The sequence below is a fragment of the Fredinandcohnia quinoae genome (assembly GCF_022427965.1).
Taxonomy (GTDB): Bacteria; Bacillota; Bacilli; order Bacillales; family Bacillaceae_L; genus Ferdinandcohnia; species Ferdinandcohnia quinoae.
In genome coordinates this window covers 1-57,671 of the sequence record NZ_JAKTTI010000027.1, presented here as the reverse complement: position 1 = coordinate 57,671, position 57,671 = coordinate 1, and the positions used below count along the sequence as shown (strand labels likewise).

57 protein-coding genes, 5 tRNA genes and 1 riboswitch (1 of these 63 running past the window's edge) are annotated in these 57,671 nt (G+C 35.5%); of the genes, 48 read left to right on the top strand and 14 right to left on the bottom strand.

All coding sequences use genetic code 11. The features are described 5' to 3' along the window. The 7 genes from gyrA to dnaA all read right to left on the bottom strand — a co-directional run. A protein-coding gene (gene gyrA / locus MJG50_RS15785; RefSeq protein ID WP_240256711.1) for a DNA gyrase subunit A crosses the window boundary here: on the bottom strand, positions 1-841 show its beginning. It extends 1,703 nt beyond the left edge of the window; the window shows 841 of its 2,544 coding nt (coding positions 1-841); its start codon is at positions 839-841; the stop codon falls past the left edge of the window. 128 nt (positions 842-969) lie between these two features. Continuing rightward, the gene (gene gyrB, locus MJG50_RS15780; protein ID WP_240256714.1) at positions 970-2,892 is read right to left on the bottom strand and encodes a DNA topoisomerase (ATP-hydrolyzing) subunit B; all 1,923 of its coding nucleotides are present in this window, start codon (positions 2,890-2,892) and stop codon (positions 970-972) included. A gap of 68 nt (positions 2,893-2,960) precedes the next feature. Further along, positions 2,961-3,239 (bottom strand): extracellular matrix regulator RemB, encoded by a 279-nt coding sequence (gene remB / locus MJG50_RS15775; protein ID WP_240256710.1) that lies wholly within the window; start codon positions 3,237-3,239, stop codon positions 2,961-2,963. A 12-nt stretch (positions 3,240-3,251) separates the two neighbouring features. Then, the gene (gene recF, locus MJG50_RS15770; RefSeq protein WP_240256709.1) at positions 3,252-4,370 is read right to left on the bottom strand and encodes a DNA replication/repair protein RecF; all 1,119 of its coding nucleotides are present in this window, start codon (positions 4,368-4,370) and stop codon (positions 3,252-3,254) included. Positions 4,371-4,385: 15 nt separating this feature from the next. After that, complete coding sequence (yaaA, locus tag MJG50_RS15765; RefSeq protein ID WP_240256708.1) at positions 4,386-4,601, bottom strand: S4 domain-containing protein YaaA; 216 nt, start codon at positions 4,599-4,601, stop codon at positions 4,386-4,388. 111 nt (positions 4,602-4,712) lie between these two features. Continuing rightward, complete coding sequence (gene dnaN, locus MJG50_RS15760) at positions 4,713-5,849, bottom strand: DNA polymerase III subunit beta (protein ID WP_240256707.1); 1,137 nt, start codon at positions 5,847-5,849, stop codon at positions 4,713-4,715. A 223-nt stretch (positions 5,850-6,072) separates the two neighbouring features. After that, on the bottom strand, positions 6,073-7,419 hold the full coding sequence (gene dnaA, locus MJG50_RS15755; protein ID WP_240256706.1) for a chromosomal replication initiator protein DnaA: 1,347 nt from the start codon (positions 7,417-7,419) through the stop codon (positions 6,073-6,075). Between the two features lie 830 nt (positions 7,420-8,249). Between dnaA and rpmH the strand changes: the two genes are divergently transcribed. The 11 genes from rpmH to MJG50_RS15700 all read left to right on the top strand — a co-directional run bounded on the left by rpmH (position 8,250) and on the right by MJG50_RS15700 (position 18,491). Next, the gene (gene rpmH / locus MJG50_RS15750; RefSeq protein ID WP_057997955.1) at positions 8,250-8,384 is read left to right on the top strand and encodes a 50S ribosomal protein L34; all 135 of its coding nucleotides are present in this window, start codon (positions 8,250-8,252) and stop codon (positions 8,382-8,384) included. 165 nt (positions 8,385-8,549) lie between these two features. Continuing rightward, entirely contained in the window at positions 8,550-8,897 is a 348-nt protein-coding gene (rnpA, locus tag MJG50_RS15745) for a ribonuclease P protein component (RefSeq protein WP_240256705.1), read from the top strand. Positions 8,898-9,035: 138 nt separating this feature from the next. Then, positions 9,036-9,809 carry a YidC family membrane integrase SpoIIIJ gene (gene spoIIIJ / locus MJG50_RS15740; RefSeq protein WP_240256704.1) on the top strand — a complete coding sequence of 258 codons (774 nt, stop codon included), beginning with the start codon at positions 9,036-9,038 and terminating at the stop codon, positions 9,807-9,809. Beyond that, positions 9,806-10,426, top strand: a complete 621-nt coding sequence (gene jag / locus MJG50_RS15735) for an RNA-binding cell elongation regulator Jag/EloR (RefSeq protein ID WP_240256703.1) — start codon at positions 9,806-9,808, stop codon at positions 10,424-10,426. The genes spoIIIJ and jag overlap by 4 nt, the downstream gene beginning before the upstream one ends. A 296-nt stretch (positions 10,427-10,722) precedes the next feature. Then, positions 10,723-12,099, top strand: a complete 1,377-nt coding sequence (mnmE, locus tag MJG50_RS15730) for a tRNA uridine-5-carboxymethylaminomethyl(34) synthesis GTPase MnmE (protein WP_240256702.1) — start codon at positions 10,723-10,725, stop codon at positions 12,097-12,099. Between the two features lie 30 nt (positions 12,100-12,129). Further along, complete coding sequence (gene mnmG / locus MJG50_RS15725) at positions 12,130-14,010, top strand: tRNA uridine-5-carboxymethylaminomethyl(34) synthesis enzyme MnmG (protein ID WP_240256701.1); 1,881 nt, start codon at positions 12,130-12,132, stop codon at positions 14,008-14,010. Between the two features lie 14 nt (positions 14,011-14,024). After that, positions 14,025-14,741: a 16S rRNA (guanine(527)-N(7))-methyltransferase RsmG gene (rsmG, locus tag MJG50_RS15720; protein ID WP_240256700.1), complete on the top strand. Its 717-nt coding sequence runs from the start codon at positions 14,025-14,027 to the stop codon at positions 14,739-14,741. A 176-nt stretch (positions 14,742-14,917) separates the two neighbouring features. Then, on the top strand, positions 14,918-15,823 hold the full coding sequence (noc, locus tag MJG50_RS15715) for a nucleoid occlusion protein (RefSeq protein WP_240256699.1): 906 nt from the start codon (positions 14,918-14,920) through the stop codon (positions 15,821-15,823). A gap of 212 nt (positions 15,824-16,035) precedes the next feature. Continuing rightward, positions 16,036-16,797, top strand: a complete 762-nt coding sequence (locus tag MJG50_RS15710; protein ID WP_240256698.1) for a ParA family protein — start codon at positions 16,036-16,038, stop codon at positions 16,795-16,797. After that, complete coding sequence (locus MJG50_RS15705; protein WP_240256697.1) at positions 16,790-17,644, top strand: ParB/RepB/Spo0J family partition protein; 855 nt, start codon at positions 16,790-16,792, stop codon at positions 17,642-17,644. The genes MJG50_RS15710 and MJG50_RS15705 overlap by 8 nt, the downstream gene beginning before the upstream one ends. A 103-nt stretch (positions 17,645-17,747) precedes the next feature. Then, complete coding sequence (locus MJG50_RS15700; protein ID WP_240256696.1) at positions 17,748-18,491, top strand: DUF554 domain-containing protein; 744 nt, start codon at positions 17,748-17,750, stop codon at positions 18,489-18,491. 40 nt (positions 18,492-18,531) lie between these two features. Here MJG50_RS15700 and yyaC read toward each other — a convergent pair whose 3' ends face one another. Then, entirely contained in the window at positions 18,532-19,149 is a 618-nt protein-coding gene (yyaC, locus tag MJG50_RS15695) for a spore protease YyaC (RefSeq protein WP_240256695.1), read from the bottom strand. A 104-nt stretch (positions 19,150-19,253) separates the two neighbouring features. Here yyaC and MJG50_RS15690 point away from each other — a divergent pair, with 104 nt between their 5' ends. The 9 genes from MJG50_RS15690 (at position 19,254) to MJG50_RS15650 (ending at position 27,717) form a co-directional block, all read left to right on the top strand. Continuing rightward, positions 19,254-20,267 carry a YkvI family membrane protein gene (locus MJG50_RS15690; protein ID WP_240256694.1) on the top strand — a complete coding sequence of 338 codons (1,014 nt, stop codon included), beginning with the start codon at positions 19,254-19,256 and terminating at the stop codon, positions 20,265-20,267. An 84-nt stretch (positions 20,268-20,351) separates the two neighbouring features. Further along, positions 20,352-20,549: a DUF951 domain-containing protein gene (locus tag MJG50_RS15685; protein ID WP_240256693.1), complete on the top strand. Its 198-nt coding sequence runs from the start codon at positions 20,352-20,354 to the stop codon at positions 20,547-20,549. 82 nt (positions 20,550-20,631) lie between these two features. Next, positions 20,632-22,644 carry a molybdopterin-dependent oxidoreductase gene (locus tag MJG50_RS15680; RefSeq protein WP_240256692.1) on the top strand — a complete coding sequence of 671 codons (2,013 nt, stop codon included), beginning with the start codon at positions 20,632-20,634 and terminating at the stop codon, positions 22,642-22,644. 267 nt (positions 22,645-22,911) lie between these two features. Further along, positions 22,912-24,012, top strand: coding sequence for a redox-regulated ATPase YchF (ychF, locus tag MJG50_RS15675; RefSeq protein WP_240256691.1), 1,101 nt, complete (start codon positions 22,912-22,914; stop codon positions 24,010-24,012). Between the two features lie 303 nt (positions 24,013-24,315). Continuing rightward, positions 24,316-24,603 carry a 30S ribosomal protein S6 gene (rpsF, locus tag MJG50_RS15670; RefSeq protein ID WP_240256713.1) on the top strand — a complete coding sequence of 96 codons (288 nt, stop codon included), beginning with the start codon at positions 24,316-24,318 and terminating at the stop codon, positions 24,601-24,603. Between the two features lie 36 nt (positions 24,604-24,639). Then, entirely contained in the window at positions 24,640-25,185 is a 546-nt protein-coding gene (gene ssb / locus MJG50_RS15665) for a single-stranded DNA-binding protein (protein WP_240256690.1), read from the top strand. A gap of 45 nt (positions 25,186-25,230) precedes the next feature. After that, positions 25,231-25,470, top strand: a complete 240-nt coding sequence (gene rpsR, locus MJG50_RS15660; protein WP_240256689.1) for a 30S ribosomal protein S18 — start codon at positions 25,231-25,233, stop codon at positions 25,468-25,470. 584 nt (positions 25,471-26,054) lie between these two features. Beyond that, positions 26,055-26,576, top strand: coding sequence for a sigma-70 family RNA polymerase sigma factor (locus tag MJG50_RS15655; protein ID WP_240256688.1), 522 nt, complete (start codon positions 26,055-26,057; stop codon positions 26,574-26,576). Continuing rightward, positions 26,566-27,717: a hypothetical protein gene (locus tag MJG50_RS15650; protein WP_240256687.1), complete on the top strand. Its 1,152-nt coding sequence runs from the start codon at positions 26,566-26,568 to the stop codon at positions 27,715-27,717. The genes MJG50_RS15655 and MJG50_RS15650 overlap by 11 nt, the downstream gene beginning before the upstream one ends. A 90-nt stretch (positions 27,718-27,807) precedes the next feature. Here the strand turns inward: MJG50_RS15650 and thiT are convergent, their stop codons facing one another. After that, complete coding sequence (gene thiT, locus MJG50_RS15645; protein ID WP_240256686.1) at positions 27,808-28,380, bottom strand: energy-coupled thiamine transporter ThiT; 573 nt, start codon at positions 28,378-28,380, stop codon at positions 27,808-27,810. Positions 28,381-28,443: 63 nt separating this feature from the next. Beyond that, positions 28,444-28,546: riboswitch (TPP riboswitch) on the bottom strand. A gap of 148 nt (positions 28,547-28,694) precedes the next feature. Here thiT and MJG50_RS15640 point away from each other — a divergent pair. From MJG50_RS15640 to MJG50_RS15565, 16 genes are all read left to right on the top strand, one after another. After that, entirely contained in the window at positions 28,695-30,665 is a 1,971-nt protein-coding gene (locus tag MJG50_RS15640; protein ID WP_240256685.1) for a DHH family phosphoesterase, read from the top strand. Beyond that, entirely contained in the window at positions 30,662-31,108 is a 447-nt protein-coding gene (gene rplI, locus MJG50_RS15635) for a 50S ribosomal protein L9 (RefSeq protein ID WP_240256684.1), read from the top strand. Before MJG50_RS15640 ends, rplI begins: the two co-directional genes overlap by 4 nt. A 166-nt stretch (positions 31,109-31,274) precedes the next feature. Further along, complete coding sequence (dnaB, locus tag MJG50_RS15630) at positions 31,275-32,639, top strand: replicative DNA helicase (RefSeq protein ID WP_240256683.1); 1,365 nt, start codon at positions 31,275-31,277, stop codon at positions 32,637-32,639. Positions 32,640-33,256: 617 nt separating this feature from the next. Continuing rightward, complete coding sequence (locus MJG50_RS15625; protein WP_240256682.1) at positions 33,257-34,543, top strand: adenylosuccinate synthase; 1,287 nt, start codon at positions 33,257-33,259, stop codon at positions 34,541-34,543. A 433-nt stretch (positions 34,544-34,976) separates the two neighbouring features. Beyond that, a tRNA-Thr gene (locus MJG50_RS15620) sits at positions 34,977-35,052 on the top strand. 9 nt (positions 35,053-35,061) lie between these two features. After that, positions 35,062-35,137: transfer RNA gene (locus tag MJG50_RS15615), tRNA-Lys, on the top strand. A gap of 70 nt (positions 35,138-35,207) precedes the next feature. Then, a tRNA-Glu gene (locus MJG50_RS15610) sits at positions 35,208-35,279 on the top strand. A 28-nt stretch (positions 35,280-35,307) separates the two neighbouring features. After that, positions 35,308-35,383, top strand: a tRNA-Asp gene (locus MJG50_RS15605). Between the two features lie 17 nt (positions 35,384-35,400). After that, positions 35,401-35,473: transfer RNA gene (locus MJG50_RS15600), tRNA-Phe, on the top strand. A 364-nt stretch (positions 35,474-35,837) separates the two neighbouring features. Beyond that, positions 35,838-37,280 carry a peptidoglycan DD-metalloendopeptidase family protein gene (locus MJG50_RS15595; RefSeq protein ID WP_240256681.1) on the top strand — a complete coding sequence of 481 codons (1,443 nt, stop codon included), beginning with the start codon at positions 35,838-35,840 and terminating at the stop codon, positions 37,278-37,280. A 181-nt stretch (positions 37,281-37,461) separates the two neighbouring features. Next, positions 37,462-38,169, top strand: a complete 708-nt coding sequence (gene yycF / locus MJG50_RS15590; RefSeq protein WP_240256680.1) for a response regulator YycF — start codon at positions 37,462-37,464, stop codon at positions 38,167-38,169. A gap of 9 nt (positions 38,170-38,178) precedes the next feature. Then, complete coding sequence (gene walK / locus MJG50_RS15585) at positions 38,179-40,008, top strand: cell wall metabolism sensor histidine kinase WalK (protein WP_240256679.1); 1,830 nt, start codon at positions 38,179-38,181, stop codon at positions 40,006-40,008. Further along, the gene (locus tag MJG50_RS15580; RefSeq protein ID WP_240256678.1) at positions 40,005-41,330 is read left to right on the top strand and encodes a YycH family regulatory protein; all 1,326 of its coding nucleotides are present in this window, start codon (positions 40,005-40,007) and stop codon (positions 41,328-41,330) included. Before walK ends, MJG50_RS15580 begins: the two co-directional genes overlap by 4 nt. Next, the gene (locus MJG50_RS15575) at positions 41,317-42,132 is read left to right on the top strand and encodes a two-component system regulatory protein YycI (protein WP_240256677.1); all 816 of its coding nucleotides are present in this window, start codon (positions 41,317-41,319) and stop codon (positions 42,130-42,132) included. The genes MJG50_RS15580 and MJG50_RS15575 overlap by 14 nt, the downstream gene beginning before the upstream one ends. A gap of 5 nt (positions 42,133-42,137) precedes the next feature. Then, positions 42,138-42,932, top strand: coding sequence for an MBL fold metallo-hydrolase (locus MJG50_RS15570; protein ID WP_240256676.1), 795 nt, complete (start codon positions 42,138-42,140; stop codon positions 42,930-42,932). A 70-nt stretch (positions 42,933-43,002) separates the two neighbouring features. Continuing rightward, the gene (locus MJG50_RS15565) at positions 43,003-44,241 is read left to right on the top strand and encodes a S1C family serine protease (protein WP_240256675.1); all 1,239 of its coding nucleotides are present in this window, start codon (positions 43,003-43,005) and stop codon (positions 44,239-44,241) included. A 25-nt stretch (positions 44,242-44,266) separates the two neighbouring features. Here MJG50_RS15565 and MJG50_RS15560 read toward each other — a convergent pair whose 3' ends face one another. Next, a complete protein-coding gene (locus MJG50_RS15560) occupies positions 44,267-45,211 on the bottom strand; it encodes a DnaD domain-containing protein (protein WP_240256674.1) in 945 nt (314 codons plus the stop codon). Positions 45,212-45,668: 457 nt separating this feature from the next. On the opposite strand from MJG50_RS15560, the gene MJG50_RS15555 reads away from it, so the two are divergent. Further along, positions 45,669-45,827, top strand: a complete 159-nt coding sequence (locus tag MJG50_RS15555) for a CxxH/CxxC protein (protein WP_240256673.1) — start codon at positions 45,669-45,671, stop codon at positions 45,825-45,827. A 93-nt stretch (positions 45,828-45,920) separates the two neighbouring features. After that, positions 45,921-46,400, top strand: a complete 480-nt coding sequence (gene rlmH / locus MJG50_RS15550) for a 23S rRNA (pseudouridine(1915)-N(3))-methyltransferase RlmH (RefSeq protein WP_240256672.1) — start codon at positions 45,921-45,923, stop codon at positions 46,398-46,400. Positions 46,401-46,482: 82 nt separating this feature from the next. Here rlmH and MJG50_RS15545 read toward each other — a convergent pair whose 3' ends face one another. Genes MJG50_RS15545 through MJG50_RS15535 form a run of 3 tightly spaced genes read right to left on the bottom strand, consistent with a single transcriptional unit; the run spans position 46,483 to position 47,748 of the window. Further along, positions 46,483-46,911: an EVE domain-containing protein gene (locus tag MJG50_RS15545; RefSeq protein ID WP_240256671.1), complete on the bottom strand. Its 429-nt coding sequence runs from the start codon at positions 46,909-46,911 to the stop codon at positions 46,483-46,485. Between the two features lie 4 nt (positions 46,912-46,915). Beyond that, positions 46,916-47,308: a rhodanese-like domain-containing protein gene (locus MJG50_RS15540; protein WP_240256670.1), complete on the bottom strand. Its 393-nt coding sequence runs from the start codon at positions 47,306-47,308 to the stop codon at positions 46,916-46,918. A gap of 20 nt (positions 47,309-47,328) precedes the next feature. Then, entirely contained in the window at positions 47,329-47,748 is a 420-nt protein-coding gene (locus MJG50_RS15535; RefSeq protein ID WP_240256669.1) for a MarR family winged helix-turn-helix transcriptional regulator, read from the bottom strand. Between the two features lie 246 nt (positions 47,749-47,994). Here MJG50_RS15535 and MJG50_RS15530 point away from each other — a divergent pair, with 246 nt between their 5' ends. The 4 genes from MJG50_RS15530 to MJG50_RS15515 all read left to right on the top strand — a co-directional run bounded on the left by MJG50_RS15530 (position 47,995) and on the right by MJG50_RS15515 (position 51,380). Continuing rightward, a complete protein-coding gene (locus tag MJG50_RS15530) occupies positions 47,995-48,402 on the top strand; it encodes a hypothetical protein (protein ID WP_240256668.1) in 408 nt (135 codons plus the stop codon). A 547-nt stretch (positions 48,403-48,949) separates the two neighbouring features. After that, positions 48,950-49,213, top strand: coding sequence for a hypothetical protein (locus MJG50_RS15525; protein ID WP_240256667.1), 264 nt, complete (start codon positions 48,950-48,952; stop codon positions 49,211-49,213). Further along, positions 49,210-49,590 (top strand): aspartyl protease family protein, encoded by a 381-nt coding sequence (locus tag MJG50_RS15520; protein ID WP_240256666.1) that lies wholly within the window; start codon positions 49,210-49,212, stop codon positions 49,588-49,590. The genes MJG50_RS15525 and MJG50_RS15520 overlap by 4 nt, the downstream gene beginning before the upstream one ends. A gap of 440 nt (positions 49,591-50,030) precedes the next feature. Then, positions 50,031-51,380: an amidohydrolase family protein gene (locus MJG50_RS15515; RefSeq protein ID WP_240256665.1), complete on the top strand. Its 1,350-nt coding sequence runs from the start codon at positions 50,031-50,033 to the stop codon at positions 51,378-51,380. A gap of 290 nt (positions 51,381-51,670) precedes the next feature. Here the strand turns inward: MJG50_RS15515 and MJG50_RS15510 are convergent, their stop codons facing one another. Next, positions 51,671-51,949: a hypothetical protein gene (locus MJG50_RS15510; protein ID WP_240256664.1), complete on the bottom strand. Its 279-nt coding sequence runs from the start codon at positions 51,947-51,949 to the stop codon at positions 51,671-51,673. Positions 51,950-52,292: 343 nt separating this feature from the next. On the opposite strand from MJG50_RS15510, the gene MJG50_RS15505 reads away from it, so the two are divergent. From MJG50_RS15505 to MJG50_RS15480, 6 genes are all read left to right on the top strand, one after another. Beyond that, a complete protein-coding gene (locus MJG50_RS15505; RefSeq protein ID WP_240256663.1) occupies positions 52,293-52,985 on the top strand; it encodes a response regulator transcription factor in 693 nt (230 codons plus the stop codon). Positions 52,986-53,064: 79 nt separating this feature from the next. Beyond that, on the top strand, positions 53,065-53,988 hold the full coding sequence (locus tag MJG50_RS15500; protein ID WP_240256662.1) for an ATP-binding cassette domain-containing protein: 924 nt from the start codon (positions 53,065-53,067) through the stop codon (positions 53,986-53,988). After that, positions 53,981-54,730: an ABC transporter permease gene (locus MJG50_RS15495; protein ID WP_240256661.1), complete on the top strand. Its 750-nt coding sequence runs from the start codon at positions 53,981-53,983 to the stop codon at positions 54,728-54,730. The genes MJG50_RS15500 and MJG50_RS15495 overlap by 8 nt, the downstream gene beginning before the upstream one ends. Before the next feature lie 20 nt (positions 54,731-54,750). Beyond that, entirely contained in the window at positions 54,751-55,674 is a 924-nt protein-coding gene (locus MJG50_RS15490; RefSeq protein ID WP_240256660.1) for a sensor histidine kinase, read from the top strand. Positions 55,675-55,710: 36 nt separating this feature from the next. Then, a complete protein-coding gene (locus tag MJG50_RS15485) occupies positions 55,711-57,198 on the top strand; it encodes a serine hydrolase domain-containing protein (RefSeq protein WP_240256659.1) in 1,488 nt (495 codons plus the stop codon). 214 nt (positions 57,199-57,412) lie between these two features. Beyond that, positions 57,413-57,601 (top strand): amidohydrolase family protein, encoded by a 189-nt coding sequence (locus MJG50_RS15480; RefSeq protein ID WP_240256658.1) that lies wholly within the window; start codon positions 57,413-57,415, stop codon positions 57,599-57,601. Positions 57,602-57,671 lie beyond the last annotated feature (70 nt).

Sequence of the window (57,671 nt, the reverse complement as noted above, 5' to 3'; positions counted from 1 at the left end):
CAAGTTCTGCAATTTTCTCAATTAATTTTGCTTTATTTACTTGATATGGAAGTTCATGAACTAAGATGACTTCTCTACCATTACTTTTTTCCTCTATTTCTACTTTCGCACGTAATGTTATAGAACCTTTTCCAGTTTCATATGCCTTTCTAATTCCGCTTCTTCCTAAAATCTGTCCAGCTGTAGGAAAGTCAGGGCCTGGAATAATATCCATAAGCTCCGCTATCGTAATGTCTGGATCTTTACTTAGAGCAAGAATTCCATCAATGACCTCACCTAATTGATGGGGAGGAATATTCGTTGCCATACCAACGGCAATTCCCGCTGCACCATTTACTAATAGATTAGGAAAACGTGATGGGAGTACAACTGGTTCTCTTTCAGAACCGTCATAGTTATCCTGATAATCAATTGTATCTTTATTAATATCACGAATAATTTCCATTGATATTTTGGACATACGTGCTTCTGTGTAACGCATTGCTGCTGCAAGGTCTCCATCAACAGAACCAAAGTTACCATGCCCATCGACAAGCATATAGCGATAGTTAAAATCTTGAGCCATACGAACCATTGAATGGTAAACTGCTGTATCACCATGTGGGTGATACTTACCAATTACTTCCCCAACAATACGTGCTGACTTTTTATATGCCTTATCAGAAGTCATACCTAAATCATTCATTGCATATAAAATACGGCGATGTACAGGTTTTAAACCATCACGGACATCTGGCAGTGCACGTGAAACAATAACACTCATTGCATAGTCAAGGAATGATGTTCTCATTTCTTGGCTTATATTAATTTCTTTTACTTGTGAATTTTGACCTTCTGACATATGAAGAAACCTCCCTTATCAGGGGTATCAATAAAAACTAACTATTTCTACCCATTCAATTATGTAAAAACTAGGATAGACCGAAATGCTAATGCATTCGGACAAATACTATCCTGTGTAATTACTTTTTAAATATCTAAATTCTTAACGTACTGTGCATTTTCTTCGATAAAGTTACGCCTTGGTTCAACTTTGTCACCCATTAACATTTCAAATGTTTCATCCGCATCAATTGCATCTTGCAAATTAACTTGGAGCATTGCACGGTTTGCTGGGTCCATAGTTGTTTCCCATAATTGTTCAGGGTTCATTTCCCCTAAACCTTTGTATCGTTGAATACCTGGTTTTGGTTGACTAGGTAATTGACTTAAAATCTCATCTAATTCGCGGTCATTGTATGCATATTGAACCTTTTTACCTTGCTGAACCTTGAACAAAGGAGGCTGTGCAATATATACATATCCACTCTCGATAATTTTAGGCATAAAACGATAAAAGAACGTTAATAATAGTGTCCGTATATGTGCACCATCAACATCCGCATCTGTCATGATCACAATTTTATGATAACGTGCCTTTGATATATCAAAATCCTCACCAATTCCGGTACCGAATGCTGTTATCATTGAACGGATTTCCAAATTAGATAGAATTCTATCTAGTCTCGCCTTCTCAACATTAAGAATTTTACCTCGTAAAGGCAAAATTGCTTGGAAATGGCGATCACGTCCTTGTTTAGCTGAACCACCTGCTGAATCTCCCTCAACAATATAAATTTCACTTATTGCAGGATCCTTAGATGAACAATCAGCCAATTTACCTGGTAGGCTTGAGATTTCTAATGCGCTCTTACGTCTTGTTAATTCACGCGCTTTTTTAGCAGCCATTCTTGCTCTTGCAGCCATCGTACCTTTTTCAACAATTTTCTTCGCTACTGACGGATTTTCTAATAAGAATGATTCAAATTTCTCAGAAAAGACTGATTCAGTAACAGTCCTTGCCTCACTATTTCCTAACTTTGTTTTTGTTTGACCTTCAAACTGTGGATCAGGATGCTTAACAGAAATAATGGCAGTAAGTCCTTCTCGAACATCGTCACCTGTTAAATTGGCATCAGCATCTTTAAAAATATTATTCTTACGTGCATAATCATTAATAATTCGTGTTAATGCTGTTTTAAAACCAGATTCGTGCGTTCCACCTTCATACGTATGAATATTATTCGCAAAGGAATAGATATTACTAGTATAACTATCATTGTATTGAAGAGCGATTTCAACTGATATTCCATCTCTTTCACCTTCAACAAAGACAGGTTCTTCATGAATAACTTCTCTTGTACGATTGAGGTGTTCAACATATGATTTAATACCACCTTCATAATGGTATTCCATCTTTTTATTTTCCACTCGTTTATCTTCAATTGTAATCTTGACCCCACGTGTTAAAAACGCAAGCTCACGTAAGCGAGTTGCCAGTGTATCAAAATCGTATTCTAATGTTTCTGTAAAGATTTCTCCATCTGGTTTGAAATGAGTAATTGTACCATTATGGTCAGTCTCACCAATGACTGTTAATGGGGTTGTCGTAACTCCACGTTCAAATTTGATAAAATGGACTTTCTGATCACGATGAACATATACCTCTAATACTGTTGAAAGTGCATTAACGACCGATGCACCAACTCCATGAAGTCCACCTGAAACCTTATATCCACCGCCATCAAATTTTCCACCTGCATGAAGAACAGTCATGATCACTTCAACAGCTGGTATTCCCATTTTCTCGTGGATTCCAACAGGGATTCCTCGTCCATTATCTTTTACTGTGATACTATTGTCTTCTTCAATAATGACATTAATTTCATCACAATAACCTGCAAGGGCTTCGTCAATACTATTATCAACGATTTCCCATACTAAGTGGTGCAGTCCTTTTCCACTTGTTGAACCAATATACATACCTGGGCGCTTTCTAACGGCTTCAAGGCCCTCTAATACCTGAATTTGACTTTCGTCATATGTTTGTTGTTCCATCTCTTTTTCTTCCATTGCCATTTTTATCACCTACACTTCATATTCCAAAGCTAAAGAGGAAGTTCAAAAATCCTTTTTTCCGTTTATTCCTCTACTGAAATTTCTTCTTCAAATGATGCTTCTAATTCAGAAACATGCTGTGCTCGCCGTTTTAAAGTACTTGAGGATAAAGGGGAAAAATATACATGATCAACAGTTACAATAACAGACTTTGTATTCTCATTCGCTAGTTCAACAATTTTGTCTTTTTGAGCTTCTAAAAATTCGTTCACAATTGATGAAGATTTTAAGAGCTGACGATCTAAAATTGTAATGACATCTGTTGAACGGACGATTATATTTTCTCCTAAGTGAATGAACAAACTTTCATCACCTCATTTGAGCTTTGTCATTTCGCCAGCTGCTACTTGAAACGTTGCAGCATGCCTCAATGTATCATGATTAATTCCATCTACACTTGTTGTCGTCACAAATGTTTGAACCTTGCCTTGTATCGTGTTAAGTAAATGTGATTGCCTGAAATCGTCTAATTCTGAAAGAACATCATCTAGTAAAAGAATCGGGTATTCTCCGATTTCTGAATGAATTAATTCTATTTCTGCTAGTTTTAATGAAAGGGCGGTCGTACGTTGTTGTCCTTGTGACCCAAATGTTTGAACATCTTTTTCATTCACAAAAAATGCCAGGTCATCCCGATGCGGACCTGCTAATGTGACACCTCGTTCGATTTCCCTATCTCTTATTTTAGCAAACTTTTCCTCATATACATCTACCATTTTCGACAACTCAAAGTTTTCTAATACCTCTATTGAAGGTTTATATTGAATGTGAAGAGTCTCTAATCCGCGACTAATTCCCCTATGAATCGGCTCTGCCCATGACTGTAAAAGGGCTAAAAATTCATATCGTTTTTTGACAATTTTTGTTGCTACTTCAACTAATTGAGAAGTTAGTACATCTAACATTGTCTTATCAGTTTGTTTTCTAGTCTGAAGAAGCTTTAAATAATGGTTTCTTTGTTGAAGTATTTTTTGATACTGATTCAAATCATGTAAATACACTGCAGATACTTGACCAATCTCCATATCTATAAAACGTCTTCTTACCTGGGGGCTTCCCTTTACAAGATGCAAATCTTCTGGAGCGAACATGACGACATTCATGCTGCCAACATATTGACTTAATTTTTGCTGTTCCAAATGATTACTTTTTGCTTTCTTGCCTTTCTTGGAAATAACTAGCTGTAATGATAAAGGTCCGTTCCGTTTTTGAACCCTACCCTCTATTTTAGCATATTCTTCATCCCAGCGAATCAAATCTTTATCATTCGATGTTCGATGGGACTTTGCCATCGCTAAAACATAGATAGATTCCATTACATTCGTTTTGCCTTGAGCATTTTCCCCCAAAATAACATTAACTTTATTTTCAAAACTAATGGATAAATTTAGGTAATTCCTATAGTTCTTTAAAATGATATCTTCGATAAACAAATATCTTCACCCACTTTAGGATGAGACAATAAACGTTCCAAAGCCAGGAATGTCTACTATATCTTTGCTAAATAATTTTTTTCCGCGCCGATTCTCTGGTTCTCCATTTACGAATATTTCATGTTCACTTAAAAACCACTTCGCCATTCCACCAGATTGAATGACATCAGCTAGCTTTAAAAATTGACCTAAAGTGATATACTCTGTTGAAATTTTAATGGTTTGTGTCATTTTTCCGCCTACCTTCTAAATATCCAGTCTTTATTTACATTTTACTAAAATATTGGGAGAAAAGAAAACTACTAGGTTATTGCCTAGTAGTTTAAAACCAATATTATTCTTTTAGAAAGTACGAACAGGAAGAATTAAATGAAACACTGTATCATCATTTATTGCTTTTATGAAAAATGGTCTCATTGCTCCGGTAAAGCTTATTTTAATTTCTGAACTTTCCAATGCTTTTAATGCATCCATCATGTATTTAGCACTAAATGAAATCTTTAATTCTTCTCCTTCAATTGATTGACTCTGAATTTCTTCAGTAACTTTACCTATTTCAGGAGAAATAGAAGAGACTTCAATGACACCATCAGGTAATGTTGATAATTTAACCACGTTATTATTTGCTTCTCTTGCAAGTAGGGAAGCACGATCAATTGCTTGTAAAAATTCCTTTGTTGTTAATACAACTTCTGTTTTACTTTCAGTTGGGATAAGTCGTGATGTATCAGGATAATTTCCATCTAATAAACGAGAAAAGAATAATAAGTGCTTCGTTTTAAATAAAACTTGATTTTCAGTAATAACAATATCTACTAAGTCATTTGTATCATCCAAAATTTTACTTAATTCATTTAGGCTTTTGCCTGGGATGACAGCATGATACGAACGCTCATTTTCCGTTTCTATTTTTGCATTTCTCATTGCCAATCGGTGACTATCTGTAGCAATACATACTAATTCATTATTTTCTACTTTCCAATTAACACCTGTTAGAATCGGTCTAGTTTCAGAAGTTGAAACTGCAAATACAGTTTGGCGAATCATATTTTTCAATAGATCAGCTGGAATTTTAAAAACATTGTTTTCCTCAATTTGTGGTAGATGAGGATATTCCTCTGCATCTAAACCATTTAAATTAAATTCAGCTTTTCCTGAACGAATGATTGTTAATAAATTTGATTGAACCTCAATTTCAACTGTATCTTTAGGTAGTTTCTTAACAATTTCACTGAAGAATCTAGCTTGTAGCACAATACTACCTACTTGCTTAATTTCAACAATTTCGTCTCCTGCTTCTTCAGTAGGAATGAAGGATTCAATCGAAATATCAGAATCACTTCCTGTTAATGTTACACCTTCAGTTGTCGCTACTATTTTTATCCCAGTTAATATTGGAATTGTCGTTCTAGATGATACTGCCTTCATAACATCTTGTACACTTCGCACAAGATATTCTCTTTGAATAATAAATTTCATCAAAAATCCTCCTAAGAAAACAAGTCTATTTTTGATTTCAAGTGAATATAATATTTAATTTAAAGTCTTTAAAAATCGTAGAAGTACTAGTAGGTCTTGTTGATATGTGGATAACCCCAAAAACCATCATGTAGTACTGTCTATCCACATGTGGACAGGTTGTGTGTAACTTCAATAAAGTTATTCACAGTATTCACTCTTTGATAAAGTAGTTAAAAGAGCATTAACCTTTTAATTGTGTATTTATTTCATCAATCTGCTTTTGTAATTGTGTATCCGTCTGAAGTAGTTTTGAAATTTTTTCATGAGCGTGTATGACGGTTGTATGATCACGTCCACCAAATTCATCTCCAATTTTGGGAAGTGAGGAATCTGTAAGTTCACGTGATAAATACATCGCAATTTGACGTGGAAAGGCAATCGATTTAGTTCGCTTTTTTGCCTTAAAGTCTTCTAGCTTAATATTAAAATGTTGTCCAACTGTTTTTTGAATTTCAAATATCGTAATGACCTTTGGTCTTGAACTTGGGATAATATCCTTTAATGCTTCTGCAGCAAGATCTGCATTAATATCTTTATTTATTAAGGAAGAATAGGCAACAATTCGAATAAGTGCACCTTCAAGTTCACGAATATTTGTATTGATTTGATTCGCAATATAAAGCATGACCTCGTTAGGTATATCTAACCCTTCAGCCTTTGCCTTTTTACGTAAAATGGCAATCCTTGTTTCCAAATCAGGAGGTGTAATATCAGTGATTAAACCCCATTCGAACCTGGAACGAAGTCGATCTTCCAAGGTTGGAATTTCTTTAGGTGGACGGTCACTTGAAATCACAATTTGTTTACTTTCCTCGTGAAGTGTATTAAAAGTATGGAAAAATTCCTCTTGTGTTGATTCTTTTCCTGCAAGAAATTGAATATCATCTATAAGTAACACATCTACATTTCGATATTTATTACGAAATTCAACTGCTTTATTGTCTCGAATTGAATTAATAAATTCATTCGTAAATTTCTCTGATGATAGGTATACAACCTTTGCTCCAGGATTATGATCCTTCACATAATGGCCGATTGAATGCATAAGATGTGTTTTTCCTAATCCTACTCCACCATAAATAAATAGGGGATTATATGCTTTAGCTGGTGCTTCTGCAACAGCTAAAGAAGCCGCATGTGCAAAGCGATTTCCAGAACCAATTACAAAGGTATCAAATGTGTACTTTTGATTAAGCATATTTTGTGCAGTCTCTACTGTTTCTTCTGGCTTTGAGGACTTTTGTACTGGAGTTTTGATTTCAAATTCTTCTTCGAGCTGGTTTTGAGGAATAATAAATTTTATTCCTAGCTCTTCGCCAGTTAAATCGTAGATCGTTTCAGCAATTAGATGTAAATACCTTGATTCAAGCCAGTCTCTGGCAAATTCATTTGGAGCAGTAATGATCAGTGTGTCATTTTGTAATGCATGGGCTTTTGTAGATTTTAACCATGTTTCAAAACTAGGCTTACTTAGCTTTTTTTCAATTTCCTGAAGTGCTTTGGACCACAGGTCAGCAATGTTCTCCAACGATTTCCCTCCTTTATCATTAGTTTGGCCGATTCATTTTTAATGGAAAAGAAAGTTTCCGAATAAGGGCATAAGAATAAGCCATGGAAGCAGTGCCTCTGTTGTCTCCCTAAGGCTCACCAATTGACAAGTTCATTGTATAATTATGAGGTTATATACAACTAATTATAAAAACTTGCATATAGATTTATAAATATACTAACATGTAAATTGTGAATAACTATATAATATAGTAGAAAAACATCTTTTCGACATAATCCACGGATTGTGGACAACCCCATATTCACAATGTGTAAAAAACTATCCACATGTTATCCACATTCTGTGGATAAGGTTAAATATGTGAATAAGTTGTCACGAGTGAAAACAACAATATAATATCAAATAATCCCTAGATAATCAATGGTTTTCGAAAACTTATCCACAATACCTATAGGTTGTGGAAAAAAATTGTCCACAACACAAGATAATGTGTAAAGCCTGTCAATAACTGTTGTGGATAGAGAAAAATGTCGAAAAAAGTTGTCCACAAGTAGAAAAGCGCAGGCGACTTGCTCAGAAACGAGAAAACTTACAACTTCGACAAAGAGGCGCTTTTTGCCTCTGCTGGAGAAGTAGAAGTTTCTCGAGTTTCTAGTCGCCGGAGCTAGACAAGTAGAAAAGCAGAGGCAGCTTGCTGATGATGAGATTAATCGGAAAAATGGTCAAAAGAGCTATATCCAAAATATAGTAACGATTTTAGGTTGACATTTTTTATTAGTGTTCTCTATAATTAGTAAGACTGTCTATGTAATAATTTAGAGAGCAATTCCTCAGGGAGGTGTCATATAATGAAAAGAACGTATCAACCAAGCAAACGTAAACACAGTAAAGTGCACGGTTTCCGTAGTCGTATGAGCTCTAAAAACGGACGTAAGGTTCTAGCTCGTCGTCGTCAAAAGGGAAGAAAAGTATTATCAGCATAGACCACTGCAGCGTCAGTGGTCTTTTTTCTAATAAAGAAAAGGTAAAACGTAAAGTCTTCAAATGATAAGACAATGTTTAATTCAATTTCCGACTTGGCCATAATGGTTATGTACATAATTGGATTGAAACAAGCGTGTTGTTTCGAAATGCAGGAGTTGTAATAGATGAAAAAGGAATATCGGATAAAGAGGAATCAAGATTTTCAAACTGTATTTCAATCAGGTAAGTCGTCTGCCAATAGGCAATTCGTTGTCTATGTATATGAGAGAGACGATCAGGATCATTTTAGAATTGGACTTTCGGTTAGTAAGAAAATCGGAAATGCGGTTATGAGAAATAGGATTAAAAGATTGATAAGACAATTTTTTTTAGAGCATAAACAATTGGTTCAAAATAGGGATTATATTATTATTGCTAGGAAGCCAGTTGCAACTATGGATTATGAAGAGGTTAAAAGTAGTTTGCTTCATGTATTACGAGTTGCGAGGGTTTTAAAAAAGGTTTCCAAATGATAGATTTTTTTAGTTGAAAGAAGATATTTCTAAGTAATAATGGTAGAATTAAGCTAAAATATAGTGAATTATTTCAAAATACATATATTTTGATAATTAGTTTTTCTAAAGGATCTTTAATAATAGGAGGAAAAGTGTTTGAAAAGGCGAATATTACTATTAAGTACACTATTTGGTCTTTTATTAGTCATGACTGGGTGTACCCAGGTTAATGAGGAAATTAATAGCGAAAGTACTGGATTTTGGAATCAGTATTTTGTTTATCCACTTTCTTGGCTAATTAAGTTTGTTGCAGAACATGTTGGGAATAGTTATGGATTATCAATTATTATTGTTACAATTTTAATTCGTTTAGTATTATTACCATTAATGATCAAACAAACTAGAAGTTCAAAGGCAATGCAAGCGATTCAGCCTGAACTTAAATCACTTCGTGAAAAATACAGTTCAAAAGACCAAAAAACACAGCAAAAACTACAACAAGAAACGATGCAACTTTTCCAAAAGCATGGTGTTAATCCATTAGCAGGTTGTTTTCCGTTATTGATTCAAATGCCAATCCTAATTGGTTTTTATCATGCAATCATGAGAACGAGAGCAATTGCTGAAGATAACTTCTTATGGTTTGACTTAGGTGAAGCAGATCCATATTATATTCTGCCGATCGTTGCAGGTATAACCACTTTTATTCAACAAAAGATTACAATGATGGGAATGGATAATAACCCACAAATGGCTATGATGCTTTGGTTGATGCCAATCATGATTGTTATCTTTGCAATTAACTTCCCAGCTGCTTTATCTTTATACTGGGTTGTAGGTAATATCTTTATGATTGTTCAAACTATATTAATTAAAGGTCCAGATCTACGACAAGCAGCATCTGGAAATGCGGGAGGAGCCAAAAAGTGAAACAAGTAACTGCTACAGGGCAAACTGTCGATGAAGCAGTGGAATCAGCTTTAGCTCAATTGAACACAACTAAGGACCGCGCAGAAATAAAGATCATCGATGAAGGTAAAAAAGGGTTGTTCGGTATTTTTGGGTCAAAGCCCGCTGTTGTTAAAGCGACGATAAAATTCGATCCAATTGAAGAAGCTAGGAAGTTCCTTGAGAATGTTGTAGCTTCAATGAATGTCTCTGCAAAAGTTGATGTGCAAGTAAATGGAAAAAATGTTAAGTTTGATCTTTCAGGGGAAAAACTTGCTGTATTAATTGGAAAAAGAGGACAAACCCTTAATTCCTTACAATATTTAACTCAGCTTGTTGCAAATCGCTTTGCAGATCAATACTTGAATATCATCATTGATGCTGAAAATTACCGAGGACGACGTGAAGAAACGCTTATTCAGTTGGCTGAACGACTTGCTGATAAAGCAATTCGTACCGGTCATGACATACCATTAGAGCCAATGCCTTCATATGAGCGTAAGGTGATCCATTCAGCTTTAGTCACGAATAAAAGAATAAAGACATTTTCTTCTGGAACTGATCCAAAGAGACATATCGTTATTTCTCCAGTTAAATAATCGTAATTGTAAAACCTAGGTGTAAAAGCCTAGGTTTTTTTGTGTATTTTTTTGATGAAGAAGGTTATCGGTTAAAGGTTAAAAATGAGAGGACGTGTATAACTTGTAGTCTGGATTAAAATATTGTTATTCACATGTGGATAAGATAAAATGAAGGGTACTTAGCAATACGAAATCCAATCATGTTATTCTTGTGGATAAATAGGAAATAATAAGATTAGATTATGTGGATTGATGTGATTATGGTAAAATTATATTTTTCAAATATAAGTGCGTGTTCAAAAAGAGGTGAAGAAATGGAGTATGATACGATCGCTGCGATTTCAACTCCAATGGGTGAGGGAGCAATTGCAATTGTTCGGTTAAGTGGGGATGAAGCAATTGAAATTGCTAATCGGATATTTAAGGAAAAGAGCCTGCAAGAGGTCGAATCACATACGATTCATTATGGACATATTATAGATCCTCAGTCAGGAATAACGGTAGAGGAAGTAATGGTTTCAGTTATGAAGGGACCAAAAACCTTTACTCGTGAGGATGTAGTTGAAATTAATTGTCATGGTGGACTTGTGTCGGTTAATCGGGTATTGCAGTTAGTTTTAACGAATGGAGCTAGACTGGCAGAACCAGGAGAATTTACAAAACGAGCATTTTTAAACGGACGTATTGATTTATCACAGGCTGAAGCAGTAATGGATTTAATTCGTGCAAAAACAGACCGTGCGATGAATATGGCGATTGGGCAAATGGAGGGGAGACTTTCCAAGCTTATAACAAGCTTACGTCAAGAGTTATTAGAAACTTTAGCACATATTGAAGTGAATATTGATTATCCGGAATATGATGATGTTGAAGAGATGACTCATAACGTATTAATAGAAAAAGCGGGATATGTACATGGTGAGATTGAGAAACTCCTTCATACCTCTAATCAAGGGAAAATTTTACGCGAAGGACTATCCACTGTTATTATTGGGAGACCTAATGTCGGAAAGTCTTCGCTTTTAAATAGTCTCGTTCATGAAAATAAAGCAATCGTAACAGATATTCCTGGTACAACTCGTGATGTGATTGAGGAATATGTAAATGTTCGAGGTGTGCCTCTACGATTAGTGGATACTGCTGGAATTCGTGAAACGGAAGATATTGTTGAACGTATTGGTGTAGAACGATCAAGGGAAGTATTAAAACAGGCAGATCTTATTTTACTTGTATTAAATTATGGTGATGAATTGACAATTGAGGATGAGCGTTTATTTGAAGCGATTGCTGGAATGGAAGCAATTATTCTCATTAATAAAACAGACCTCCCAAAGAAAATTGACTTGGAGCGGGTCAAGATACTTGCTAAATCATATCCAATCGTAACAACCTCTTTACTTGAGGAGCATGGGGTGGATGACTTAGAGGAAGCAATTTCTTCTTTGTTCTTTGAAGGTTCACTTGAAGCGGGTGATTTATCATATGTTTCGAACTCCCGCCATATCGCTTTACTCACTCAAGCAAAAAAGACGATGGAAGATGCGACTTTTGGAATTGAATCTGATATACCAATTGACTTGATTCAAATAGACTTAACGAGAACATGGGAGCTATTAGGTGAAATCATTGGTGATACCGTACAAGAAAGCTTAATCAATCAGCTCTTTTCTCAATTCTGTTTAGGAAAGTAATAAATTTTTGTAAAAAAGGGGATACCCAAATTGAGCTATGAAGCAGGAAATTATGATGTAATTGTAATAGGTGCAGGACATGCGGGCTGTGAGGCAGGTCTCTCTGCAGCACGTATGGGTGCCAAAACATTAATATTAACGATAAATCTCGACATGATTGCTTTTATGCCATGTAACCCGTCTGTTGGCGGCCCAGCAAAAGGGATTGTTGTACGTGAAATTGATGCCCTTGGTGGAGAAATGGCAAAAAATATTGATAAAACTCATATTCAAATGAGAATGTTGAATACGGGAAAAGGGCCAGCTGTTCGTGCATTACGTGCACAGGCAGATAAGTTTGCTTATCAACATGAATTAAAGAAAACACTTGAAAATGAAAAAAATATCACCTTAATGCAAGGTATGGTTGAACAGTTGATCGTTGAAGACGGTGTTTGCACAGGTGTTATTACGAAAACTGGAGCAGTGTTTAAAGCAACGACAGTTGTAATCACGACCGGTACTTTTTTACGTGGAGAGATTATTCTTGGGGAATTAAAATATTCAAGTGGGCCAAATAATCAACAGCCATCCGTAAAATTATCCGAAAATCTTGAGGAACTTGGCTTCGAGTTAGTGCGCTTTAAAACAGGTACACCTCCTCGTGTTAATAGTCACACAATTGACTATAGCAAAACAGAAATTCAACCTGGTGATGATGTTCCAAGGGCCTTTTCATATGAAACAACAAAATTCATTACCGACCAGTTACCTTGTTGGTTAACGTATACGAGTGATGAGACTCATCAAATTATTGAAGCAAATCTACATCGTTCCCCAATGTATTCTGGAATGATTAAGGGAACAGGTCCAAGATACTGTCCTTCAATTGAAGATAAAGTGGTTCGATTTAATGATAAACCTAGACATCAAGTATTTCTTGAGCCTGAGGGCAGAAATACAAATGAGGTGTATGTTCAAGGTCTTTCAACAAGCTTACCTGAGGAAGTTCAACATAAGTTGATTTCGTCTGTTCCAGGTCTTGAAAATGCACAAATGATGCGAGCGGGATATGCAATTGAATATGATGCAATTGTACCTACCCAATTATGGCCAACCCTTGAAACAAAACGGATTAAGAATCTATATTCAGCGGGGCAAATTAACGGAACATCCGGTTATGAAGAGGCTGCAGGACAAGGTATTATGGCCGGAATTAATGCTGGTAGACGCGCACTCGGAAAAGAAGAGGTTGTTTTAAGTCGATCTGACGCATACATTGGTGTCCTTATTGATGATTTAGTTACGAAGGGGACAAGTGAACCTTATCGTCTGTTAACATCACGTGCTGAATATCGCTTATTGCTACGTCATGATAATGCGGATTTGAGATTAACTGAGATCGGTCACGAAATTGGTTTAATTTCAGATGAACGTTATCAAGCATATTTAACGAAAAAGGCAGCCATTGAGGAAGAAAAGGAACGCTTACAATCCATCCGAATAAAACCAACGAATGAAGTCCAAGCTATGATCTCCTCTGTAGGAGGCAGTGAGCTTAAGGATGGGATATTAGCAAGTGATTTGCTAAAAAGGCCAGAAATGACGTATGACCATATTAAGTTGCTTGCACCAAGTGATGTAGCATTACATCCAGATGTAGAAGAGCAAGTAGAAATTCAAATTAAATATGAGGGATATATTCAAAAGTCATTACAACAAGTTGAAAAACTTAAAAAAATGGAAAACAAGAGAATCCCTGAAAATATTGATTATGATGCAATCTCAGGATTGGCAAATGAAGCTAGACAAAATCTAAAGCAGGTTCGCCCATTATCAGTAGCCCAAGCTTCTAGAATTTCTGGGGTAAATCCCGCAGATGTATCGATTTTACTTGTGTATTTGGAGCAAGGGAAAATAGCAAAGGTATAGAAGGGATTTTTATTATGGACATTACACAATTTACGAATATGTTGGAGGAGAAAGGGATTACACTTTCTTCTTACCAACTTAATCAATTCGAAAAATATTATCAATTATTAGTTGAGTGGAATGAGAAAATGAACCTCACTGCAATTACCGAGAAGCCTGAGGTGTATTTGAAACACTTCTTTGACTCTATTTCTGCAGGGTTCTTTTACGATTTTAACAAAACATTATCAATTTGCGATGTGGGTGCTGGAGCGGGTTTTCCAAGCATTCCACTTAAAATTTGCTTTCCGAATTTACATATTTCGATTGTGGATTCTCTACAAAAGCGGATTACATTCCTTGAGGAGCTTTCAAAACAATTACAGTTAGAAAATGTTACTTTCTATCATGACCGTGCAGAAACCTTTGGTCAAAAAAAGGAAGTAAGAGAATCATTTGATCTTGTGATGGCTAGAGCAGTTGCTCGATTATCTGTACTAAGTGAACTTTGTTTGCCACTTGTAAAAGTTAATGGAACGTTTATTGCTATGAAAGCATCTTCAGTAAATGAAGAAATAAAAGATGGTCAAAAGGCAATTCAAATACTAGGTGGAGAAGTTAAGGACGTACATCATTTTTCTTTACCAATTGAAAATAGCGATCGTAATATTGTTATCATCCATAAGAACAAAATAACACCAAAGAAATACCCACGTAAGCCCGGAACACCCAATCGTACGCCTATTGTGTAAAGAAGGGATATTAGGATTGAATTTCATTCTAAATCCCTGTATCCTTTTAGTAGGTGGAACATAATTCAGTTGAAAGTTTGTAAGATTTTTTACAACTATCCATGTTATAATAGAAGGAATGAAAGAATAAAAAGAGAATTTGTTATAGTGGTAGTTTCCTAAGGGGTGATATGAGTATGAAGCATCCATTTTCACGCTTATTTAGCATTGGTGAAAAAGAGGACAATCAACTTATGAATGAAGAACAAGTAATCGATCAAGTAGTAGATAAACAACATATAGATGAAGAGACATATACGAACGAAGAGGTAAAGCAAATTCCAATTAATGAAATTGTGCCGAATCGATTCCAACCTCGTACTGTTTTTGCAGAGGAAAAAATTAAGGAACTTGCATTGACCATTCGAACACATGGTATTATTCAACCTATTGTTGTTCGTCAATTTGCCGACAATCAATTTGAGATAATTGCGGGTGAAAGACGCTGGCGTGCTGTTCAAACACTCGGTTGGGATACCATCCCTGCGATTATTAAAGATTTTAATGATACTGAAACCGCTTCTGTAGCATTAATAGAAAACCTTCAACGGGAAGAGCTTTCTGCGATTGAAGAAGCAGTGGCATATGCTAAACTACTAGAATTACATAATTTAACACAAGAAGCATTAGCTCAAAGATTGGGTAAAGGCCAATCTACAGTTGCTAATAAATTGCGTTTATTGAAGCTTCCACAGGAAGTTCAAGAAGCATTATTGCAAAAGTTAATAACGGAGCGTCATGCACGTGCTTTAATTCCTCTTAAAGATGCCGAGAAGCAAATTAAGCTTTTGCAAGAGGTTATTGAAAGGCATCTTAATGTCAAACAGACAGAGGATCGGGTTAATAAAATACAAGAGCTTGAAAGAAACGAAAAAAAGCCAAAACCAAGATTTAAAGCTGTAAGTCGAGATATGAGAATTGCGATGAACACTATTCGTCAATCATTAACAATGGTAGAAGAAAGTGGAGTTTCATTAAATACAGAAGAAGAAGAATTTGAAGACTTCTATCAATTTACCATTCGCATACCTAAAAACAAATAGATTACTAGCTTCCTCACAGTGATTTTTAAGGTGAGGATATTTTTTTTGATTAGAAAATGTTTCACGTGAAACATTTTTATTACTTTTTTGCAAAAAAAGATAAACCCCATCATTTTTCGTGATAGAATAGAAAAAGTGATAGTTTAAATGTTTTATTCATCATCGTAAGGATGATGAGAGTTTCGCATTTGATTTAGAAAGTAGGTGACATCGTGGGAAAAACCATCGCGATTGCTAACCAAAAGGGTGGAGTTGGTAAGACTACTACTTCAGTAAATCTAAGTGCATGTTTGGCATATGTAGGTAAAAAAGTTTTACTTGTTGATATTGACCCTCAAGGTAATGCAACAAGTGGCTGCGGGATTGAAAAAGCAAATGTCGATGAGTGCATTTATGATGTTCTAGTAGAGGATGTTTCAGCAAAGAATGTAACAGTACCAACATCAGTTGAGAATTTATATATGATTCCTGCGACGATTCAATTAGCGGGAGCTGAAATTGAACTTGTTCCAACTATATCTCGTGAGGTCCGTTTAAAAAGAGCGCTAGAGGAGGTAAAAGATAGTTATGATTATATTATTATCGATTGCCCACCTTCTTTAGGATTATTAACCCTTAATGCTTTAACAGCTGCTGATACTGTAGTTATTCCAGTTCAATGTGAGTATTATGCACTTGAGGGATTAAGCCAATTATTAAATACTGTTCGTTTAGTCCAAAAGCATTTAAATACTGAACTCATGATTGATGGTGTTCTTTTAACAATGCTTGATGCTAGAACGAATTTAGGTCTACAAGTGATCGAGGAGGTTAAAAAATACTTCCAAGATAAGGTTTATAAAACAATCATTCCAAGGAATATTCGATTAAGTGAAGCTCCAAGTCATGGTGAACCAATCATTATTTATGATCCAAAGTCAAGAGGTGCAGAAGTTTACTTAGATCTTGCAAAGGAAGTGATTGCGAATGGCTAAAGGTTTAGGAAAGGGAATAAATGCTTTGTTTTCAACGATGGAAGTTGGAAATGAAGAAGTAGTACAAGAAATTAAAGTTAAAGAATTACGCCCAAATCCATATCAACCAAGAAAAACATTTGAACCAGAAGCAATTGCTGAATTAAAGGAATCAATTCTTACGCATGGTATTTTACAACCTTTAATAGTAAGAAAAAGTATTAAGGGATTTGAAATTGTTGCAGGTGAGAGACGCTTCCGAGCTGCGAAGGAAGCAAAGTTAAACACAGTACCAGTTGTTGTGCGTGATTTGACGGAACAACAAATGATGGAATTAGCATTACTAGAAAACTTACAACGAGAAGATCTTACCCCAATTGAAGAGGCTTATGCATATCAAGCATTGATTGACCATCTGAAGGTAACACAAGAACAGCTTGCTAAGAGATTAGGTAAAAGCAGACCACATATAGCAAATCATTTACGTCTTTTAGCTCTTCCAAAGAGCATTCAGAAGCTAATAACAGAAGGTAAATTATCAATGGGTCATGGACGAACACTGCTTGGATTGAAAAATAAAGATAAGCTAGATGCAGTTGTTGAAAAGGTTTTATCCGAACAGCTTAATGTTCGTCAGTTAGAAGATCTAATCAACCAAATGAATCAAAATGTTCCACGTGAAACAATTAAGCCTAAAAAGGAAAAGGATATTTTTATTAAAGAACGAGAGACTTTTCTGCGTGAGCGTTTCGGTACATCAGTAACAATTAAGCAAAATAAGAAAAAAGGTAAGATTGAAATAGAATTCTTTTCTAATGAAGATTTAGAAAGAATATTAGAATTGTTAGATTCACCGAGCGTATCTTAAATAGCAATACATGATATATCCTTCAAACTTACTTTTAACAGTAAATTGAAGGATATTTTCATAGTTTTTCTAGTGACAGATAATTTGAATTAGGGGAAATGAAATGATATTACTAGGAACAATAGTGAATTGTATTTGTATCATTTTAGGCACTTTAATAGGAAAACTACTTCACCGTATTCCTGAAAAGGTGAAGACAACAGTTATGCACGGAATTGGGCTTGCTGTCATGTTATTAGGAATACAAATGGGATTGAAAAGTGAACAATTTCTAATTGTAATTTTCAGCCTTGTTTTTGGAGCAATTCTTGGTGAGTGGTGGAGCTTAGATGATAAGTTAAATTTACTTGGAAAGTGGATTGAGACTAGGGTAGGTTCCTCATCTAATGAAGGGACGATTGCAAAAGGTTTCGTGACAGCAACGTTGATTTTTGTCATAGGAGCAATGGCTATAATTGGTTCATTAGATAGTGGGTTAAGGCAAGATCATTCAGTACTCTTTACAAAGTCAGTTATTGATGGATTCACAAGTCTCGTTTTAGCAACCACATTAGGAATTGGAGTATTATTCTCAGCTATTCCTGTCATGATTTATCAAGGTTCGATATCATTATTAGCAACTCAAATTGAAAAATGGGTACCACAAGAGCTAATGGACTCGTTTATTGTCGAAATGACAGGAACTGGTGGTATAATGATTGTCGCAATTGGATTAAATTTATTAGGTTTAACAAAAATTCGTGTGGCAAATTTACTTCCAGGAATTTTAGTCACTGCAATACTTGTGGTAATTTTATATTATTGGAGTAATTTGGTGGATTTTACTCAAGCCATTATATCAATTTGAAAAGACTCTTCTATTTTAATAGAAGGGTTTTTTTGTCCCTTTAATTCGTTATATCCTTATTGATTAGTAATTTATTCATTTCTTGTTTTCTGCTATGCAGAGCTTCTGCTTTGAAAATACCATTTGATATGGTGTTTGCAATCTTCATAACTAAGTTTAGCCGTGTATTCTGAAGTACAAAAAACTCCATGAACCCACTGACGTTAACAATCCCAGTAATATACATATCACCAATTGGTATTAATTCTTTATTAACTCCAGCACCAGGCTTGATTGGCCCTTTGCCAATTGTAATATGCCCAACACTTTTTAATCTACCTAAGCAAGCATCAATTCCTATAATAAATGGATTATGATGACGAGAATATATTTCTTCAGTCTTTTCATTTAAATTAACAGCATGTATAGGTTCGTCCAATGTGCCATATACATAGAAGTGGGACAGTCCTAATTCAGTTATTTTAGTACCAATTAGTGGTCCAAGAGAGTCTCCAGTGGAACGGTCTGTTCCAATACATACAACGATGATTGGTTGATCAGTAGAGGGGAGCATTGATGAAATCTTTAAAGCAACTTGATGATCTGCTAAATCATGGTCATATGCAATACGAAATTCATTTTGTTTGTGTAGATCAAAAATATTTTGTTTGAGATTCATAGGTTCCACTCCTTAGTAAATGTAGTATCAGTATACGGAGAAAAAGTGAAATCTATACATCAGTTAAGTAATTAATAGAGATAATTTCTTTTGGGGGGATCAGATTGATTAAGGCTGGATTGAAATGGATGTTTTTAATTTTAGGTACAACAATTGGGGCGGGATATGCTTCTGGTAGAGAGCTATGGCAGTTTTTTGGGGAAGAAAGTGAATTAGCAATCCTATTATTTACGCTCATTTTTATTATTTGTTGTTTAATCATTATGAAAATAAGCCATGAGCAAAGGTCTGAAAATTTTGTACCTGTCTTAAGGAAATTAATAGGGAGAAAGTTAACATATGCATATGATGGCATTACGATTTTATATTTATTTACTACTACAATTGTGATGTTAGCTGGTGGAGGGGCAACACTTGAATTATTTAATATTCCATTTTGGTGGGGGGTTCTCTTATTTAGTATATTACTAGTGATCGTATTTTTGTGGAATATTAACGGGTTAGTAACGATTAATTTTTTGATCATTCCTTTCTTAATTATTGGGCTAATTGTTATTTTATTATTATTTATTTTTAGAGAGGATATCCATTTTTCATTTATAGCTGCAAATCAAACAAATTGGCCGTCCGCTTTTACTTTTACAGCACTCAATATATTACCTTTAATTGCTGTACTAGGTGCAATTGGTGGGAAAATGAAATCAATGGGGGAAGCATGGGTTGCAAGTATTGGAAGTGGAGTTATTTTAGGGGTAGTTTCTTATATTTATAACGAATCACTCATTCAAATTGCTCAAGAAATCATGTTATATGAAATACCTCTCTTTATTATTTTGAAGTCATTTCCATATATAACAGTAGTGATCATGTCATTTCTCCTGTTTGGAGCCATTTATACTACTGCAGCATCTGGATTATTAGGGTTAACAACCCGATTTAAAGAAAAATTGAAACTACCTTTATGGATGATTGCCTTGTTATTGCTATGTATGATGATTCCTTTTACTACGTTTGGCTTTGCAACACTTGTTTCAGTACTGTATCCACTGTACGGGATAGCTAATATTTACTTACTCGCAGCAATTCTTATCTATCCTATAACAAATCGCTACAATTAAGTCCAATTTCTTGGTACAATACAAGTAAACTATTAGGGATCATTCCATTTTAATTTAAAATTTGTGTGAAAAGGGTGTTGAACAATGGTTGATAAAGAATACAGCCTCAATGATATCGTTGAAATGAAAAAACAGCATCCATGTGGGACGAATAGATGGAAAATAATTCGATTAGGGATGGACATTCGGATTAAGTGTGAAGGGTGCGCACATAGTGTCATGATTCCAAGAAAGGAATTTACTAGAAAGCTAAAGAAAATTCTTGTTAAGCATGAGGAGTGATTCTCATGCTTTTTCTATGATGATTGGGATATGTGTTCTATAATATATTATACGAGTGATCTAGAGGGGAGTGAAATGGAGAATGACTACGTATAAATCTGCGTGCCCATTAAATTGTTGGGATAGCTGCGGCTTTGAAGTTGAAGTGGAAAATGGGAAGGTTATTAAAATAGATGGAAATAAGGACCATCCTATCACAAAAGGAAAAATATGTGGAAGAGGACGCATGCTAGAGGCAAGGACAAACTCTCATGATCGAATTCTCCACCCCTTAAAAAAGATTGATGGTGTTTTTCAGAAAATTTCTTGGGAACAAGCATTGGATGAAATTGCTCATAAACTTACAATTATAAAAGAAGCATACGGAACGACTGCTGTATTCCATAGTCATGATTATGCCAATGGGGGCTTACTAACTAAAATTCCAGAGCGCTTTTTCAATTGTTATGGTGGTGTAACTGAAATCATTGGTAGTATTTGTTGGGGTTCTGGAATTGAAGCACAAAAATGGGATTTCGGTAATGCAGCTAGCCATGCACCAGAAGATATTTATAATAGTAAAAATGTAATCATTTGGGGTAGAAATGTCTCAAGAACGAATATGCACCTCTATGGTTATTTACAGGATGTTAAGAAAAAGGGAACAAAAATCATTGTAATTGACCCAATTTATAATGCAACAGCCAAAATGGCTCACTCCTATATTCCAATTAAACCAGGAATGGATGGGTTTTTAGCAATTGGAGTTATGAAGGAAATAATTCGTTTAAATAAAGAAGATAAGCATTTTATTAAGAATTATACGGTAGGTTTTTCTGACTTAGAAGAACTACTTGATCGTGTTTCAATAGAGTTTATTGAAACTAATACAAATGTTCCACGTGAAACAATTACAGAATTAGCTCATGTGTATAGTGATGGCCCAACCGCGACATATATGGGATTAGGGATGCAGCGATATGCCAATGGAGGAAATACAATTCGTTTAATTGATGCATTAGTTGCGATAAGTGGAAATGTAGGCAGACCAGGTGGTGGTGCTAACTTTGGCAATTTACAGGTTGGCCAAAGCTTTGATAGTAATGCATTAACTCTACCAAGTCGAAAGACTAATACAAGAACATTCACGATGATGCAACAAGCTGAGGGGATTCTAAGTGCTATAGATCCTGAAATACAGATGGTTATGGTGTCATGTGGAAATCCGTTAACACAGGTACCAGATACATCAATTGTTCAGAAGGCATTTAAATCTGTTCAAACTATCGTCGTATTAGAACAATTTATGACTGACACCGCAAAATTAGCTGATTATGTTCTCCCATCAGCAACGGTATTTGAAGAAGAGGATATTTATTATTCATCTATGTATCATCATTATGTTAATTATGGGCCAAAGCTTGTAGATCCACCAGGAGAAGTAAGGTCTGATGTGTGGATTTGGACAGAGTTAGCGAAAAGATTAGGTTTTGGGGATGATTTTAACTATACAAGAGAAGAGTTCATACGAATGGGATTAGGCGAACTTCAAGAAAAGGATATTACCTTAGAGAAACTAAGAGAAGAACATCATCTACCACTACCAGTTGAACATGTCCCATGGCATGATTATCAATTTTTAACACCTAGTGGAAAGTATGAATTCACATCAACGATTGGAGAAGAAAAAGGGTTGGATGGTCATCTGAAAATAGTATATCCGAAGGAATCTACGTTTGAAGATGCTGTACTAGCACAAAATTTCCCTTATTCATTATTAACAATTCATCCACTGCGTTCAAATCATTCGCAGCATTATCATTTAATAGACAGTCTTCAGACAGTTAAAGTAGAGATTTCAACGGATATTGCAGAGGATAAGGGATTGAATCCCAATGATAAGGTTAGGGTGTACAATGAACGTGGCGAGATTATTGGAAAGGTTCAAATTTTAAAACATTCAGCACCAAATATAATATGTATCGATGAGGGTCAGTGGCATGAATTTGGCGGAAGTGTTAATCAGCTAACCCCGAATAGAGTATCCGATAATGGATTAGGAAGTACATTGTATGATTGCCTAGTGAATATTGAAAAAATAATGATAGAACAGTAGACTTTCTACAGGTCGTTTCAATAATGATACGACTTGTATTTTTGTCGTATAATCTCTATAATTGTGGAAGGCTATTTTGTTTACGGAAGGCTGTTTTCGTAACGTGCGAAACACTATGATAAACGTTGAAATTAAATTCGCAAGCTCTTTTCTCGTCATTGCCAGCAATTCATATGAATAAATTACCTAAACAAAATTTTTTCATCTTAAAAAGCAATAAAGTTTGAGAAAAGTGCCTTACGGAAAAAGTAGAGGAGTGGAATATAAATGGCGTTAACGGCAGGTATTGTTGGTCTTCCAAACGTTGGGAAATCAACACTTTTTAATGCAATTACACAAGCAGGGGCAGAGTCAGCGAACTATCCATTTTGTACAATTGATCCGAACGTAGGAATTGTTGAAGTTCCTGATATTCGATTAAATAAATTGACTGAGTTAGTTAAACCTAAAAAAACAGTACCTACCACTTTTGAATTTACTGATATTGCAGGGATTGTAAAAGGGGCAAGTAAAGGTGAAGGATTAGGAAATAAGTTCTTATCACATATCCGTCAGGTTGATGCAATATGTCACGTGGTACGCTGCTTTGCAGATGATAACATTACCCATGTGTCAGGTAAGGTTGACCCGATTTCAGATATTGAAACAATTAACTTAGAGCTTATCCTTGCAGACTTAGAGTCGATTGATAAGCGAGTTGATCGTGTTGCGAAACTAGCAAAACAAAAGGACAAGGATGCATTAGCAGAACATGAAGTGCTTGTAAAAGTAAAGGATGCATTGGAAAAAGAAATGCCAGTACGAGCGATTGAGTTTACGGATGAAGAGCTCAAAGTGGTAAAAGGATTACATCTTTTAACAAGCAAACAAGTATTATATGTTGCCAATGTTGGGGAAGATGATGTAGCAGATCCTTCATCAAATGAATATGTCGGGCAAGTTAAGGAATATGCAGAGAAGGATAATGCTGAAGTTATTGTCGTTTGTGCCAAAATTGAATCTGAAATTGTTGAGCTTGAAGGCGAAGAAAAGGAAATGTTCTTAGAAGAGCTTGGCATTAAGGAATCAGGATTGGACCAATTGATTCGTACAGCATATCACTTATTAGGATTAGCAACTTATTTTACAGCAGGTGTTCAAGAGGTACGTGCGTGGACATTCAGAAAGGGAATGAAAGCTCCTCAATGTGCAGGGATTATTCATTCTGATTTTGAGAGAGGATTTATTCGTGCGGAAACAGTTTCATATGATGACTTACTTGCAGGTGGCTCGATGGGAGCTGCTCGTGAAGCAGGTAAGGTAAGACTTGAAGGAAAAGACTATGTTGTTCAAGATGGGGATGTTATTCATTTCCGATTTAATGTGTAAAATAAATTAATTTACCAGACCATAGCGCGTAAAAAATGCGAACTATGGTCTTTATTTTATGTGTGAAAAAAGGATGTATTTCATATTTACTTGAACAATCCTTTATGAGGTACGAATAACAAGCACAGTGAAGTAATGGGTTCCGATTGTATATTAGGTTGATATGAGGAAACAGCGGTTCTATTTAATAATCTTGCGTATCACTAGGTGTTGTGGTATAATTTTTTTCTGTGAGTAATTGAAATAAATTGCTCCTTGCTCTTTTAATGAAAAGAGCCGTTAGTCCAAAAGGAGGTGAACGTGATGAGAAAATACGAAATTATGTATATCATCCGTCCAAACATTGATGATGAAGCTAAAAAAGCTTTAGTTGAGCGTTTTAATGGCGTTTTAACAGACAATGGTGCGGAGATTACAAACGTAAAAGAATGGGGTAAGCGTCGTCTTGCTTATGAAATCAATGATTTCCGCGACGGTTATTACATGCTTCTTAACGTAATGTCAAATGCTGAAGCTGTTAGCGAATTCGATCGTCTAGCAAAAATCAGTGAAGACATTATCCGTCATATTGTAATTAGAGAAGAAGAATAGGTTTTTTGATATATAGAACGAAAAGGGGTGGTTCTGATGATGAATCGCGTAGTTCTCGTAGGAAGACTTACGAAGGATCCTGAATTACGTTATACGCCAAGTGGTGTCGCAGTAGCAACCTTTACATTAGCTGTTAATCGTACATTCACAAATCAGCAAGGTGATCGAGAAGCTGACTTCATTAACTGTGTGATTTGGCGTCGACCGGCTGAAAATGTTGCGAATTTCTTAAAGAAGGGCAGCTTAGCGGGTGTTGATGGTCGAATTCAAACAAGAAATTATGATGGCCAAGATGGTAAACGTGTATATGTGACTGAGGTTGTAGCAGAAAGTGTTCAATTCCTTGAACCTAGAAATGCAAATGATCAGCAACGTAGCAGCGGTGGTGGGAACTACGGCGGAGGATTTAGTGGGAACCAGGGCCAAGGTGGCTATGCTCCTTCTCCTTCACCATATGGACAAAATCAGAACCAACAACAACGAAATAATAACAATAACCAAGGCTTTACGAGAGTAGATGAGGATCCATTTGCAAATGATGGACAACCAATTGACATTTCAGATGATGATCTTCCATTCTAAATCGTAAATGTTTGTGAAATTTATATATGAAGGAGGAGAATTCTGATGGCAGGTGGACGTAGAGGTGGACGTGCAAAACGTCGTAAAGTTTGTTATTTTACAGCTAATGGTATCACTCATATCGATTACAAAGATATCGATGTGTTAAAACGTTTCGTATCTGAGCGTGGAAAGATTTTACCACGTCGTGTTACTGGTACAAGCGCTAAATACCAACGCAAACTAACAATCGCAATCAAACGTGCTCGTCAAATGGCTTTATTGCCATATGTACAAGGCGAATAATATAAGTAAAAGCACAATAGGGACTTCCTTATTGTGCTTTTTTTATGCAGTTTTTTTGAACTAAGTGGGGGTCTCACGAATGAGTATGAAGATCATGCAGGGTATTTTCAAGTGTATATAGAATATGTATTGAGTATAAATGATTACGAATTGATGAAAGCGGTTAATATTATAAATTTAAGAGGTTAAAAAGGCTAAAAATAAAATTGATTCCAAACAGTTACCTTTCACTGTTGATGAGGAGAAGATACTTATTATCATTATGATGAAACTAAAAATAGCATAACGACTGTTGGAACTCAAGCTAATGAATTTTATGCATATTACAATGGATAGAAAAAAGATTGACGAGGAAATGCAAGAGCAGATGCTTCAGTTGACCCGTGAATATATTCTAGGGGATTCTATGTAAAAAGTTCACTTATACAAAATGGGTAACTTTATTTTGATATTTAGTAATAGTGCTCAGTGCTTTAATGGACTGAGTATTTTTTTACGTGAATTTGAATTGTATTAATTATGTAGTAATTCCAAACTTTAATGATCTGAGAATCGTTAAGTATATAAAGAAAGGAGTTGTCGCCTTGTTTACTATTCCCGACATTGAAGAATTAATGTTTCAATATACAGAGCACCTAATTCGGATCGCGTATGGTTATGTGAAGGATCTTCAAGCTGCAGAAGACATTGTACAGGAAGTATTCATAAAGTTTTATCGATATCAGGAAAATTACGAAGAACGTGGTGAGATCAAGGCCTTCCTCACAAAAATGACAATGAACAAAAGCAAAGATTATTTGAAAAGCTGGGCCTATAAAAAGATTCACATTCAAAACAAGTTCTTTCCACATGCCGGAAAAAGGGTTCCAGATGAGTTGGTTCGAAAAGATGAGCAAACAATTGTCGGGGATGCCATCCTCGAATTGCCCTTAAAACAGCGAGAAATTCTTATTCATTATTACTATAATGAAATGACAATTCTTGAAATTGCAGACCTTCTATCCCTACCCGAAAGCACAGTAAAAACCAGGTTAAGCCGTGGAAGAGAACTATTAAGAAATCGATTGAACGGAGTACAATGGGAGGTGCTTCTTAATGAATCATAATATTTTTCCTGAATTAAAAAATGTAACCAAGAGTAAACAACGTGTGATGAAAAATGTACTGCAAGAGCTTGAAAATACATCAAGAACGCGAAAGCACAAATTGCGTTATGTCTTGTTATCTACCATTCTCACAGTGTGCACAATGTTTCTTGTCCTCAATGAAATATCGATTAAAAACAAACAAATTACATCCAAAGAACAGTCCCCAACAGAAATGCATTCAGATTTATTAAAACCTACATTTTCTAATAAACAAGGTCATCTATATCTCCATGGAATTACTTTAGGCGACTCAAAGGAAAAGGTAATAGAGCGATTAGGTGGAAAATATTTAATCGAACAAGAGGATGGCAGTGGGGCAGACTTTGTCATGGAATATGATGGAGTTGCAAGGTTTTATATCATTAAGGATAAGGTAAACCACATATTATTAATGAAAGTAGATAAAAAGTATTTTGATCAATTATTTGCTAATTATGAGGGGTTTAAATTTGGTTCTTCAAGCGATGACCGGTTTATTTACTCGGAGGAGACGGTTCAAATAATAAAAGCAACAACGAACGTTCCTAACCAGGATCTTTATTTGTACCTGACATATCCTGGCCCAGAGCTCAGGGGAAATCCAGAATTTCTAAAGATGGAACAGAAGAATGCACTTATGGAAAAGAGTGAATCAATATTTTCTTCATTAGAAAATCATAATTGGAAAGAGATTTCCGATATGGCTCATCCAGAAGGGATCGTGTTTTCCCTTTTTGCTGACCTGGGTACTAATTCGAATGAAGTAATCCTCAGCAAGGAAGAACTTATAGTAGATGACCAACAGGAAATTGTATGGGGGGCGGATCATTCAGGAAGAAAGATCATTCGAACAAAGGATGAATTTGTAGATGGATATCTTTTTAAAAATATTTATCAAAATGAAATAGACTACAATACTGTGACATTCGATAGTTCCTCTGTGGAGAGTGGAGGTGTTATAAATACCATTTCTACTAAATTCCCAGATGCCATATATGTAGAATACTATTCTGAAGCATCTGAAGAGGAATATGATTGGCAGGCTCTCCGATTTGTTTTCCGAGAATATGAGGGGGAATGGCTTTTATTTGGAATAGTAAGGGATGTCCATCATCCTTAATAGCAAATCGTTTGAACTACTTATAATGTGTTTGATTATCATTTTTTTTATTTAAAAAGAGGCTCCGAAAAACGGAGCCTCTACATGTATTTAGTAATCTTTTTTTAGAATGAAGAAACGTGGTGACGCTAAAATTAATAAAATCATAACGATTGAACAACTTATAAATGCTCCAAGCATACTTGTTCCATTACCTATGAATGAATACCAAACAGGATTTAATACCTCTGGAGCAAAATATTCAATAAAGATAAATCCAGATAAAAAGTGCCAGAAATAGCGTGTGAGACTACCAACAAAGATTGCAAAGACGATGAAAATAAGTGCATTAATCTTTTTATTATCTTTTAATTGTCTTTGAATGATTGAACTAAATAATCCAGCAAATGCAATAAATGGGAAGGCTATAACGTATTCCATAATGGCTTGCACAGGATGTACAATCCAAGGGTCAAAAATTAATTGCAATAATCCCCATATCAGACCTGAAAGAAAACTAATTTTAAACCCCCATCGAAAAGCAACAATAAAAATGGGTACCATCGCAAAAGATATAGAAATGGCCGGTGAAAGCTTTATGGATGGAACAAACATATCCAGTATAAGCGCCAATGCACCAAAAATCGCCGCCTCAATCATTGCTTGTAATCTAAAATTACGCATAAAAAAACCCCCTATGAAGTGTTTGATAAAAAACGAACCGCATAGGAGAACAGTTTTAATTTATGTCCTCATTTTCCACAATCCCTACGCTAGTATTAACTAACAGGTTCAAAGGGTCAGAACGATAATCGTTCACTCTCAGCATTTTGCTCCCCTAGTGGTTACGTTTACTTATTCTATATCATCATAACTGATAATAGAATAAATGAAAACTAATATGTTCTTATTTTGCCAAAAGGTTGAATGAATATCAGTATCTCTATAAAATAGGAGTAGTAGAGAAATAAAACAAAGCTTTAGGAGCTGAAAAATGTATGCCAGATTTTTATAAAAGAAAGTTATTTCGCTACCCCATTTATGCATTACTTGTTGTAACCGGAATTTTGATCGGAATTATTTCCTATTTCCATTGGGTAATTGGGTTAGTAAGTTTTCTGCTCCTTGGATTAATCGTTTATTATTTGTATCAAGCAGAATCCCATCTTAATCAAGAGATGGAGCAATACATATCAACACTATCTTATCGTCTGAAAAAGGTAGGGGAAGAGGCATTAATGGAGATGCCAATTGGAATCCTACTTTATAATGATGACTATCAAGTAGAATGGGCCAATCCTTATTTATCCACCTGCTTTGATGCAGACACGCTTGTAGGTAGGTCACTGTATGATATTGGCGAATCCATTGTTCCATTAATCAAGCAAGAAGTAGACAGTGAGACCATTTCACTGCACGAACAAAAGTTTAAAATTATCATTAAAAGAGAAGAACGACTATTATACTTCTTTGATGTGACTGAGCAACTTGAAATTGAACAGTTATATGAGGCAGAGAGAACCGTTTTAGGTATTATTTATTTAGATAATTATGATGAAGTTACTCAAGGGATGGACGATCAAAGAAAAAGCTCATTGAATAGCCAAGTTACTTCTATTCTGAACAAGTGGGCAACTGAATATGGTGTGTTTTTAAAACGAACATCCTCTGAACGATTTATTGCGGTATTGAACGAGAATATTTTAACTCAATTAGAAAAGACAAAGTTTACAATTTTGGATGAAGTTCGTGAAGAAACAGCTAAGGGCAGTGTGCCACTTACGTTAAGTATTGGAGTTGGGATAGGTGTTCCTACACTTCCAGAATTGGGTGTGGGTGCTCAATCAAGCTTGGATCTGGCATTAGGCCGCGGGGGCGACCAGGTTGCGATTAAACAGCCAAATGGAAAGATTAAGTTTTATGGCGGAAAAACAAATCCGATGGAAAAACGTACAAGGGTGCGTGCTCGTGTTATTTCTCATGCACTTAAGGAAATTGTAACGGATAGCGATAAAGTGATTATCATGGGGCATAAATACCCCGATATGGATGCGATCGGTGCAGCAATCGGGATATTGAAGGTCGCTCAAATGAATTCTGTTGAGGGATATATTGTCTTAAATTTGAATGAAATTGATATGGGTGTAGGGCGTTTACTTGATGAGGTGAAGGAGAACACAGATCTGTGGGAACGTTTTATTTCACCTGAGGAAGCACTAGAAATTGCAACGAATAATACTCTACTAGTTGTGGTTGATACACATAAACCTTCTCTCGTTATTGAAGAAAAACTTGTATCAAAGATTGATAAGGTTGTTGTCATTGATCATCATCGAAGAGGAGAAGAGTTCATTCAATCGCCATTATTAGTATACATGGAGCCATATGCATCATCTACGGCGGAATTAGTAACAGAGCTGCTAGAATATCAGCCGAAACGGGTCAAAATTGATATGCTTGAGGCGACAGCTCTTTTAGCAGGAATTATTGTGGATACTAAGAGCTTTACATTAAGAACTGGCTCAAGAACCTTCGATGCAGCTTCGTATTTACGAGCGCAAGGAGCGGACACGGTTCTTGTTCAAAAGTTCTTGAAGGAAAATATGGATCAATTTAAAAAGCGTGCTAAACTGATTGAATCAGCCTTTATTTATAAAAATGGGATTGCAATTTCGAAGGGATACGAGGATGAAACCTTTGATCAAGTGATGATTGCTCAAGCAGCAGATACACTTTTAACGATGAATAATGTCGTTGCTTCTTTTGTTATTTCAGTAAGACATGATTTACAGGTTGGAATTAGTGCAAGATCACTAGGTGATATTAACGTACAATTAATAATGGAAAGCTTAGGCGGTGGTGGTCATTTGACAAATGCCGCAACACAGATGCAAAATGTTACAATAGAAGAAGCTGAGCATAAATTACTCGAAGCAATTGATGAATATTTGGGAGGTAGGAAAGAATGAAAGTTATCTTTTTAAAGGATGTAAAAGGAAAAGGTAAAAAAGGTGAAGTGAAAAATGTTTCAGACGGTTACGCACATAACTTTTTATTAAAACAAAATCTTGCTATTGAAGCAACACCAGGTAATATAAAATCACTAGAAGCAAAGAAAAATAAAGAATCAAAAGAAGCTGCAGAAGAGCTTGAACAATCAAAGAAGTTGAAAGAGACGATTGAAAAGCTAACGGTTGAATTACAAGCCAAATCGGGTGAGGGTGGCCGTTTATTCGGTTCTGTTACTAGCAAACAAATTGCAGATGAACTTGCAAAGAAACATAAAATTAAAATTGACAAACGTAAATTTGATTTGCCAGATGGAATTCGAGCATTAGGATTTACCAATGTCCCTATAAAATTACATCAAGAAGTAACGGCAACTGTGAAGGTACATGTAAAGGAACAGTAATTTCCATTGCAATAAATTGTAAATCAGATAGAATTAAAAGTGTAAAATGTGATTTTGTGTTCATGCGCAAATCACATTTTTTCTTATCGTGGATTTCATGGATTGGAAATATATTAAAAAACAGTATAATAGAGTCATAGATTATCGAAACGGGAGTGGAGAAAATATGAGTGATGTTTTTGCTGATCGTATTCCTCCGCAAAATATCGAGGCAGAGCAAGCTGTATTAGGTGCTATTTTTTTAGAGCCTAGTTCTTTAACGTTAGCCTCTGAATTATTAATTCCAGAAGACTTTTATCGAGCGGCACATCAAAAGATTTTTAATGCGATGCTTGACCTATCAGATAAAGGTGAACCAGTTGATTTAGTAACGGTAACTTCTGAGTTAGCGGATATTAAAATTTTAGAAGAAATAGGTGGAGTCTCTTACTTAAGTGACTTAGCAAATTCAGTGCCTACTGCAGCAAATATCGAATATTATGCAAGAATTATTGAAGAAAAGTCGATCTTACGTCGGTTAATACGTACGGCAACTTCAATTGCCTCTGATAGTTATTCTCGTGAAGATGAGGTCGAAGCTCTTTTAGGTGAAGCTGAAAAAAATATTATGGAGGTTGCCAATAAGAAAAATGCGGGTGCCTTCCAAAATATAAAAGATGTACTTGTGCAAACATATGATAATATTGAAACCCTTCATAATCGAGTTGGTGATATTACAGGTATACCAACAGGGTTTACCGAGCTTGACCGAATGACAGCAGGCTTTCAACGAAATGACTTAATTATCGTAGCTGCTCGTCCGTCTGTTGGTAAAACGGCTTTTGCGCTTAATATTGCTCAAAATGTTGCTACAAAGACTGATGAAAATGTCGCGATTTTTAGCCTTGAGATGGGTGCAGAGCAGCTTGTAATGAGGATGCTTTGCGCGGAAGGAAATATTAATGCCCAAAATTTACGGACAGGTTCATTAACGCCAGAGGATTGGGGAAAGCTTACGATGGCGATGGGAAGTTTGTCTAATTCGGGTATATATATCGATGATACACCAGGAATACGTGTGAATGAAATTCGTTCGAAATGCCGTCGTCTTAAGCAGGAAGCAGGACTTGGAATGATCTTAATCGATTATTTACAGTTGATCCAAGGCAGCGGGAGAGGTGGAGAAAACCGTCAACAGGAAGTATCCGAAATCTCTCGTTCATTAAAGGCATTAGCACGTGAATTACAGGTTCCTGTAATCGCCCTTTCACAGCTTTCTCGTGGAGTAGAGCAAAGACAGGACAAACGACCAATGATGTCAGATATTCGTGAATCAGGAAGTATTGAGCAGGATGCTGATATCGTCGCTTTCTTATACCGTGATGACTATTACGATAAGGAAAGTGAAAATAAAAATATTATTGAAATTATCATTGCAAAGCAACGTAACGGCCCAGTCGGCACCGTTTCATTAGCATTTGTGAAGGAATATAATAAATTCGTGAATCTGGAACGAAGGTTTGATGATGCCGGAATGCCTCCAGGTGCATAAGTATAAAATGATGTGTGAACCTGAAAAGGTGTTGCACATCATTTTTTTGTGGATTGGAAAGTATAAAAGAGTTCGTTCTGCGAATCAGCTTCGGATTCTATCGAGTGTGTGTGCATCTATTAGTAAGAATGATCAAATATGTAGCATCACGAGCAAATCTATAGGTCGATGAGCTTATCGTGCATATACATGGGCTAACGCGCATATTTGGGCATTAACAAGCATATTTCCGTGCTTTCGAACATATTGCAGAAGTAACGTGCAAATCCTGGGCATAACGAACATATAACATAAATCTCGTGCATATCACATATTCATCGTGCATATGATTGTGCGAACGCGCATATATCGTGATGAGCGAGTATATATTAGGGGTTAACGTGCAATTCCGGTACTAGGACCTAAAACATAATTTAAAAGCATTTTTCAAAAGGATAAATAAGAAAGATAGATCAGGGGAAAATATACATATGACACTCCCTGACCGAATGATAAATAAAAATATTATTTAATTGTTCGTGTTTTATTGAATATAGGACGAAATACTGATAAAATTAAAATGAATTGAATGCGATATACGAAAGTTATCTGATTTTAACCCTGGAGGTGCTTTTTTAATGTCATCAGTTGTGGTTGTAGGAACTCAGTGGGGGGACGAGGGAAAAGGTAAAATTACTGATTTCCTTTCGGAAAATGCAGAGGTAATTGCTAGATATCAAGGTGGAGATAATGCCGGTCATACGATTGTATTTAATGGGGAAACATACAAGCTTCATTTAATCCCATCCGGCATCTTCTATTCTGATAAAATTTGTGTGATTGGAAACGGGATGGTGGTGAACCCGAAGGCGCTTGTTACAGAGCTTGCTTATCTTCATGAAAAAGGAATAAACACCGATAATTTACGGATTAGTAATCGCGCCCATGTGATTTTACCTTATCACTTAAAGCTTGATGAATTAGAGGAGGAACGCAAAGGGGCTAATAAAATAGGGACAACAAAAAAAGGAATTGGTCCTGCATATATGGATAAAGCAGCAAGAATAGGAATTCGAATTGCGGATTTACTTGATCGTGAATCATTTGAAGAAAAGATAGCGCATAATCTGTCTGAAAAAAACCAACTATTTGAAAAGGTGTACGAAGTAGATGGATTCACGGTTGAACAAATTTTAGATGAGTATTACCAATATGGACAGGAGATTGCGAAATACGTATGTGATACATCTGTCGTATTGAATGATGCTCTTGATGATGGACGTCGTGTGCTTTTCGAAGGTGCACAAGGGGTTATGCTTGATATTGATCAAGGCACCTATCCATTTGTTACATCTTCGAATCCTGTAGCTGGCGGTGTAACAATTGGTTCTGGTGTAGGACCAACTAAGATAAACCATGTAGTGGGCGTATCAAAGGCTTATACAACCCGTGTTGGTGACGGTCCATTTCCGACAGAGCTTACTAATGAAATTGGAAATCAAATACGTGAGGTTGGCCGAGAGTATGGTACAACAACGGGTCGTCCACGTCGTGTTGGCTGGTTTGATAGTGTAGTTGTCCGCCACGCACGCAGAGTGAGTGGTATCACGGATTTATCTCTAAATTCTGTCGATGTATTAACAGGGATTCAAACATTGAAAATCTGTGTTGCGTATAAATATAAAGGTGAAGTAATGGAAGAATTCCCAGCAAGCTTAGAAATATTGGCTGAATGTGAACCAGTCTATGAGGAATTACCAGGTTGGACAGAGGACATTACAGGAGTAAAAAACTTAGCAGATTTGCCTGAAAATGCCCGTCATTATATTGAACGAATCGCTCAATTAACAGGGATATCACTATCGGTATTCTCGGTAGGGCCTGATCGAACCCAAACAAATATTATTCGAAGTGTATACTCGTAATTTGAAAATAGGGAAGCCGAGATTAGCTGATTAAGCAAAATCTCGGCTTTTAAAATCGGCTCTGTTATAACTGAATGTTGATTTTACTGTGTTTGCAAAATAAAGGGAAAAACTCCTTTTAAATTTGGAAATACCCATATTTCCCACAAAATAAAGGAATTTTTTCGCTTATTGTATTGAAATCATTGGGTTTTGCCTTATTTAGAGCAAATAACCGGAGAATCTCCGCTTATATCTGCTTCTTAAGCACTATTATATACAATAGCCGGAAAATTTCCGCCTATTCATTCGCATACACACGAAAATCAACGATGAATAAAAAAAGAGCATTAAAATTTATAAATATAAATGATTTTTAAAAAAACTATTGCGCTTTAGGAAACTATTATGCTAATATAAAAAACGTCGCTGAAACAATTCTGTAACGTATCGAGCCGGTGTAGCTCAGTTGGTAGAGCAACTGACTTGTAATCAGTAGGTCGTGGGTTCGACTCCTATCGCCGGCACCACTTTTACAAGAGCCATTAGCTCAGTCGGTAGAGCATCTGACTTTTAATCAGAGGGTCGAAGGTTCGAATCCTTCATGGCTCACCAAAGTTTTTTGCTTCAGCAAAATAACTTACATTAGTTTGCGTTAGTAAAATAACATACCATCTATTACCATGGCCCGTTGGTCAAGCGGTTAAGACACCGCCCTTTCACGGCGGTAACACGGGTTCGAATCCCGTACGGGTCACTTTACTTTACATAATAATACAAAACAAGGTCCCGTGGTGTAGCGGTTAACATGCCTGCCTGTCACGCAGGAGATCGCCGGTTCGATCCCGGTCGGGACCGCCATTATACATACATAAAAAGGCTCAGTAGCTCAGTCGGTAGAGCAAAGGACTGAAAATCCTTGTGTCGGCGGTTCGATTCCGTCCTGAGCCACTCAAAGGGTATGAACGAATTTTAAATTCGTCCATGCCCTTTTATTTTTGAAAAGGGTCGAATCCCCATTCCCCAGCTATGTCTTTTGTTACATAGTTCCGACAGTATTTCACAAAAAATAGTGGGATAAATGCTTAAAAGGTCTCATATAGTCACTATATTTTTACATATTTCTAGTAAAAATATGACAGTAATACTACATTTATATTACATATTGGAAATTACTATACTTTTATTGAAATTCTATGGTAAAGTAATAGAGGATAAAATAGTGAGAATTGTCGAAGATTAATTCTTTCTCTCACAAGGTGAGAAGAATGCATGTGAATGCAGGGCAGTAAGCCTTTGTTTAGGAGGAAAGACAGTGTCGAAACAAAACAAAACAGAGCATATAACACATTACAATAAATATAAGAGTCTATTTAAAAGAGCTGCAATTACTTCTGTAGCATTTTCTACTTTAATGTTAGGAACAGCCTCTGCAGAATCCAATATTTCAACCGTTTATCATATATACATAGATGGTAATAGAATTGGCACAGTAGATAATATTAAATTAGTAGATCAAGTGATAGATAAGAAGATTGAATCTATCAAAAAGGACTACAGTGACCTTTCTTTAACAGCTGATGATTTGTCAGTTATTCAAGAACAAGTATTCCGTGCGAATGCGAATAATGCTAAAACCATTCAAAAGCTAGAGTCAGAGGTTCATATTGTTGCGAAGGCAACCGCATTATCAATAGACGGCAAGCCAGTAGCTTATTTGAAAAATAAAGAAGCTGCTGAAGATGCCCTTAAGCTACTTAAATTAAAGTATGTTAAGGTAGAAGAACTGACCGCATTAGAAGCAAGAGCAAAGTCTGATACGCCACTACCAGCTTTAAAAGAAGGTCAGTCTCGTATATTAGACGTAGCAATTAACCAAAACGTTTCACTTTCTGAAGAAGAAATTTTACCAAATGAAATTTTAACGCCAGTAGACACGGTTAAGTTGCTACAAAAAGGTACTTTAGAAGAAAAGAAATATAAGGTTAAAGAAGGGGATGTACTTGGAGCAATTGCGATTGCACACGGTCTAAGTACGAAACAACTTTTAGAGTTAAACCCACAACTAACAGAAGAGTCTGTTCTCCAAATTGACCAAGAAGTTAATGTGACTGCTTATAAGCCACTATTAACTGTAACAGTGAAAAAGGAAGAAAGTAAGAAAGAAACAATCGCCTACAAGACAGAAGTAAAAGAAGACTCAAATATGTATAAAGGTGATAATAAGGTAACACAAGAAGGTCAAGAAGGCGAAAAAGTTGTTAATTATAATGTTGAGTTAGTGAACGGACAAGTTTCAAAACGAACAGCTACATCTGAAAATATTATAAAAGAACCAGTGAATCACGTAGTTGTAAAAGGGACAAAGGTTGTACCATCTAGAGGAACAGGTTCATTATCTTGGCCAGCAGTTGGTGGATATATTTCCAGCAAGCAAGGATACCGTTGGGGAAGACTCCATAAAGGTATCGATATTGCAAGACCAAGTAACCATACAATTAAAGCAGCTGACAATGGCACAGTAATATTTGCTGGATATGACGGCAGCTTTGGAAATAAAATCATGATTGATCATAACAATGGCATTGTCACTCTTTATGCACATATGTCATCACTTGATGTACACTCTGGACAAACGGTTTCTCAGGGGCAAGCCATTGGAGTAATGGGTGCTACTGGAAATTCAACAGGTGTTCACTTACATTTTGAAGTATATAAAAATGGATCCCTACAAAATCCATTATCTTATTTAAGATAATCGAAAAAAACCTCTAGCATTTTGCTGGAGGTTTTTTCATAAATATAGAGAATTATGAATAGGTGAAGGATTTTTATAAAACTGGTGATTTTCTATTCAACTTTGGTAAAGTTAAGATATGAGAGTTGCCGTAGAAATCCCATTCGAATGTAATCATTCAAAAGAAGAGGAGAATTAAAAAATGGATAAAATAATCCTTGTTGTTGATGATGAAAAGCCAATTGCAGATATATTACAGTTTAATTTACAAAAAGAAGGGTATAAGGTAGTGTGTGCATACGATGGACAAGAGGCGTTAGAGAAGGTGGAAGAGGTAAAACCTGACCTAATTCTTCTCGATATCATGCTCCCTCACAAAGATGGGATGGAAGTGTGTAGAGAGGTCCGTAAGAAATATGATATGCCAATCGTGATGTTGACTGCGAAGGATTCGGAAATTGATAAGGTGTTGGGACTTGAATTAGGTGCAGATGACTATGTTACAAAACCATTCAGTACGAGGGAGCTGCTTGCAAGAGTGAAGGCAAATCTCAGAAGACATCAGCAAATTTCTGAATCATCGGATCAAGATAATTCAAGTGAGATTGCAGTAGGATCTCTTGTAATCCATCCAGATGCATATGTCGTTTCAAAACGCGGTGAAACCATCGAATTAACCCATCGTGAGTTTGAGCTATTGCATTATTTAGCAAAGCATCTAGGTCAAGTTATGACAAGAGAACATCTTTTACAAACTGTTTGGGGCTATGATTATTTTGGAGATGTTCGGACAGTTGATGTTACCGTTAGGCGTCTTCGTGAAAAAATTGAGGATAGTCCGAGTCATCCAACTTGGATCGTTACAAGACGTGGAGTAGGCTATTACTTGCGAAATCCAGATCAGGAGTAAACATACGAGATGAAAAGACTAGGTTTTTTTCGTTCCATTCATTTTAAATTTGCCATCATTTATGTACTGTTAATCTTAATTGCGATGCAGATTATTGGTGTTTATTTTGTTGGGAAATTAGAACTAAGGCTTGTTGAAAATTTTAAAACATCATTAAATGAACGGGTAAACATGCTCGCATATAGTATTGAACAAGAGATGGTAAAAGAAAGAGAGGATTCTACTACATTAGAAGGTGATTTACGATATATCCTTCAAGATTATGAATCTGAAGACATCGATGAAATTTGGGTGACAGATAATAAAAGCAAGGTAATCGGAAATTCCGATCCGTATAGTCAAGGGATTATTGGTAGGCCAATGAATGAGGACATGGTAAAGAGGACTCTTTTAGTTGGAGATAGTCCGGATGAAATCGTCTTGGATGAAAAGTCTCGTATACGTATGTATGTATCCTCAACACCAATACGGTCAAATGGTGAAATTATCGGTGCCATCTATTTAAAAGCTAAAATGGAGAATGTTTATGATGATATTAAAGAAATCAATGATATCTTCGTAAAAGGTACTGGAATTGCAATGGCGATAACGGCTATTTTAGGTATATTTGTTGCACAAACGATCACACGACCAATTTCAGCAATGCGTAAACACGTACTTGAATTAGGAAGAGGAAATTATTCTAAAAAAGTAAAAGTGTATGGACTAGATGAAATTGGTCAGTTGGCAATGACCTTTAATAATTTATCAAGGAAGCTTCAAGATGCCCAGGCAACAACGGAAGGTGAGCGTCGAAAGCTTGCTTCAGTCATATCTCATATGACTGACGGTGTAATTGCAACTGATCGTAAAGGCAGAATTATCTTGATTAATGAGCCTGCAGCAGAGATGTTAGATGTTCCACGTGAAACAGTACAAGATCAATCAATTGTCTCCCTTTTAGGACTTGAAAGCCAGTATACATTCGACCAGCTTGTACATGATGTTGATACGGAAATTCTTGATTTTAGTACGAGTAAGAAGCCGTATATTATAAAAGTGAGTTTTTCAGCAATCCAAAAGGATACTGGATTTATTAATGGACTTATTGCTGTGTTATATGATGTTACTGAGCAAGAGAAAATTGACCAAGAAAGAAGAGAATTTGTAGCAAATGTATCTCATGAACTACGCACTCCGTTAACAACCATGAAGAGTTATTTAGAGGCATTGGCAGAAGGTGCTTGGAAGGATGAACAAATTGCACCTCAATTTTTAAATGTTACACAGACTGAGACAGAGCGGATGATCCGATTAGTTAATGATTTACTCCAGCTATCAAAGCTTGATAGTAGAGATTATCGTTTAAATAAAGATGTAGTAAATTTTATTGCCTATTTTGACCGAATCATTGATCGATTTGAGATGACGAAGGAACAACATGTATCTTTCGTAAGATTGTTGCCTTCAGAAGCGATATATATTGATATGGATCAAGATAAAATTACTCAAGTATTAGATAATATCATTTCGAATGCACTTAAATACTCTCCTGAGGGTGGAAAAATTACGTTTCAAGTAAAGGTATTGGAAAATACAATCAAAGTAAGTGTACGTGATGAAGGTGTTGGGATACCAAAGGAGAATATTAACCAGATTTTTGAACGATTTTATCGAGTAGATAAAGCACGCACTAGAAAACTGGGTGGAACTGGCCTTGGGTTAGCAATTGCGAAGGAAATGGTAGTTGCCCATGGTGGAGAAATTTGGGCTACTAGTAAAGATGGGGTTGGCACGACAATATTTTTTACACTTCCGATTGAGAATGTCGAAGTTGAACAAGAGGATGATTGGTTATGAAATATGAATCTATTAAGACAGTGATATTAACAATATTAATCATCATCAGCATTGTTCTAACTTGGCAATTATGGACATATCAACCCCATCATAAAACCCTTGAAAAATTAACTGATATTGTTGAAGAGAATCCAGCGAGTAATACGAAGGATATTCCAAGCTTGGTTAAACCAATGAAAATACTTTTCCACAAAGATGGTCAGCATTTTGCAACATTTGAGGAATCAGAAATCAATAAACTGATGAAATACATTAGGACATGGGAAGTTAATGATGTCAAAAATATTTCTTCGTCCATCCGTGACTTTACCTCTTTTATTAAAAAAGATGGTCATGCAGAGATTATTTTTGCAGATAAGATCCCTTTGCAAATTTTTAAATCCCTATTAAATATCAATGATAAAGAGCATTCATTAGTAAACTTTGACCGAATCATTATTAATGTGAATGATGAGGAACGTGGAGAAGGAAAGATCTATTTTATATCATATGAAAATCAAATCGTATATGAGGCAAAAGTGAATAGTGAACGGATTAATTCATTTAAGAGAAATTACTATTTACTTGCTTCGAAATATCCAGAACAAGTTGAATATAAATTAACAGAAACTTCCTCGTTCTTTTTACCAAAAGAAGAGACAAAGATGACACATCTCGTATATTATACTGATATAATAGAAGTTGATCACTTTGTTGAGAACCTTTTTACTGAACCTAATAATGTAAAAAAGGATGTACTACAATCAAGTGAAGTGCATACCGATGGTACTAGAATGTTAAAGGTTTTTAATGATCAAAAGTATATCCAATTTGTCAATCCAATGTTGATTAACAATAGTCAAGGAGAAACGACTGATTTAATTCAGACGAGCATTGATTTTGTGAATGAACATGGGGGCTGGACTGGTAACTATCAATTATTTAGTTGGAATAAGAATAATCAAAAGGTAGTATTTCGTCTGCATGTGGAAAACTACCCTGTCTTTAATAGAAATGGCTTGACTGAGATTGACCAAATTTGGGGTAAGAATGAAATCATGAATTATGAGCACCCTTTAATAAGTTTACGGTTTACACCAGAGAAGAGAGAAACAGAGCTTCCTGGTGGTGATGCAGTCATGAAGGAAATTGAATCCATACCTGACTTTCAGGCAAATCTTGTTGAGAATATTACAATTGGTTATGAGCTAATTGCAAATCAAAAAAGTTCAAAGGTGGTTTCGCTACAACCCATTTGGTGCTATAAATATGATGGCAATTGGATTAAGGTTGAGATTAAGGAATCAGATAACCTAGGGGGGGATACTGATGGATTGGAGTAAAACACAGACTCTATTTATTATTACCTTCCTCGTTTTAAATGTATTTTTGGGTTATCAGCTTATTGAAAAAAAGAATAGTAGTCAGCTGGATCTACTTAAGGAATTAAGTATCGATGAGCAATTAGCAGGTCAGGAGATTACGTATGAGCCTCTACCAAAAGAACCAAAAGAGGGTACGTATATAAGCGGTAAAATCAAACTTTTTACAAAAGAAGATGTAGAAAAGTTGAAAAATCAAGAAGTGAATTACGACAGTGGAGCATTACTTCAGGGGGTTTTTAAAGAGCCTATCAAACTCCTATCTCTAAAAGATGATGCTTTAATTACCCAGGTTGTAAAGGAAAATATCATCTCGGGTGATTCTTATGAGATTTGGAAGGTTGATGAAGAATTAGGCAGGATCATTTTATTTCAGCATTATAAAAATCAGGTGATATTCAACCAAATCTCAAGTGTTGATGGAATGGCAATGGTTAATCAATTTATCAATTTAAGTGGAGTCTTAGTGTTGAATTTTAATAAAAACCATGAGATCGTTTCGTATCAGCAAACACTTCTGACTGATTTTAAAGAGTTTGAAAAGGAGGAAATTCAAACTCCAATTAAGACTCTGGGGATTCTGTTAGGAAACGGCCATTTAAAATGGGGAAGCCATGTGTCGAAGATGGAGATTGGTTATTATCCTCTTGTACCATTATCTGAATCACAGGTGTTAACACCGACTTGGCATATTGTAGTTGATGATAAAAAAGATATATATGTAAATGCAATCGAAGGCCAAATTATTGAAAAGACGGAGTGACGTATATGAGTTTGCATTTTAGTGTGCTTGCAAGTGGAAGCACAGGAAATGCGTTCTATGTTGGGACGGACAAGCATTCATTATTAGTTGATGCTGGATTAAGTGGAAAACAACTAGAACTATTATTTAATCAAATTGAGCGGGATATTAAGAACCTTTCAGGAATCCTCGTCACACATGAGCATAGTGACCATATTAAAGGATTAGGTGTCCTTGCTAGAAAATACAAATTACCGATCTATGCAAATGAAAAGACATGGAGAGCGATGGAATCAAACATCGGCGAAATCCCATTGGATCAAAAATTCATTTTTAATATGGGAACTGTTAAAACCTTTGGCAATATAGATGTTGAATCATTTGGGGTTTCACATGACGCAGCAGAACCGATGTTTTACGTATTCCATCATGATCATAAAAAGGTAGTACTTATAACTGATACAGGTTATGTAAGTGATCGGATGAAAGGTACGATAAAAAACGCGGATGCGTTCATTTTCGAAAGCAATCACGATGTATCCATGCTCCAAATGGGCCATTATCCTTGGAGTATTAAGCGAAGAATTTTAAGTGATGTGGGACATGTCTGCAATGAGGATGCAGCGTTAGCAATGACTGACGTAATCGGAGACCGGACGAAACGCATTTACTTAGCCCATTTGAGTAAGGATAATAATATGAAGGATTTAGCGCGAATGTCTGTGAAGCAAACACTTGAAAGCAAAGGTTATGTTGTTGGAGAGCAATTTGACTTATTTGATACCGATCCAAAAATCCCTACTAAGCTAGCATATGTATAGTATGAACTAATGAAATTGTTGATAGGTGGGTATAATGCATATATGGATTGTTTGAGGAGTTGTAACATATATGGGGTATTATGACCAAGATTATCAAAACCAACGATATTCACAAAAAGGAAGTCGAAGAGGCTGGTTTCTATCTGCACTAGTTGGTGCCATACTAGGTGCTTTTTTGATGTTAATTGCTTTGCCTTTCTTATCTAAATATGATCTTCTTCCATTTGAATTAAGCCTTGCTAGTGAGGAGCAGAATGGTCTCGAAGACGTCGATATTGCTCAGCCACCAACGAAATCAGGTGCTCAACAAAATATTAATGTGAATGTGACAACGGGAATTACAAAAGCGGTTGATAAGGTAAGTGAAGCAGTTGTAGGAATCGTCAACCTCCAGGAGTCTAACTTCTGGTCGGGAGAGTCGCAAGAAGCGGGTACTGGATCAGGGGTTCTATATAAAAAGGGCAAGGATAAAGCCTTCATTGTAACGAACCACCATGTAGTTGAAGGAGCTTCTAATCTCGAGGTTAGCTTAAGTGACGGCTCACGTGTAAAAGCAACACTACTAGGCAGTGACGTTTGGACCGACTTGGCTGTCATCGAGATTGATGCGAAGGATGTTACGAAGGTAGCGACATTCGGTAATTCGGATGATGTTAACCTAGGTGAACCTGTCATAGCCATTGGCAATCCATTGGGGCTAGAATTCTCAGGCTCTGTCACTCAAGGAATTATCTCGGGCTTAAATCGAACCATTCCAATTGACATCAATGAGGATGGAGTACCGGACTGGAATGCGGATGTTATGCAGACAGATGCTGCGATTAATCCGGGTAATAGCGGTGGAGCGCTTGTCAATATTAAAGGGGAAGTCATTGGGATCAATTCCATGAAAATTGCCCAAGAGGCGGTTGAAGGAATTGGTCTTTCAATCCCCATTACAAGTGCAAAGCCAATTATTGAAGACCTAGAAAAATTCGGCGAAGTCCATCGTCCATTTATGGGAGTTGGCCAGTTGAAGGCAGTAAGTGAAATCTCATCCTATCATCGCCAGCAAACCTTACAATTACCTAGAGATGTGACAGAAGGGGTTGCGGTTTTAGAGGTTCTCTCTAACTCCCCAGCAGCACAAGCGGGTCTACGAGAACTGGATGTAATTGTTGAGCTCGACGGTGAGAAAATTGATTCCGTAATTGCATTAAGGAAACACTTATACACGAAAAAGTCCATTGGCGATTCAATGGAAACAACGATCTATCGAAGCGGTAAAAAACAAAAAATAACGATTCGTCTAGAGAAGGAATCCATGTAGAAGAGAAGCGAGGGCTTCTCTTTTTTTATTTCCTATCAAGTCCCCTAATTCTTTCTTCAATTTTTCTCTTTTCTTCCTCAAAATTTGGGTTAAGGGTTTTGGGAGATTGCTTCTGTTCCTCACATAACCAAGTAGGAATTATTTCTTTTCGAATCGCTTTTTGTTGGTTAGATACTTGCTGTTTTTGGCGTTGTTTATAAGCAAGTCTAGCTGAATGAACATCTTCAACAGATTGATAACCTTTATCGACCCAATCGGATAAAACCGCTTCAACATAATTCCATCTCGCAGACCCATTTTCCACTGCAAGTTTCATTGCCTCAATTACAAGCTCTTCTGATAGATCGTTACACCATGCATGAATTTTTTTAGAAATAAATCCACCTCGTACACCGAATCCATTTTCTTCATAGAACTGAAATGGATTCAAGTCAGCTTTACTAGAAGAAGGTAGAGTTTGTGAAGGAACCTCAGTTGCCAAATTCGTATTGTTATTTAGCGTTGACTGATTCTGTTTTTCATTTTGGCCATTATGTAAGTTCAATTCTTGCGTAGCTACTTCTAGTTGTGAATGAATTTCGGTTTGTTGTGTTTCTACAGTCTCTTCAATTGCAGGTGATATATTAGTTTCCTCACCTTGGCTATCTAATTCAGTAAGGGTTTCATAATTAATGGAATACCATTTCGTATGATCCATTTTCATTTTATTAAAGCAATCGGAAAGAAGTAAGCCAAGATCCTCAAGCCTTGCAATCGTTCTTCGAATCGTACTTTTTGAAAAAAAGGGAAACTGCTCAACCAATTTATCATATGTGAAATACACCCACTTACGATCCAAGCGAACATTCTTACTTCGCTGTAACCAGTAATGAAGCTGCTGCAAAACAATGCTTTCATTGAGGCCTATTTTTACTGCTAATTCTGGAATGACCATCAGTGGTCGACTATTTATAATCAAATTACTACTCATTGTTCATTCATCCCTTCACAACATTTAGTATCTATCAATGAAGTTATAGTGAAGAGATGGTTAAAAGGGGGCATGTGATTAAAAAAATTTTTTGAAGCAGATTTTTTTTTCGCTTTCAAAAATGTCTTAAAGAAGAAGTCTTATAAAGTATTCTTTGTAGAACTCTCTGAAGTACTCTAAGGTATTGCGCTGTTCATAATGAACCAATCGTAATGCCAAGTTGAACAGGTCGAATGATCAGTTTGGGCAAATCAACTGTTCAAGGTGGTCAAAACGTGGTGGGCATCAATTTTTTAGGTAAAAGATTTTTTGAATGGTGAAAGGAAAAGGGGTAAGATAATAGGGTATGATTGTCCACAGTGGATAAGAAGAATAATAAAAGTAAAAGTTACCCCCATTACCCCCAACTGCCTGTGGGTAATGTTAAAAGGATAAATAGCTATTGGAGGAAAAAATAATGATAAAATGCTGTGAAGAACATATCGAATTAGCGCTTGATATATATGTTGATGAACATGAAGTACCACCAATTATGACGAAGCTAACAGAGGAAGAGCAGTTATCAACAACCTGTGAATATTGTCGAAACGTGGCATTATATCTAGTAGGGAACTAATATTCCCATACAAGATGTGGATAGAAAATGTGGATATGTGGATAAGTTTTGTGGATAACTTGTTTGTAATATGTGAATGAAGTGGGGATAAAAGTGAACATCACAATAATCACAGTTGGAAAACTAAAAGAAAAATACTTAATCCAAGGAATCAATGAATACTTAAAACGATTAACGGCTTATGCAAAAGTAGAAATCATTGAACTGCCAGATGAAAAGGCACCAGAAAACTTAAGTGAATCAGAGATGGAACAAATTAAGCAAAAAGAAGGCGAACGCATCCTAGGGAAAATATCGGACGACACCCACGTCATTGCACTCGCAATCGAAGGCAAAATGAAATCCTCCGAACAACTAGCAGCCGATCTCGACAAACTAGCAACCTACGGAAAGAGCAAAATCGCCTTTATTATAGGTGGATCACTTGGATTGAGCAACGAAGTCATGAAGCGGGCGAATGATACACTTTCTTTTTCAAAAATGACTTTTCCACATCAGTTGATGAGGTTGGTGCTGGTGGAGCAGGTTTATCGGGCTTACAGGATAAATCGGGGGGAACCTTACCACAAATGATGGTAAAGCAGAAAAATGAATTGGTCGTGGACAGAGAATTTCTTAATAAGTTAAAGGGAGATTAGAACACTCTAGTCTCCCTTTAAACTTCAATCATCTTTTCCGAAATTAGTTTAAAATCTTTTTCACTTATCTCTAAATGACCAAATCGAAAAGGATATCCCCAACGCTTCTTATTCTTAATAAAAGTGAGGTGTAGGATTAGTGGATGAATAGATGTTTCTGTACAACTAATAAAATCTATATTTCTTCGGAAAGGTATGAAATCATTCCCCATATCAAATTGAAAAACATCATCATCGATAACTTTGCCTATTGCAGTGAACTTTTGATAAGGAGTAGTTTCTTGTATACTTTCCTTTGAAGAGTAATATATTATCCAATCACCAGTGTTCATCTTTTTTAAGGGAGCCTCTATTCCATGACAAAGTTGAGCAAAACCACCACATATTCCCTTCATTACATGCTCCCGAGACGCAACTCCAATCCAATATCTTATACTAGTGTGCATTGAATCAGCATCCACAATTATCAGAAATATTATCAACCTTTGTTGTATCTGAGACAGGAAAGTTCATTTCTTGCCATGCCGCGATTCCTCCGGTCAACTCTTTAACTTTATAATCTTGTTCCAATAAAGACTTTGCTACTTTGGCAGCAGTATTGCACCAGACATCCCAGCAATAAACGATAATTTCCTTATCCTTTGGTATTTCATTTAATCGGTTTGGTAATTCTTGTTCAGGTATAACATTAGCATCCTTAATTGTTACACTTCTTACATGAATTGGACCGTTTCTAACATCGATTAAGAAGTATTTCTCAGGATCCATTTGCTTAGATCTCATAAAATCCATAGGGCTTATTGTTGCTTCAAGACGTGCATTAAAATAATCAAGTGCATTCATATTCTAGAATCTCCTGTTCTTTATAGTGATTTCCAAACCTTAACAAGTAAATCTTTAAGTAATTGCTTTTCATTATGATTTAAAGGGGCTAAAACTCCTAATTCTATATTGTTTAAAAATTCCCAACGCGAATCCAATACATCATTGCCTTTTTCAGTAATCATTAGACTGTAGGATCTTCTATCATTAGGATTTTTTGCCCTCTCAACAATTCCCAAAGTTTCCAAATGATCAATGTGACTGACCATAGTTGTCCGATCAATTTGTAGGTTATCTGAGATATCTTTTTGTGATGAATAAGGGTTTTCCTGAATAAATAAAAGTACTCCATATTGCCTTGCATTAATATTAAAGGGGATAAGTCCTTCAGCAAACTTATTTTCCATTTGTTGGAGAATTTTTCCGAGTAAAAAACCATATGATTGATTCCATTTATGCAACTAAATATCCACCTCCTATGATAATCAGTTAATTATATAATCAGTATAACTGATTAATTTTTGAATAGCAAGTGTTATAATATTTATAGCGTTTTACCATAAATACAACGGAGAACCGTTCCATAAGTAAATGAGGTTTTTTATATTTATACTGTTTAAATTGTAATTTAATGGACGTAGAGATTTTAAATTCAATGTAGTAAAATTTTATTGAGAATAAAGAACTATTTAAAGGTGGGGATTAGATTGCATGGTACATTGATTTGTTGGCTATATAGTCATGATAAATACGGAATGAATTATAAAGATGAATTAGAAAAGATTGCGGTTAAGGCTTTCGAAGATTTAGCTAAAGCTAAAAATCCAGCTTTAAGGGAATCGAAATTTACAATTTTTGGTGGTGGATATAAAGCATTTGAAAATTTTTATTGTGTAGGAATTGATCCAGATTTAGATAGAAAAATAAGCGATGATTTTTATGAGAATGAAGAGGAATACATGGAAAAAGGTTATGAAACAGGAGGACTAGGTCAATTTCTTAATAATTATTTTGATCCAATGAATGTAGAGTATAGTACTCCAAATGTTAAGTTATTTCCCTTCATGAGTTACAGTAATGGAAAATGGATAAAACATAATGTTCACATAATCTAGTATAAAACACAAAAAGGTGCTAAGGAAATAGTGCCTTTTTGTGTTTTGCCTCATTTTAATACATCACGCTAAACCGTGCCACAAGTGATAGTAAAGCAGAGTTTTGAATTAATTCTAGATAGATCATTATTAAATTTACTCCAAGTATAAAGCGGCATAAATACTGCCGTTTAATTTATTTCTCAGTAACTTATATCAGGTTAAGCACCCAATCAGATAATTAACGGAAAAAACTCCCTCTAATTAAAAAAAAGAATAAAAAATAGTTAATATAGAAGGAAGAACTCCGCCTATTGATTCGAAAAGCATGAAAATTGAAGGATTTGCTTCGTATAAGCGGAAAACCTTCCTCTATTTATTCCGAAATGAGCCCTATTTTGCATATAACCGGAAAAATTCCGCTAATTTTACCTAATCAAGACGAGGATTTTTTATATTTACTTTTAAATTTAAAAATCTCATCAACATTGATTCAACGCCTCAAATAGATTTATTCAATTCCCTTAAAAATGATATACTTATTAAAAAGAACTAGGAGGTGCTAGTTATGAAATGGGAACAAGTACGTGATCAATATCCTGAGCAGTGGGTTCTTGTCGAAGCTATTTCTGCCTACTCAGAAAACTCAACTCGTTACATTGACGAGTTATCAGTCATTTCTAACTTCCCCGATTCAACTCTTGCATGGAAAGAATATAAGAAACTGCACTTAGTAGAACCAACTCGTGAATACTACATTTTTCATACTGATCACAAAACAATTGAAGTTAAGGAACAAACATTTATTGGGGTTAGGAGACGATTTCAATGAAGATTGAAATGTATGATGGGTTACCTCTAGTCTCCGTTTTGCTCTCTTACAATGGAAAGACAATCCACTTAAATGATGTTCTTTTAGATACTGGATGTTCCACAACTATTTTCGACACCGATGAAGTAGAAGCAATTGGTCTTATTATTGACCGAACTAACGGCAGACCTAAAAGAATGTACGGTATTGGAGGGGAAAGCGAGCTCTGCTATGAACAAATTGTATCTGATATAAAAATTAACCACCATTTGTTCAATTCTTTTCAATTACAATTAGGAATAACTAAAGAAACCTATGGATTTAATGGTATTCTTGGAATAGATTTTATGGTTGAATCTGGTGCAATAATAGATTTAAAGGAAATGGTAGTTAAATAATCTTATAAGATAAAAACCTCATTTTGGGTCATCACGGTGAACCTTACCATAAATAAATGCATATTATTGGCCCTTTTTTAATTTATCTAAAGGAAGAAAAGTACCTTTACCTACAATATGTTTTTCACCGTATTTAACGTAAGTATAGATACCAAGAATGCCATTTTTTATCTCTGTAGACGTATTATCTAGAGTAAGTAATTATAGTTTTCAACGTAAACAACGATAAAGGACAGTATAAAGTATTTAATTGGAAGACATTATTTATTTAAGATAAACCAAGTATTACATCTTAGATTATTACTTCCCAGTAATTCCTTGAACATTATTACATTTTATAACATAATAATTACAAAGAGTTATCTAAAAAATCAATAAATAATACATTATGCCCCTAACCCTTCATAATACATTAAACAGAAAATGTAAGGAGATAAAAAATGAGCAATCTCATTATTAAAAACGGAACAATCATTGATGTGGAAAATGGCGATTCTTATATAGGTTCAATCGAAGTAGAGAGAAATACGGTAAAAAGAATATTTAAAAGTGATGATGTGTTACCAGAAGGTGTACGAATAGTTGATGCTGAAGGTAAATATATTATTCCAGGTTTAATCGATATGCACTGTCATATTAATGAACGTTTTGCTCCCCATTTCGTTGCATCGGGGGTAACGACAATACGTAATACTGCAGGTAATGTCCTTTTACTAAAAAACTTAATTGAAAAACCTGATGATACACCCACACCACGAGTGTACGCATCAGATAGAATGATTGATGGAACACCTGGTCAATGGGGTCCAACTAGTTATGGTAATCTCGTAACAGATGATCCAGAAGAAGCGAGGAAAGAAGTTCGTAGACAAGTAGAAGTGGGCGTAAAGTTTGTTAAATTGTATGGATGGATCAAAAGAGAGGTTATGGCAGCGGCTGTAGATGAGGCGAAGAAGTACAACTTGGAAGTTGCCATTGATCTGGAGAATTCAAAAGAATTAACTGCTTTAGATGCAGCTGAGTTAGGGGTTAATTGGATTGAGCATGCATCTGGTTTTGCACATGAGATGTATAAAGGGTGGAATTTATTTGTAGACCAAGTGGAATGGAGTCATATCGATTGGGAAAATCCAGATCAAGAAAAAATCAAGGAACTTTGTGAGAAAATGCTGGGTTACAATGTAAAACTATGCCCGACTATGGTTATTTACGATCAATCTATCAAATATCCCAAATTTTGGTCGCCTAAAAATATTGTCATAGAATCTGCTTCAAATATAAATTACATTATGCAATATTGGAATCAACAATCAGAATATATAGACTTGATAAAATCAAATAATGCCAAAACCCATAACTTACAGAAGGCTATTGCCAAAATTTATCACGATATGGGTGGAACAGTAGTTGCTGGAACGGATACGCCTGGCTTATTATATACATACCCTGGTATGTCATTACACCGTGAACTCGAAATATTTGTGGAGATTGGCTTTACTGAATTGGAAGCGTTACAAGCAGCGACAGTAAATGCGGCAAAATCGATCAATCTGGATGGTATTGGTGTAATTAAAGAGGGATCTATTGCTGATTTAGTAATCTTAAAGGACAATCCATTAGAGAACATTAAACATACAAAAGATATCCATATCATTGTAAAAGGCGGTAAAGCTTATACACAAGAGGATATATTGAGCCATGTCCCGAGTGAAGATGAAGTGGAGAAATCAATGGCTAAGTTCATTGAACAATGGGATGTATTAGGGAAATTAAAAATTAAATGTGATTAGCCTTAAAGAGGAAACTTGAACAATTTCTCTTATTCGAAAAATTATCTCTTCAAATATGAAAGAAAAGTTTTATCAATGAAACAGGTAGAAAAGTATCATTTATTGATACCATTCTATCTGTTTTTAATTTTTCTTATCCACTAGGTTCTATAGAGCCTACCAAAGCGACATTTGGTAACCAATAGTATTCAATAATATGCCCCGGTTGTAGAACACAAGATAAACACTATTCACATATGCTTCGTTACTACCATAACATTACGTTTAATAGTATGAGGATTTATAACAGATTATTTACCTTCAAATTTCAAGGCATCAACGTATTGTTTGGCTTCTACCAATGAAAGTCCTAAAGTTTCTCTAACCCTTTTTACTGCTTTGACATCGTTGCCTTCATTTAGTAGTTGTCGTAATTCATTATTTATTGGCATTTCAGGTACATCAGTTTGTTTAGAAATCTGGTCTAACGTATATTTCAACCCTTTGACACGCCCATCAAGTTTAATGACCGTAAAGAGTAAATAAACTGCAATAAATAGTATCAATACTTCAACAAAGTTATATTCCACATAATTCCTCCTTATAAAATGACATATTTAATTACTCTATTTGATCTGTAATAATCCTATTCTATCATAAAACTAAATCACTTAAATTTATCATAAAAAGCAACAATATTTTAGAAAAGAACCTATTAAAAAGATTAGTTCGGCATTATGTAATGGGGAATCAACTTCAATTTTATACTAAATGATATGTTATTTTATTTATATGACCAAAGATTTACTTACTCGAAGATCAACCTTTTTCTCTTTTAAATAATTGGTATAATATGGTTCCAATTGAGATGTATTTCATAAAATGGAAAGTTGGCAAGAAAACTAATATCAAAAGATGTAGGTGAAACAAAATATGGGTGAACAAATCAATATCTTAGTAGTAGAAGATGACAATGATATTAATCAATTACTATGTAATATTATTAGAAAAAGTGGCTACTTTCCGCAGTCTGCTTATTCTGGTACAGAAGCAATGCTGTATCTGAAAATGAAGGAATGGGATATGGTACTCCTCGATCTTATGCTTCCAGGGATGTCAGGTAATGAAATCCTTACAAAGATTGCTGAACAAAGTAATATCCCAGTTATTATTATTTCGGCAAAAGTGGATCAAGAAACAAAAATAGGTATGTTAAGAACCGGTGCAGATGATTATATTACAAAGCCTTTTGATATTGAGGAAGTCTCTGCTCGGATTGACTCACATTTGAGAAGATCTCAACGAATAAATAAACTGCCAATCACGAAAAGACTTGTACATAAGGATATTGAAGTCGATACCGAGGCAAAAACTATTTTTGTTCAGGGAAAGGAACTAAATTTTACAGCACGTGAATACGAGATATTAGTTCTTTTCATGTCATCTCCGAAAAAGGTTTTCACGAAGAAAAATTTGTTTGAAAGTGTGTGGAAAGAGGCGTTTTATGGGGACGATAATACGATTAATGTACATATAAGTAACATACGAAACAAGTTGTCAGTCATAAATCCGGATGAGCAGTATATCGAGACCGTATGGGGAATGGGGTATCGATTTAAAACTTAAGGTTTTCTTAAGATTTTCCTTAAGAGTCTGTTAAGATTTGCCTTCTATACTAAAAGCATCATGTTGAGGAGGGGGATTCATGAGCGATTATGTACTGAAAACAAGTAACTTAACAAAACAATTTAAAAAACAAGTTGCTCTAAATAAAGTGAACTTATCTATTAAAAAAGGATCAATTTATGGTTTCATTGGACAAAACGGTGCTGGAAAGTCTACATTTATTCGAATTATTACAGGTCTTGCGGGTCCAACTTCTGGTTCGATTGAATTATTCGGTCATAGCTTTGGGCAAGGACTAATTAAGGCAAGGAAGCGGATCGGTACAATCATAGAAGGGCCCGCATTATATCCGCATATGACGGCTGCTGAAAATTTAGAAGCACATCGGCTTTTAAAAGGAATTCCAGGGAAAGAATGCGTGGAGAGAACACTTACGATAGTAGGTCTTCGGGATACAAGGAAAAAGAAGGCAAAGAACTTTTCATTAGGTATGAAGCAAAGGTTAGGAATAGCCATTGCTTTACTTGGAGATCCTGAATTTTTAATTCTTGATGAGCCTATCAACGGCTTGGATCCGATGGGGGTCGTTGAAATACGAGAGCTATTGAAAAAATTAAATCAGGAATATGGCAAGACCATTTTAATTTCCAGCCATCTATTGAGTGAATTACATTTACTTGCGACCCATTATGGGATTATTCATAAAGGTAATTTATTGGAACAATTAACGGTTGATGAGCTTAATGCAAAATGTCAGCAGTTTTTGCATATTAAAGTAAATAATCCAGAAAAAGCGGCCACGATTATTGAAACGACACTTTCAATGAGTGACTTTGAAGTTATGCCAGATGGAAGTATTAGACTATTCGACTATGTTGATACTCCTGGAAAGGTTTCCTCAATTCTTGTGAATGAAGGACTGGTTATTGAGCAACTCATGCCAATTGGACAGGATCTAGAGTCCTATTTTATGAATCGTATTGGGGGCACTCATCGTGGATAATCTTATAAAGGCAGAATGGTTTAAATTGAAGAAAGATCGATCACTTTGGACATTAATCATCATTCTGTTGGCTGTTAGTCTTTCTTATCCTTTGTTAATTGTTTTTGATGAGGGAGCAGGTGTGATAAAAGTAAACGATTTTTATCGTAATACCATCCTTGAGGGTAACAACTATGTCATAAGACTTGTTCCCTGTATATTAGCTGGCTTCTTTATTTCTAGCGAATATTCAATTGGAACGATGAAGAGTATTGTTGCCTCAGGGAATAGTAGGGTCCGTCTTTATATGGCAAAATTGATTGTCTATTGTATTAGTTCCATTCTAATTTCATTGATATTTCCGATTATTTTCACGGGGGCTATCTCAGTTTTCCTTCATTTCAATGGAATGCCGGGAATCAGATATTTTGCTGGAACAATTGGATTAACGATTCTTTATACAATAGCTTTTGCGTCAATGATGGCTTTGTTTGCTACGATATTTACTGATAGTGGTAAGGCAATCGGGTTTATGCTTATCTTTTTTATTATTTTTGATAGTGTTTTAAATTTATTGAGTAGTGTATCTCCAGTATTTGAAATCATTTATAACTATTCTGTATTTAAGTTATTTTTAGATATTGGAAATATTGACATAGTTCATGGTGCCGAATTGATTAAATTGGTCATAACTCCGATCGTAACTTTTATCGCTTTCGGAATTTTGGGGAGCATCTTATTTCGGAAAAAGGAAATAAAATAAACGAATGGTGGATGAGGAATATGATCTATGTAACAATAATATCAATTTTTATTACATTATTTTTTCTCATCCGTTTTATCTTCCTGAAAAAGGAAATACGAAGTATTAATGAACAATTACAGGGTAGACATCACAATAAAACTGATAAGACAATAAGTCTCGCTTTTTTCGAAAAGGATTTGGAAAAATTAGCCGAGGGTATTAATGTTCAAATAGATGAAACGAAGAAAGCCATTGCACAAAAAAGACGTAAAGAGAATGAGTTAAAGCAAGCAATTTCAAATATTTCACATGATATTCGTACACCAATGACTTCTATTTTGGGGTATATTCAATTTTTGGAAAGTGAGGATGTCCCTCCCGAAATAAGAAAAGAGTATATCATGATTGTAAAAAATGGTGCATCAAGGTTAAAAGTGTTACTAGAGGACTTTTTTGAGTTATCCGTTATTGAGTCAGCAGATTATCCATTAAAGATAGAATCCATTCAATTAAATGATTTGGTTCCGGAGGTTTTGGTAGGGTTTTATGAAGAATTCTATCAAAAGGATATAGAGCCGACTATTAATATTCCGGAGGATGATATGAAGGTTATGGCTGATTCTTCTGCAGTAAAGCGGGTAATTGAAAACTTAGTTACAAACGCTATTAAGCATTCAACAGGCAATGTAACAATTACTTTAAAAAATACCCCGTCATTTGTTGGGCTTACGATTAGTAATCCGGCTCCGCAATTAAAGGAAGAAGATCTTTTTCACTTGTTTGATCGCTTTTATAAAGCGGATCAAGCAAGAAAAGGAAAAGGAACAGGACTCGGATTATCCATTGCCAAAAGTTTAATGGAAAAAATGAATGGAAGTCTTTCGGCGGAATTGAAAGAGCATCAATTATTTATGAAATGTGAGTGGAAAATCGAAGAACATAATTACAATACTAAAGAATAGGGGCTAATAGCTGCTAAACAAAAGGAGAGCAGTACAATGAAAGCTATCAAACTTCCAAAACAGATAAAGAAAATAGGATTACTATTGTCAACTATTGCAATTGTTTTCGCAACTTTGTTGTGCTTTGAGGGAAATAAAACCAAGGCAGATGCAAATGATACGAATGGCGAAATCGACCAATATATTCAAAAAAAGCTGGAAAAAAATAATATTCCAGGAGCTGCTGTTGCGATTACCCATAATGATAAGGTTATTTTTACAAAAGGTTATGGAAGAACTTCAAATCACACTCCAATTACAGAGGATACACAATTCGCGATTGCTTCATTAAGTAAGGCATTTACAGCATTATCTGTCATGCAGCTTGTGGAAGAAGGAAAGATCGACTTAGATAAGCCAATTAAGCAATATGTACCCTCGTTTCAACTGAATGACTTAAGAGGTTCGAAAATTACTCCACGACATTTATTAAACCATACTAGCGGTTTAACTGATAAAGTATACCATGATATGACTCTTGATCCCCAACCAAAATCATTTCAAGAGGTAATCCAGCAATTAAGAAATGTATCCCTCACAAGTGAACCTGGAAAGGAGTATCATTACAATAACACGAATTATCAACTGCTCGCACTTCTAGTAGAAGCTGTTAGTAATGAGGAATTTTCAGTGTATTTGAAGCACCACATTTTTGACCCATTAGAGATGAAACAAACCTTTAATGTCGTAAACACGAAAGAACTTAACAAAGGTAATAAAGTAATTGGTGGGCACTATTATTTATTTGGTCAACCCATTGCAAAAGATGAACCAGAGTGGTTTGTAGATGGTCCCGCAGGAATTGTTTCAAGTGCAAAGGACATGGCTAAATGGTTAATTATACAATCAAACGAAGGAAAGTATGATAATAATCAGCTCCTCAGCAGCAAAGGGATCAAGAAAATGCATACCCCGGCAAGTTCCGAGATTTCCTATGGAATGGGTTGGAATACATTCAAGGATGATAATGGGAAAAACCAAATTCAGCATAGTGGAATTTTATGGACATATAAATCTGAAGCATTATTATTACCTGATGAAAGATATGGAATTGTTATGCTATTCAATAGTGGAATGAATATATTTGTTGATTATTACTCATTTACAGATGGCATAGCAAAGATCTTAACAAACCAACCACAGAAAGAGCCCTTTTATAACAATCAACTTTTTGAGTTATTAGTGGGGGCAATCATTATCGTGACCATTATTTTGGGAATCCGACAACTACTGCGATTACAACGTTGGGCAGAGAAATATAAAAGCCGACCAAGATGGCTGTCTACAATTTATCTCTTGTTAAGATTAATTCCTTTATGTCTATTGATATTCTTGCCCAAGGTAATGACATTTATTGGAGGCGGAAGAGTACTTAGCTGGGAAGGTATCATTCTGATGATGCCAAGCATTTTTATCTTGCTAATAATTGCATCATTTTTCAATCTTATGATTGCTATTTTTCGAGTAAAACAAATCTTTAGGTAAAAAAATAGGTTATATAATACAGCGAATCAGATAAATAGTGGAAAAAACCCCCTCTAATTAGAAAATTGAATAAAAAATAGTTAAAATAGAAGGAAAAAACTCCGCTAATTTTACCTGATTAAGACAAGAATTTTTAATATTTACTTTAAATTTCAAAATCTCATCAACAGATTGGCCACAGCTTTTGGGCTCCTAAAAATAACTCGAAATATTTGTGGAGATTGGCTTTACTGAATTGGCAGCGTTACAAGCAGCGACAGTAAATGCGGCAAAGTCGATCAATCTGGATGGTATTGGTGTAATTAAAGAGGGGTCTATTGCTGACTTAGTAATCTTACATGACAATCCATTAGAGAACATTAAACATACAAAAAAATATCCATATAATTGTAAAAGGCGGTAAAGTTTATACACAAGTGGATATATTGAGCCATGTCCCGAGTGAAGATGAAGTGGAGAAATCAATGGCTAAG

Excerpts from the sequence above, each read along its gene's own strand:
- gyrB (WP_240256714.1), bottom strand. The coding sequence starts at position 2,892 with ATGGAAGAAAAAGAGATGGAACAACAAACATATGACGAAAGTCAAATT.
- yaaA (WP_240256708.1), bottom strand. The coding sequence starts at position 4,601 with ATGACACAAACCATTAAAATTTCAACAGAGTATATCACTTTAGGTCAA.
- dnaN (WP_240256707.1), bottom strand. The coding sequence starts at position 5,849 with ATGAAATTTATTATTCAAAGAGAATATCTTGTGCGAAGTGTACAAGAT.
- rpmH (WP_057997955.1), top strand. The coding sequence starts at position 8,250 with ATGAAAAGAACGTATCAACCAAGCAAACGTAAACACAGTAAAGTGCAC.
- rnpA (WP_240256705.1), top strand. The coding sequence starts at position 8,550 with ATGAAAAAGGAATATCGGATAAAGAGGAATCAAGATTTTCAAACTGTA.
- mnmE (WP_240256702.1), top strand. The coding sequence starts at position 10,723 with ATGGAGTATGATACGATCGCTGCGATTTCAACTCCAATGGGTGAGGGA.
- rsmG (WP_240256700.1), top strand. The coding sequence starts at position 14,025 with ATGGACATTACACAATTTACGAATATGTTGGAGGAGAAAGGGATTACA.
- noc (WP_240256699.1), top strand. The coding sequence starts at position 14,918 with ATGAAGCATCCATTTTCACGCTTATTTAGCATTGGTGAAAAAGAGGAC.
- MJG50_RS15705 (WP_240256697.1), top strand. The coding sequence starts at position 16,790 with ATGGCTAAAGGTTTAGGAAAGGGAATAAATGCTTTGTTTTCAACGATG.
- MJG50_RS15700 (WP_240256696.1), top strand. The coding sequence starts at position 17,748 with ATGATATTACTAGGAACAATAGTGAATTGTATTTGTATCATTTTAGGC.
- yyaC (WP_240256695.1), bottom strand. The coding sequence starts at position 19,149 with ATGAATCTCAAACAAAATATTTTTGATCTACACAAACAAAATGAATTT.
- MJG50_RS15685 (WP_240256693.1), top strand. The coding sequence starts at position 20,352 with ATGGTTGATAAAGAATACAGCCTCAATGATATCGTTGAAATGAAAAAA.
- MJG50_RS15680 (WP_240256692.1), top strand. The coding sequence starts at position 20,632 with ATGACTACGTATAAATCTGCGTGCCCATTAAATTGTTGGGATAGCTGC.
- ychF (WP_240256691.1), top strand. The coding sequence starts at position 22,912 with ATGGCGTTAACGGCAGGTATTGTTGGTCTTCCAAACGTTGGGAAATCA.
- rpsF (WP_240256713.1), top strand. The coding sequence starts at position 24,316 with ATGAGAAAATACGAAATTATGTATATCATCCGTCCAAACATTGATGAT.
- ssb (WP_240256690.1), top strand. The coding sequence starts at position 24,640 with ATGATGAATCGCGTAGTTCTCGTAGGAAGACTTACGAAGGATCCTGAA.
- rpsR (WP_240256689.1), top strand. The coding sequence starts at position 25,231 with ATGGCAGGTGGACGTAGAGGTGGACGTGCAAAACGTCGTAAAGTTTGT.
- MJG50_RS15650 (WP_240256687.1), top strand. The coding sequence starts at position 26,566 with ATGAATCATAATATTTTTCCTGAATTAAAAAATGTAACCAAGAGTAAA.
- thiT (WP_240256686.1), bottom strand. The coding sequence starts at position 28,380 with ATGCGTAATTTTAGATTACAAGCAATGATTGAGGCGGCGATTTTTGGT.
- MJG50_RS15640 (WP_240256685.1), top strand. The coding sequence starts at position 28,695 with ATGCCAGATTTTTATAAAAGAAAGTTATTTCGCTACCCCATTTATGCA.
- rplI (WP_240256684.1), top strand. The coding sequence starts at position 30,662 with ATGAAAGTTATCTTTTTAAAGGATGTAAAAGGAAAAGGTAAAAAAGGT.
- dnaB (WP_240256683.1), top strand. The coding sequence starts at position 31,275 with ATGAGTGATGTTTTTGCTGATCGTATTCCTCCGCAAAATATCGAGGCA.
- MJG50_RS15625 (WP_240256682.1), top strand. The coding sequence starts at position 33,257 with ATGTCATCAGTTGTGGTTGTAGGAACTCAGTGGGGGGACGAGGGAAAA.
- yycF (WP_240256680.1), top strand. The coding sequence starts at position 37,462 with ATGGATAAAATAATCCTTGTTGTTGATGATGAAAAGCCAATTGCAGAT.
- walK (WP_240256679.1), top strand. The coding sequence starts at position 38,179 with ATGAAAAGACTAGGTTTTTTTCGTTCCATTCATTTTAAATTTGCCATC.
- MJG50_RS15580 (WP_240256678.1), top strand. The coding sequence starts at position 40,005 with ATGAAATATGAATCTATTAAGACAGTGATATTAACAATATTAATCATC.
- MJG50_RS15575 (WP_240256677.1), top strand. The coding sequence starts at position 41,317 with ATGGATTGGAGTAAAACACAGACTCTATTTATTATTACCTTCCTCGTT.
- MJG50_RS15570 (WP_240256676.1), top strand. The coding sequence starts at position 42,138 with ATGAGTTTGCATTTTAGTGTGCTTGCAAGTGGAAGCACAGGAAATGCG.
- MJG50_RS15565 (WP_240256675.1), top strand. The coding sequence starts at position 43,003 with ATGGGGTATTATGACCAAGATTATCAAAACCAACGATATTCACAAAAA.
- MJG50_RS15560 (WP_240256674.1), bottom strand. The coding sequence starts at position 45,211 with ATGAGTAGTAATTTGATTATAAATAGTCGACCACTGATGGTCATTCCA.
- MJG50_RS15555 (WP_240256673.1), top strand. The coding sequence starts at position 45,669 with ATGATAAAATGCTGTGAAGAACATATCGAATTAGCGCTTGATATATAT.
- MJG50_RS15545 (WP_240256671.1), bottom strand. The coding sequence starts at position 46,911 with ATGCACACTAGTATAAGATATTGGATTGGAGTTGCGTCTCGGGAGCAT.
- MJG50_RS15540 (WP_240256670.1), bottom strand. The coding sequence starts at position 47,308 with ATGAATGCACTTGATTATTTTAATGCACGTCTTGAAGCAACAATAAGC.
- MJG50_RS15525 (WP_240256667.1), top strand. The coding sequence starts at position 48,950 with ATGAAATGGGAACAAGTACGTGATCAATATCCTGAGCAGTGGGTTCTT.
- MJG50_RS15520 (WP_240256666.1), top strand. The coding sequence starts at position 49,210 with ATGAAGATTGAAATGTATGATGGGTTACCTCTAGTCTCCGTTTTGCTC.
- MJG50_RS15515 (WP_240256665.1), top strand. The coding sequence starts at position 50,031 with ATGAGCAATCTCATTATTAAAAACGGAACAATCATTGATGTGGAAAAT.
- MJG50_RS15505 (WP_240256663.1), top strand. The coding sequence starts at position 52,293 with ATGGGTGAACAAATCAATATCTTAGTAGTAGAAGATGACAATGATATT.
- MJG50_RS15500 (WP_240256662.1), top strand. The coding sequence starts at position 53,065 with ATGAGCGATTATGTACTGAAAACAAGTAACTTAACAAAACAATTTAAA.
- MJG50_RS15490 (WP_240256660.1), top strand. The coding sequence starts at position 54,751 with ATGATCTATGTAACAATAATATCAATTTTTATTACATTATTTTTTCTC.
- MJG50_RS15485 (WP_240256659.1), top strand. The coding sequence starts at position 55,711 with ATGAAAGCTATCAAACTTCCAAAACAGATAAAGAAAATAGGATTACTA.